Genomic DNA, 53,769 nt, shown 5'->3' on the forward strand with positions numbered 1-53,769 from the left:
GAGCGGGCGGTCTATGCCGTGGGGCAGGCGGTCACCGCGCTGGAGGAGATCCCGCAGGGCCATAAACTGGCGCTGGCCCCCATCGCCGCCGGGGAGGCGGTGATCAAGTACGGTTATCCGATCGGCCGGGCCAAGACCGACATCGCCCCCGGCGCCTGGGTGCATACCCATAACCTGGGCACCGGCCTGAGCCAGGGCGTAACGGCGGCGGCGGAGGTGGACGCCTCTGCGCCGGCGCCGCTGCCGCCCCGCACGTTCCGGGGATACCGCCGCCCCGACGCAAGCGTGGGCGTGCGCAACGAGATCTGGATCGTGCCCACAGTGGGCTGCGTCAACGGCGTGGCCCAGGCGCTGGCCCGGGCGGCGGAGCCCTATGCCCGGGGGCGGGTGGACGGCGTATACGCCTGGCCCCATCCCTACGGCTGTTCCCAGATGGGGGACGACCAGGCGTATACCCGGCGGATCCTCTGCGGCCTGATCCGCCACCCCAACGCGGGGGGCGTGCTGGTGTTGGGGCTGGGGTGTGAAAACAGCGGGATCTCCGTACTCCGGGACCTGCTGGGCGGCTGGGACGCGGAGCGCACGGCGTTTTTGGAATGCCAGGCCGCGCAGGACGAGCAGCGGGAGGGCGAAGCCCTGCTGCGCGCGCTCATCGACCGGGCCGCCGGAGATGCGCGGGAGGAGATCGGAGCCGGCGAGCTGATCGTGGGGTTGAAATGCGGCGGCTCCGACGGGCTGTCCGGCGTCACCGCCAATCCGCTGGTGGGTCGGGTGGCCGACCGCCTGGTGGCCATGGGGGGCACCGCGCTGCTGGCGGAGATCCCGGAGATGTTCGGGGCGGAAGGGGTGCTCTTCCGCCGCTGCGCCGACGAAGCGGCTGCGCGGGCCCTGCCGGAACTGGTGGGGGACTTCAAAGACTATTTCGTCCGTCACGGCCAGGTGGTCTACGAAAATCCCTCGCCCGGCAACAAGGCGGGGGGCATCACCACCCTGGAGGAAAAATCCCTGGGCTGCGTCCAGAAGGGCGGCAGCGCTCCCGTCAGCGATGTGCTGCGCTATGGCGAAACGGTAAAAAAGCGCGGCCTGTGCGTGCTCCAGACTCCGGGCAACGACCTGGTGTCCACGACCGCCCTGGCGGCGGCGGGAGCCCAGCTGATCCTGTTCACCACCGGCCGGGGGACCCCCTTCGGCGCGCCGGTACCCACCCTCAAGATCGCCACCAATACCGCGCTGGCGGGCCATAAGGCAAACTGGATCGACTACAGCGCGGGCGGTCTGGCCCAGGGCGGGGATTGGGAGCAGCATACGCAGGCGCTGCTGCAAACGGTGCTGGACACGGCCTCCGGCGCCCTTACCCGGTCGGAGCGGGCGGGCTACCGGGACCTGGCCATCTGGAAGGACGGCGTGACGCTTTGATCCGTTGCTCCCTGCAAAAGCGGCAGCGTCCGGGGGGCGGACCCAGTTGGGTCCGCCCCCCGGACGCTGCCGCAAAGTGCGATGTCATTTCACGCCGTGCGCGCCGCTGCAAGAAGGGGATCAAACTTGCGCCCGCCTCCGGCAAAGCGCTGTCCGGTCCGCTCAAAACGAGGTGTGCATCATGGTGTTGATGGCCTCCTGATAGGACAGATGGATGTGATCGGAGAGCAGCCGGCAGGACGTTTCCAGGTCCTGCTCCAGGATGGCGTTCAGGATGTCGATATGCTCCCGGTTGCTCACCCGGTACCGGGCAGGCCGCCAAGCGGTGACCCGGATCAGGTTCAGGTAGTCCACAATGCTGCGCATCAGGTTGGTGGCATATTGATTGCGCAGAGTATCCACCAACTCCAGGTGAAAGCGGTTATCCAGCTCGATCAGCGGGGCCGCCGTTTCGGCGGAATTTCCCGCGCTGTCGTCCTCATGCTGGAGCAGCAGGGCACGCATGTCCATGGCCCACTGGGGGTCCACCATGGAGAAGCACTGGCGGAGGATCATAGGCTCCAGCAGGGAGCGGATCTCGAAAATATCATGGATATCCTTGGGCGTGGGGCGGGTGATCTCAATGCCCTTTCTGGGGTGTACGGTGACCAGCTTATCTTGCGCCAGAGCCAAAATGGCCTCCCGCACCGGTGTGCGGCCCAGTTCCAGCAGCTCCTGGAGCTGGGATTCATTGATAAATTGTCCGGGGGTCAGGTCCTTTTGAAGGATCATGGTCTTGATCTGGTCGTACGCGACCTGAGACAGGCGTTCCCGCTTTTGGGAAGGCGCTTTTGCCATAAGGCACCTCCAGCTGTAATATATCAAATGATTGAAAAAAGATAATAAGTAATATATCACGAATAAGAACAGTATACCAGCGCATTCCAGAAATGTCAAGGGCGCGGGCAGGCAAAATGTCAAGGTTTCCTGTACAAAAGCAACAGATGGTTTGCGGAACGGAATATTTTTTTAGCGAAATGGTCGGTTTTCTGCTTGACACCGGGAAAGAACTATGTTATGGTTTGCTACAAGAGATATATCACAAATATATCATTGACGCAGGACGGAACTTTGGACAGAACGGCAAAACCCGTTGAAACGGGACGGAGGATGGAAGCATGAGACCATTCCTGGACGAGGATTTTCTGCTGGATACACAGACAGCCAGAGAGCTTTACCACGGTGTGGCGGAGGGGCTGCCCATTTTGGATTACCACTGCCATGTCAGCCCCCGGGAGATCGCGGAGGACCGCGTCTTTCACAACCTGACGCAGCTGTGGCTGGAAGGGGACCATTACAAGTGGCGGCTGATGCGCGCCAACGGCGTGCCGGAGCGGCTCATCACCGGGGAGGCTCCGGACGAGGAGAAATTTCAGGCCTGGGCCGCCACCCTGGAGCGGGCGGTGGGCAATCCCCTTTATCACTGGAGCCATCTGGAGCTCAAACGCTACTTCGGTTATGAAGGACACCTGACCGGGGCCAACGCCAAGTCGGTTTGGGATCACTGCCAGGCGGTGATCGGAGACGGGCTGCACGTGCGCGGCATCCTGAAGCAGTCCAACGTGACCCTTGTGTGTACCACCGACGATCCGGCGGATACGCTGGAGTGGCACGAGAAGCTTGCCGCGGATCCCTTCCTGGAGACCAAGGTCCTTCCGGCGTTCCGGCCGGACAAGGCGGTGAATTTGGAGCAGGAGGGCTTTCCCGCTTACCTGGAGCGTCTTTCCGCCGCCGCGGGGATGGAGATTCACGATTGGCGGAGCCTCACCGCCGCCCTGGACCGGCGGATGGATTTTTTCACCGACCACGGCTGCGCGGTGGCCGACCACGGCCTGGACAATCTCTGCTTCCGCACTGCCGGGGTACCGGCGCTGGACGCCATCCTGAAGCGGCGTCTGGCCGGAGAGCGGCCGACGGAAACGGAATTGTGGCAGTACAAAACGGCGCTGCTGCTGTTTTTTGGCCGGGGGTATGCCAAACGGAACTGGGCCATGCAGCTGCACTTTGCCGCCCAGCGCAACAACAACGCCCGCATGTTCCGCCGGCTGGGACCGGACACCGGTTACGACAGCATCGGCCCCGCGGTGAACCTGCCCGGTCTGGCCGCCTTCCTGGATGCGCTGGAGGAGAACGGCGAGCTGCCCCGGACCATCCTCTATTCCCTGGACCCCAACGACAATGCGGGCCTTGTGAGTCTGATGGGCTGCTATCAGGGCGAGGGGGTGCGCGGCAAGCTTCAGCACGGCTCGGCTTGGTGGTTCAACGACTGCAGGGACGGCATGGAGGCCCAGATCCGGAACCTGGCCGCCGGCGGCGTGCTGGGCAACTTTATCGGGATGCTCACCGACTCCCGCAGCTTTTTGTCCTATACCAGGCATGAGTACTTCCGCCGCATTCTGTGCGGCGTGCTGGGCCGCTGGGTGGAGGAGGGACAGCTTCCGGACGACCGGCACGCTCTGGAGGGCCTGGTGGCCGACATCTCTTACCGCAACAGCGTTTCCTATTTCGGCTTTGGCCGCTATCACTTACGGGGGGCAGAAACGTTATGAGTATGATCAGCGTCAAAGGACTCCAGAAAAACTTCGGCAAGCATGAGGTCCTCAAGGGCATCGACATCGACATACAGCCCGGCGAGGTGGTGGCCATCGTGGGCCCCTCCGGCTGCGGCAAATCCACCTTCCTGCGCTGCCTCAACCTGTTGGAAAAGCCCTCCGGCGGCCGGATCCTCTACCATGACGTGGATCTGGTCTCCGCCCCGCCCAAGCAGACCAATCAGGTCCTGCTGGGGATGGGCATGGTCTTCCAGCAGTTCAACCTCTTTCCGCACAAGACGGTGCTGGACAACATCATGCTGGCCCCGGTCAAGGTGCAGGGCGTCGGCAAGCAGGAGGCCGAGCAGAAGGCCATGGAACTGCTGAAAACGGTGGGGCTGGAAGACAAGCGGGACGCCTATCCCAACCAGCTCTCCGGAGGCCAGCAGCAGCGTATCGCCATCGCCCGCTCCCTGGCCCTGCAGCCTGAGGTCATGCTCTTCGACGAGCCCACCTCCGCCCTGGACCCCGAGATGGTGGGCGAGGTGCTGGACGTCATGAAAAAGCTGGCCGCCGACGGCATGACCATGCTGGTGGTCACCCACGAGATGGGCTTTGCCCGCGAGGCGGCCGACCGGGTCATCTTCATTGACGGCGGCGTCATCGTAGAGGACAGCGCGCCCGAGGAATTCTTCGCACACCCCAAGAACAAGCGTCTTCAGGATTTCCTGAGCAAGATGCTTTGATCAAACAAAAAACACAGATACTATAACTAGGAGGAACGAACCATGTCTCTCATTCAGGTAGCCCGGTACAGCGACGTCAAGTACGATTTCAAGGACGGCTATGCCTGCGTACCCGTGCTGGAGGGGGCCTTCGACCAGGCCCGCTTCGCCCACTGCGCGCTCCAGAGCGGCCACTCCATTACCCCCGACGTGTACTCCGTCACCGAGCACAACCAGCTCTTCATTTTTACCAAGGGCAAGGGCTATGTGACCACTCCCCGCCAGGCCTGGAACGTGACCGAGCCCGGCGTATTCGTCCCCGAGTTCGACAGCGAGCGCTTCACCATCACCTGCTCCGCCGACAGCAAGCAGCCCCTTGAATTCCTGCACATCGTCACCGAGCTCAACGATTACGACAAGACCTGCCTGGTGGAATCCCGCATGGCGCTGCCCCGGTTGCGCACCATCAGCCAGGGCTGGACCTATGACGAGGACTTCAAGGACAACTCCGTCACCACTTCCATGATGCTGCTGGAGCACCGCAATCTGGGCCGCCTGTCCATGGGCTGCGTCAAGGGCAGCGGCCCCATCGAGATCGGCCAGCACATCCATAACGAACTGGCCCAGTGGTACTTCCCGCTGCCCGGCTCTGAGTTCATCTACACCGCCGGCGGCGAGGAAGTGCACATGACCGGCGGCGACCTGTCCTTTACGCCCACCGGCTTCTGGCACGGCAGCAAGGTGGAGGCCGGCAAGAAGTGCGACTACATCTGGTTCGAGATGTGCATCGACGGCTATCCCGGAGAGATCAAGTAAGACCCGGAACAAAACGCCCGTCCGACTGCGTTGCTACCTTATATAATAATTCACTGTAAAGGGGAATTTACCATGGCTCTGGTCAAGATTTCGAAAGGTGCGGATATCCAGCACAAGTATACCGACGGCGTGTCCCGCGTGAGCGTTCTGGAGGGCGCTTACAAGGACGCTGCCGTAGAGCGGGTCTCCCTCCGGCCCGGCGCGGACTTTACCCCGGAGACCTACACCCGGGAGCAGCACAACCAGGTCTTCCTGGTGACCGCCGGCAAGGGCTACATCGTCACGCCCCGCCGCGTCTTCAACATCACCGAGGTGTGCGTCTTCGTACCCGACTTCGACAAGGAGAGCTTCACCTTCCACTGCGCTGCCGACGCGAAGGAAACGATGGAGATCGTCCACTTCGTCACCGAGCTCAACGATTACGACAAGACCTGCCTGCGCGAGGCCCACATGAGCCTGCCCCGCTTCCGCGGCGTGTCGGAGGCCTGGCATTACAAGGAGAACTTTACCGGGGCCGATATCCAGCAGATGATGCTGCTGGAGCACCGCAACCTGGGCCGCCTGTCCATGGGCGCCAACTTCGGCACCGGCCCCAACTACATCGGCCAGCATATCCATAACGAGCTGGAGCAGTGGTACATCATGCTGCCCGGCGCCAGCTTCACCTACACCGCCGAGAACGAGAAGGTACACGTGCAGGGCGGCGACATCACCTATACCCCCCATGGCTCCCACCATGGCAGCGAGTGCGCCGAGGGCGAGAAGTTCGCCTATGTGTGGTTTGAGCTGTGCGAGAACGGCTATCCCGGCGAGATCAAGTAAGCGATGTACGGCAAGGCGCGGCTTCTGGGCTCCAACGGCCAGTACAGCCGCTATCCTCTGGAGTTTTTCACCGCCGAAATGGGGCGGCTGGGCCTTCACAGACTGGACTTTGTCCCCCAGACGCCCCATTTCTTCTGCGGATACCGGGGTCATGAGGATCCCGCCCGCCTGAAAGCCGCCCTGAAGCGGGCGGGCCTTCAGGCCGCGGTCCTGTCGCCGCCGGCCTACCGCTGCGCCATCACCGCCCCGGAGGGGGAGCAGCGGGAAGCCACGCTGCGTTACTATGAAAGCTGTATCGCCCTGGCCGCCGGGCTTGGGTGCGACCGGCTGGTGCTGGACGCCTCCGGCGCCTGCTGGGACCGGAAGGACGAACTGCTCTGGCGCAGTGCCGCCGATACCCTTTATCACCTCTGCCCCGCGGCGCAGGCGGCGGGGGTGCGCCTGCTGCTGGCCCCCGTCATGGGCGCGGAGACGCCCCTCATCGCCGAGTCGCCCATTCTCAACACCGCGGCGGAGCTGGACGCCATGCTGCATCAGCTCAATCATCCCAGCCTCGGGGTGTGCCTGGACACCAACATTATGAGCGCCTGCGGGGATACGGTCTATGATTGGTTCGGCCGTTTCCGGGACAAGATCGGCCTGGTGCGGCTGTGCGACGGGAACTACCACGGCTGGCGGGCCTGGGGCGAGGGCGTGCTGCCGATGCAGCGGTATCTGCACGCACTGGACGCTATGGGCTATCGGGGCGACATTTCCCTGCGCCTGCCCGGCGAGCGGTATCTCGCCCAGCCGGCCTATCCGGATGAGCGGGCCCTGGCCGCCCTGTGCGGGGAGGTGGGGGCATGAAGGGGATCCAACGCGGCCAGCTGGTCAATATGAACCAGCACTACCGCCGCTTCTCTCTGGACTATTTCCTGGACTGCCAGCAGCGCCTGGGCGTCGGGCAGATCGAGCTCTGGTGCGGCGCGGCCCACTTCTGGCTGGACCACGAGGGCTACGGCGATGTAAACGCCCTGCGTTCCAAGCTGTGGGACCACGATGTCCGGGTCGTGTCCATCACCGCCCCCAGCATGGCCTATCAGTATCAGTATGCGTCCCAGGAGCCGGAGTGCCTGGAGTACTCCTTCCGCTATTTTTCCAACGCCATCCATCTGGCGGCCGAGGTGGGCGCGGACCGGGTCGTGGTCAACTCCGGCTGGGGATACTTCGGCGAGGACGAGCAGACCATGTGGAACCGCTGCCGCGATCATCTGGGCCGCCTGTGCCGGGTGGCCGAGCGGGAAGGCATCCTGCTGGTCATGGAGTCCCTGCGCAGGGATGAGAGCAACCTGGTCTATAATCTGGAGCGGGCAGAGCGGATGTACCGCGAGATCGCTCATCCCAGCCTGAAGATGATGGTGGACAGCATCGCCACCGGCGCGGCGGGGGAGAAGCTGGAGGACTGGTTCCAGGCCTTCGGGAGCGATCTGATCCACATGCATTTTTTGGACGGCGACCCCTGGCTCCACAATGTGTGGGGCGACGGCAACACCGCCCTGGCCCGGCAGATCCAAATCATGAACGACCACGACTTCACCGGGTATCTGGTGCAGGAGGTGGCCGACGAGCACTACTTTACCGATCCCTACGCCGCCGACCGGAGGAATTTTCGGGTCCTGGAGCGGTTTATCGAGGACTGAGAACTTTCGCCGGCCGGTCCCGGACGAAAGCCCGCGGCGCCCTGCGGGCCTGAACTGCGTATTTCTCAGCGCGGCGCGCTGAAAAATAAAAAATTTGAAAAGGAAAAGGTGAAACAGAATGAAAGCGAAGAAAATCCTTACCGGCGTCCTGGCTCTTGCAATGATCGCCTCCCTGTCCGCTTGCGGCGGCGGCGGAAGCGCCGCCACGCCCGCCCCGGAGACGAGCGCCCCCGAGACCACCGCTCCTGAGACGAGCGCCCCCGAGACCACCGCCCCCGAGGGGGACGGCTCCCTTCAGCGGGTGCTGGACGCCGGCAAGCTGGGCATCGGCGCCGAGGGCAACTGGATCCCCTATGTGTACAACGAGGACGGCACCGGCGAGCTCACCGGCTTTGAGGTGGAGGTTGCCAAGCAGATCGCCTCCCGCCTGGGCGTGGAGCCGGACTTCCAGATCTCCGACAGCTGGGATCCCGTGCTGGCGGGCCTGGACGCGGGCCGCTATGACATCGTGATCTGCGGCGTGAACCCCAACCCCGAGCGCCAGGAGAAGTACGCCGTCACCGCTTCCTATGCCGAGAACCCCTACTGCCTGGTGGTCAATGCGGACAACACCGAGATTACCTCCTTCGAGGATCTCTCCGGCAAGCTGTGCATCAACTCCCCCTCTTCCGCCGCAGGCAAGATCGCCCAGAGCTATGGCGCCACGACTGCCGACGGCGACCTGACCGCCGCCATGGAGCAGCTGAATACCGGCCGTGCCGACGGCACCATCAATAACGTGGCCGCTGTGGACGAGTATATGAAGAGCCGTCCCGAGGTCAATGTGAAGATCGCCGCCATCTACGAGCCTGCCGAGGGCGAGGAGTATATGGTCGAGTCCGCCGGTATGCTGCGCAAGGAGGATCAGGAGCTGTGCGACAAGATCTCCGAGATTATCGGCGAGATGATCGACGACGGTACCCTCTATGACCTGACCGTCCAATACTTCGGCGAGACCGTGGCCGACAGCACCAGTCTGTATCAGAAGTAATCCGCATAGTTCCGGGGCGCCGCCGTATGCGGCGGCGCCCTTCTTTTTTACCAAACAAGGAGGCGGGCTGCCATGGAAATTATTCAATTGCTGGTCGATTCCTTCTGGCCCATGTTCAAAGCGGGCCTGTTGATCTCTGTCCCGCTGATGCTGGTCTCGTTTGCACTGGGCCTGGTATTGGCATTCGTCCTGGCGCTGATGCGCATGTCCAAGATCGCACCCTTCAAGGCCATCGCCTGGTTTGTGGTGTGGGTGATCCGCGGCACGCCTCTGCTGGTCCAGATTTTTGTGATCTATTTCGGACTGCCCTCTGTGGGTCTTGTGCTGAAACCGATCCCCTCTGCCATCCTGGCCCTGGTCATCAGCCAGGGCGCCTACAATTCCGAGGTCATCCGCGCCGCTCTGGGCTCCATCCCCAAGGGACAGTTCGAGGCCTGCAAGGCCCTGGGACTGAACAAGCTCCAGACCATGACCCAGATCATTATCCCCCAGGCGGCCCTTGTGGCCGTCCCCGCTCTGGCCAACTCCTTCATCAGTCTGCTGAAGGATACCTCTCTGGTCTCTTCCATCACGGTGGCGGAGATCCTGATGACGGCCAAGAGCATCATCGCCGTCAAGTTCCAGCCCCTGCTGCTCTATTGCGAGGCGGCGTTTGTCTACCTGATCTTCAGCACCGTGCTCACCCAGCTCCAGGGCATGCTGGAGAAAAAGCTGGGCAAGCACCTGGTGGACACCAGGGCTTGACGGGAAAGGCAAAGAGATATGTTACATTTGAATCTTCAGGGACTGCAGGACCGGGAGGGCTGGGAAGCCGCGGGGATCGCCCTGCCCCGGTACGACGCGGCGGCCGTGAAGGCCCGCACCCGCCTGAGACCCGTCTGGGTCCATTTCGGCGCGGGCAACATCTTCCGCGGCTTCCTGGCCGCCCTGCAGCAGACCCTTTTGAACGCCGGGCTCACCGATACCGGCATCCTGGCGGCCGAATCCTTCGACGTTCAGATCATCGACAAGGTGTATGACCCCTACGACGATTTGAGCCTGCTGGTGCGCCTGCGCGCCGACGGCTCCTACGAAAAGGAAGTCGTGGCCAGCGTGGCCCGCGGCCTCAAGGCCGACTGCACGGGGGGAGACTGGGCTGATCTGGTGCAGGTGTTCCAGTCGCCCGGTCTCCAGCTGGCCAGCTTCACCATCACCGAGAAGGGCTATGCCCTGACCGACCTGTCCGGCAAGGCCCTGCCCGTGGCGGAGCACGATTTTGCCGCCGGGCCGGACGCGCCCCGGCACACCATGTCCATCGCCGCGGCGCTGCTGTACCGCCGCTTCCAGGCGGGCGGGCATCCCATCGCCATGGTGAGCATGGACAACTGTTCCCAAAACGGGAAAAAGCTGCGGGAAGGGGTATTTGCCGCAGCACAGGCCTGGAAGAAGGCCGGTTTCGTCTCGGACGCTTTCCTGGAATGGCTTTCCGACGAAACGAACGTCACCTTCCCCTGGTCCATGATCGACAAGATCACGCCCCACCCCTCCGAGACGGTCCGAGCGGCGCTGGAGGAACTGGGAGTGGAGGGGATGAACATCTTCCAGACCAATACCGGGACCCGGATCGCCCCCTTCGTCAACGCGGAGGTCACCGAGTATCTGGTGCTGGAGGACGCCTTCCCCAACGGCCGCCCGCCCCTGGAAAAAGCGGGGGTGTATTTTGCCGACCGCGCCACCGTCGAGAAGGCGGAGAAAATGAAGGTGGGCACCTGCCTCAATCCCCTGCACACCGCGCTGGCGGTATACGGCTGCCTGCTGGGCTATTCCTCCATTGCCGCCGAGATGGCGGACCCGGACCTGAAGGCGCTGGTAGAGCACATCGCCGCCGAGGGCCTGAAGGTGGTGGAAGACCCCGGCATCCTCAGCCCTCGGAAGTTCATCGACGAGGTGCTGAACGAGCGCTTCCCCAATCCGGCCATTCCCGACACGCCCCAGCGCATCGCCGCGGATACCTCTCAGAAGCTGCCCGTCCGCTACGGCGGCACCCTGCAGCGCTATGCCCGCCGGCCTGACCTGGACGTGTCCTCCCTGGTGTACGCTCCCCTGGTCTTTGCCGGCTGGTGCCGGTATCTGCTGGGTGTGGACGACCAGGGCGGGGAGATGCCTGTGAGCCCCGACCCCATGGCGCCCCAGCTCCAGGCCCTGCTGGCCGGGATCGAAGCGGGCCGGCCGGAGACCTGCTCGGACCAGCTGCGCCCCATCCTGTCCAACGCCGCCATCTTCGGCGTGGACCTGTACCAGGCGGGATTGGGGGAAAAGACCGAAGCCGCGTTCCGGGCCATGCTGGCGGGCCCCGGCGCGGTCCGCGCCACCCTGCGCCGGTATTTGAGTGAGAGAGCATGAGGAGCGATCATCCATGAAGATGACATTTCGCTGGTACGGGAGCCAGATGGATCCCATACCGCTGCGTTATATCAAGCAGATTCCCAATATGAGCGGCGTGGTCAGTTCCCTGATGGACCTGCCTGCCGGGGCCCTTTGGCCCACCGAGCGCATCCAGGCTCTGAAACAGGAGGTCCAGGACGCCGGGCTGGAGCTGGAGGTGATCGAGAGCGTCAACGTCCACGAGGACATCAAGCTGGGCCTGCCCGGCCGGGACGCGTACATCGACCGTTACCGCACGACCATTGAGCGCCTGGGTCAGGCGGGCGTGAAGGTCATCTGCTACAATTTTATGCCGGTCTTCGACTGGACCCGCAGCGACCTGTTCAAGCCCCGCGCCGACGGCGCCACCGTCCTGGCCTACGATCAGGCGGTGATCGACAAGATCACCGATCCCCAGGCCTTTGCCGATCAGATCCAGCAGGGGGCCGGCGCGTTTGAGATGGCCGGGTGGGAGCCGGAACGCATGGCGGAGATCAAGAGCCTCTTCGCCCAGTATCAAAGCGTCTCCCATGAGGATCTGTTCCGCAACTTGAAGTACTTCCTGGAGGCCATTATTCCCGTGTGTGAGCAGTACGACGTCAAAATGGCCATCCACCCGGACGATCCCCCCTGGGATATCTTCGGCCTGCCCCGCATCTGTACCGGCTGGGACAATGTGGAGCGCATCCTCTCCCTGGTGGACAGCCCCTACAACGGCCTGACCCTGTGCTCCGGCTCCATGGGCTCCAATCCCTGCAACGACATCCCCGCCATGGTACGGGAATTCGGCGGGCGCGGGCGCGTCCACTTTGCCCACGTGCGCAACATCAAGTTTACCGGCCCCGGCCAGTTTGAGGAGGCGGCCCACTTCTCCGCCGACGGCAGCCTGGATCTGTACGAGATCATGAGGGCCTATTCCGACATCGGCTTCGAAGGCTATATCCGCCCCGACCACGGCCGCATGATCTGGGACGAAAAGGGCCGGGCCGGCTACGGCCTGTACGACCGGGCCCTGGGCGTGGCCTACCTGAACGGCTTGTGGGAGGCCATCCAAAAGGACCGGAGATAAACAGAAAGCACACCGCATTCGTGCGCGTCCCGGCATGCCGGACGGTTACGGCGCCGGATGCGGTGCTTTCCATGCATCCGTAAACTTGCAGAAAAGAAGGTTAAGCATATGAATCCCATTCTGGAACAGATCTCCAACATCGGCATTGTGCCCGTGATCGCCATCGACGACGCGAAGAAGGCGGTGTCGCTGGCGAGGGCGCTGGTGGCGGGCGGCCTGCCGGTGGCGGAAGTGACCTTCCGCACCGCCGCGGCCGAGGAGGCCATGCGCTCCATCACGCGGGAGGTCCCCGAGATGCTGGTGGGCGCGGGCACCGTGCTGACCCGCGAGCAGGTGGACCGGGCCCTGGACGCGGGGGCGAAATTCATCGTCAGCCCCGGTTTTAATCCGGACACCGTAAGGTATGTCCTTTCCAAGGGGGCCCTGATGGTCCCCGGCACCGCCACACCCGGCGAGATGGAGCAGGCCATGAGCCTGGGCCTGGACGTGGTAAAGTTCTTTCCCGCCGAACAGAACGGCGGCGTGGCCAAGCTCAAGGCGATCGCCGGGCCGTATAAGACCCTTAAGTGGATGCCCACCGGCGGGGTCAATGCAAAGAACCTGATGGACTACCTCTCCTTCGACCAGATCGTGGCCTGCGGGGGCACCTGGATGGTGAAGAAGGACCTGATCGCGGCCGAAAACTGGGACGAAATCACCCGAATGACGCGGGAGGCGGTACGCACCATGCTGGGCTTCTCCCTGCACCATGTGGGCGTCAACTGCGGCAGCGAGGAGGAGGCGGACCGGCTGGCCCGGACGCTGTGCGCCTTTTTCGGCTTTACGTATCAGATGGGCAACTCCTCCGTACAGGCCCTGCCTGCGGTGGAGTGCACCAAGACTCCCGGCCCCGGCGCCCACGGTCATATCGCCATCGGCACCAACAGCGTGGACCGGGCGGTCTATCACCTGGGCCTTCAGGGCATCCGGTGCCGGGAGGAGACCCGCAAGACCGACGCCAGGGGCAAGACGAAGGCCATCTATGTGGACGGCGCGTTCGGCGGGTTTGCCATTCATCTGGTGCAGGCGTAAAGCGGGCAGAGAGACTGTTTTGATCGTTTGATAATAAGGAGGTCCCTTGCTATGAAGAAACGCGTCATTACCTTCGGTGAGATTATGCTGCGGCTGGCGCCCAACGGGTACTACCGCTTTTTCCAGGACGATCAGCTCCAGGCCACCTTCGGCGGCGGGGAGGCCAACGTGGCCGTGTCCCTGGCCAACTACGGCATGGACGCCGCCTTTGTCACCAAGCTGCCCGCCCACGCCATCGGGCAGGGGGCGGTGAACGCCCTGCGTGGCCTGGGGGTGGACACCTCCCAAATCGTCCGGGGCGGCGCGCGCGTGGGCATCTACTTCCTGGAGAAGGGGGCTTCCCAGCGGGGCAGCGTGTGCATCTACGACCGGGCCCATTCCGCCATTCAGGAGGCGCAGCCCTCCGATTTTGACTGGGACGCCATTTTTGACGGGGCGGACTGGTTCCATTTTACCGGAATTACGCCCGCCCTGGGCCCCAATCTGGTGGAGATCTGCAAGCAGGCCTGCATCGCGGCCAAACAGCGCGGCGTAACCATCTCCTGCGACCTGAACTACCGCGGCAAGCTGTGGACCCGGGAACAGGCCCGCGCGGCCATGACCGGGCTGTGCCAATACGTGGATGTATGCATCTCCAACGAGGAGGATGCGAAGGACGTCTTCGGCATCGAGGCGGAGAACACCGACGTCACCGGCGGAAAGCTCAATAAAGAGGACTACCGGAGCGTCGCCAAGCAGCTGGCGGATCAGTTCGGCTTTGCGAAGGTGGCCATCACCCTGCGCACTTCCATCTCCGCCAGCGACAACGACTGGGCCGGAATGCTGTACGACGGGGAGCGGTACTGTTTCTCCAAGGAGTACCACCTGCACATCGTGGACCGGGTGGGCGGCGGCGACAGCTTCGGCGGCGGGTTGATCTACGCCCTGCTCAGCGGGAAGGACACCCAGGCGGCCATCGAGTTCGCGGTGGCGGCTTCGGCCCTGAAGCACTCCGTCGAGGGGGACTTCAACCGGGTCACCCTGGCCGAGGTGGAGAAGCTGGCCGGCGGCGACGGCTCCGGCCGGGTGCAGCGCTGACCGATCCAAAAACGGGGCGGAGCGATCATCCCCGGTCAAGCGATCAGACAGCGGCGGGCGCAAACGCGCCCGCCGCTGTTTTATAGGTTGCATTTTCGGTCGGAAGCCGCTATAATTTATTGTAGTTATGGAAACCAATGCAAATGATGGAGGTACCCGTTATGAAAGGAAAGCGATGGATCGCACTTGCAATGGCGCTCGTGATGACGCTCTCCCTGCTGACCGTATCCGCCGGAGCGGTCAGCTTTACCGACATGGTGGGCCACTGGGCCAAGGAAGACGTGGAGGCCCTGGCTACCGCTGGTGTCGTGAACGGTACCAGCGCCACCACGTTCTCGCCGGACCGGAAGATGACCGCCTGTGAGGCGCTGCTCTTCTGCTCCCGGACCACCGGTGTGTCCAAGAGCGACAAGGCCAGGATCTATGCCGCCTGGGCGGCGCGCCTGAAGAAGCTGCTGCCGCAGGATATGCTCTCCTGGGCGGCGGAAGAGATGGCGGTGTGCCTGGAGACCGGCATCCTCTCGGAGAGCGAGCTGGCCGCCCTGACCAGCACCGGAAACATCTCCCGGGCGATCACCCGGGAGAATCTGGCCATGTACCTGGTGCGGGCCATGCAGCTGGCCCCGCTGGCCCAGAGCCTGACCAGCTATTCCATGAGTTTTGCCGACACCGCCTCCATTTCCGCTGCCCTGAAGCCCTATGTTTACCTGCTCAATATGTATGGCATCGTCCGGGGCGACCAGGCCAACCGGTTCCTGCCCAACGGCGATCTGACCCGGGCCGAGATGGCTACCATGCTCCGCCGGGCCATTGACTTTATGGAGGAGCGGGGCATCTATGCCGAGCTGCCCGCCTATACCAGCTATGACTGGATGGGCGGCACCATTACCGCCGTTACCACCGGCAGCAGCGGCGTGGTCCTGCTGACGCTGAGCAACGAACTCTCCGGCGCCCGCACCATCTCCCTGCCCGCCGGCGTGGAGATCTATGAGAACAATATGCTCACCACCTCCTCCGCACTGAAGGTCGGGCAGTATGTGCGCGTCAACCTGTCCGCCAGCGGAACGCCGGAGTCCGTGCGGGTGGGCGGCGCCCTGACGGTCTACACCGGCGCCGTCACCAGCCTGAACGCGGACGAGGTCACCATCAGCGTCAGCGGCGCCCCCCGGGCGATGACCATCGACCGCTTCACTGAAGTCCAGGCGGGCAAGAGCGTGGGCGGAGCGGAGGTCATCGACCTGGACGGCGGGTATACCGAGGCCGTCTGCTCTGTGGACAGCCAGGGCCGCCTGGTCCAGCTCCGGCTCTCCGGCGGTACCACCCCGGCGGAAGGCCTGATCGCCAGTGTGGAGGCCAATGTAGGCGGCGGCCAGCTGCTGCGGGTGACCGGTTTCAACGGCGTGACCACCCAGTACACGCTGCCGGCCGACGCCGCCGTCACCATCAACGGGACGGTGGGCGCCATGAGCGGCCGGTATGTGGACAGCTATGTCAGCATGCAGGTGTCCAACGAGACGGAATACGAGCTGGTATCCGTTGCGGTGGATACCGTCACCAAGTACATCCAGGGCTCTCTGCGCACCTACAGCGTGGGTACCCGGTATGACACCGTTACGGTCACGGATCTGGAGACCGGCAAGTCCACCACGTATGATATGGCCGCCAGCGCTGTGGTGCGCTATGAGGGCAAAACGGCCGCGCTTTCCGGGCTGAGCCGCAACCTCTTTGTCACCGCCTGCATCAGCGGCGACGGGATCACCCTGCTGGATGCCTACCCCGCCTCCACGGAGACGGAGGGTACCATCCGATCCATCTCCTTCGGCACGCCCACCGTGCTCACCGTGGAGACCGACGCCGGGGCCCAGGTGTCCTTTGATCTGGATTTGACCGCTCTGCCGGAGATCTACCGGGATGATAAGGTCAGCTCCATCGACAAGATCAAGGTGGGAGATGATATCACCGTCACCGTGCGTTATAACCAGGTGGAGACCCTGGACTGCTATTCTCAGAGCGCCAACGTCTCCGGCACGATCACCCGCATCACCATGGAGAGCAGCGGCGTGACCATGGATTTGAAGCTGAAGGACGGCGCCAGCGTTTCCTACACCGTGGCCGACGGGGTGAGCGTCACGCAGGACGATACGGCCATCTCCCTTTACGCCCTCAAGCCGGATTATGAGGTCTCCCTGGTGGTCAGCGGCGATACGGTGCTCTCCATCCGGGTGGACAAGGGCAGCAGCACCAGCAGCATGCTCTCCGGTACCGTTCTGGTCCCCAGCGTCAAGGAAGAATCCCTGATGATCCAGCAGGCCGACGGAACCCCCATTACGGTCGACGTGTCCCGCGCCAGTTTTCTCACCGCCAACGGCGCGGCCACCTATCTGGAGGCGCTGACGGTGAATGACGAAGTGCAGATCTACGGCAGCTACAGCGGCGCCAACTTTGTGGCCACTCTGGTCATCGTACTCTGAGCCGCCGCTGCCGAACAAACCGGCGCGCCCGTTAAGCGGGAGCTTATCAAACAGCTTTGGCGGCAGGAACATTCCTGCCGCCATTTTTTGCGCAGCACACCGCAAAGCGGTATAAAAGTGCGCATTTGCGCGGCGTCTTTGGCTTCGAGTTGCCTTAGGGCATCACCGCACAATTCCCCACGCACATTTTGGCGGCCGATTTGCCCCACAAATGCGTTGCAAAACCTTGCAATACACAAAGTATTCCTGCGGTTTTGCGCCTTTTTGCGGCACAAATTTTTGCGCCAATCCGCACGCGTTGAATGATGCGGTAATGCCTTAGTTAAAAAGAGATAGATCAGGCTCTGCGGAAGGCAAACATTATGTATGGCCATTCTCCCTATTTTGTGCAAGGATTGAGAGGACAACAGGTAAGAGATGCTTTATTATGACATACAGATACGGAGGTGCCGCAATGGATTGGGTTGAAGGACTAAATCAAAGTGTCAGGTATATTGAGGAGCATTTGACAGATGAGATTGACTCTGAACAACTTGGACGGATAGCCTGCTGCTCAACATATCACTATCAGAGGATGTTTACTTATATGGCGGGCATTTCTCTGGCAGAGTATATCCGAAGAAGAAAAATGTCATTGGCAGCAGTTGAGCTGCAAGACGGCAAGAAGAGGATTATTGATGTTGCCGCCAAATATGGCTATAGTTCTCCGACGGCATTTAACAGAGCGTTTCAGTCCTTTCACGGAATTGCGCCGTCCTCGCTCAAAAATACCGACGCATTGGTAAAGTCCTTCTCTCCCATTGCATTTTACATTACAGTGAAGGGAGCAACAGAGATGAATTATCGAATTGAAACCAAGGGTGCTTTTCGCATCATCGGTGTATCCGCGCCGCTTGATCGGGAAATGGAAAAGAACTTTATGGTCGTACCGAAGCTGTGGCAGGATGCCGCCGCAGATGGAACGATACAAAAGCTGGCAGGTAGGATGGACGCGCCACCCATTGGACTTTTGGGAGTCAGCGCCTGCAATGATGAAGAGCAGTGGAAATATTTTATTGCTGTTTCAAGCACAAAGGAAAATGGGGAATTTGAGGAGTATATCATACCCGCATCCACATGGGCCATCTTCTCCGCAACAGGTGATAACCAGTCTGTTCAAGAGTTGGAACGACGCATTATTACAGAGTGGCTTCCGGGTTCCGGATATGAATATGCCGATGCTCCGGATATAGAGGTTTATCTGAATCCGGATCCTCAAAACGCACAGTACGAGGTATGGATCCCAGTGGTAAGGAAAGCAGAATAAACAGGTAGATCAACCGGAGAAACGCATCCTGCCGCTTCGATAGACCGGCAGAATGCGTTTCTTCCTGTTTTATGGGCCCCCCGTTGGGAGCGCCATAAGCTGTTCCGGGGGCATGCCCAACAGCAGCAGGGTTCCGGCTGTGGCCAGGAAGGGCAGAGGGGAGGCTTCCGGCGGGAAGGGGAGCACCATCTCCTGCTGCTCCACCACCGTTCCCTGCAGCGTCACCAGCTCCCGCTGCAGTGCCAGGCAGATCCGATCCCCTTCCAAACTGGAAAAGGTCAGGGTGTCCCGAGGGGAGGTGCCGTAGCTGACCGCCTGGCCGGTGCGCAATGCGCGGGCCAGCGGGCCTGCACCACCAGGCAGCAGCACCGTCCGGCAGTCCACGGCGCCCGCGCCCGCCCAGCCCAGCGCGCCGGGGGAGACCACCAGCAGATCCAGCACGCCTTCCGCCAGCTCCGCCGGATGACGGCCGCTCCGCAGCCGGGCCGCCGATGGCGGGAGGCGCCGGGCCACCGCATCCAGAATCCCTTCGTCCCGCTCCCAAATTCCCACTTCGATCACATCGCACACCACCTTTATAGACGAGAGTGTATGGAAAATCTGGAATTTTATACAGCGGGGACGCCCGGCGCTGGAACGTGCTTGACTTTTGCAGCAGGAATGCATAAAATAATACGAACCAAACTAACTGCAAAGGATTGAGATAGATATGGCACAGGACAAGAAGCAGGTGGAGCAGATCACCGATATGGAGGTGGATTTTGCCCAGTGGTATACCGATGTGTGCCGAAAGGCCGACCTGATCGACTATACCAGCGTAAAGGGCATGTTTATCCTCCGCCCCTACGGCTACGCCATCTGGGAGAATATCCAGGCGGAAATGGACCGGCGCTTTAAGGAGACCGGGCACGTAAACGTGTCCATGCCCCTGCTCATCCCCGAATCCCTGCTCCAGAAGGAGAAGGACCACGTGGAAGGCTTTGCCCCCGAGTGTGCCTGGGTGACCCACGGCGGGAGTGAGAAGCTGGACGAGCGCCTGTGCGTGCGCCCCACGTCTGAGACGCTGTTTTGCGAACACTGGAGCCATATCGTCCACTCCTGGCGGGACCTGCCGCTGCTGTATAACCAGTGGTGCTCCGTGCTGCGCTGGGAGAAGACCACCCGCCCCTTCCTGCGCCACCGGGAATTCCTGTGGCAGGAGGGCCACACCCTCCACGCCACCGCCGAGGAGGCCATCGCCGAGACCGAGCAGATGCACCGCATCTACGCCGACATCTGCGAGAACGTGCTGGCCATGCCGGTGGTCATGGGCATGAAGACCGACAAGGAGAAGTTCGCCGGGGCGGAGCGCACGTACACCATCGAGTGCATGATGCACGACAAGAAGGCCCTGCAGAACGGCACCAGCCACTACTTCGGAAACGGCTTCCCCACCGCCTTCGACATCACCTTCACCGACAAGGAAAACAAGCAGTGCCATCCCTATGAGACTTCCTGGGGCTTCACCACCCGCACCATCGGCGGCGTCATCATGACCCACGGCGACAACCGGGGCCTGGTGCTGCCCCCCCGGGTAGCCCCCATTCAGGTGGTCGTCATCCCCGTGGCCCAGCATAAGCAGGGCGTACTGGAGGCCAACCGGGCCGTTATGGACCGGCTGAAGTCCGCCGGTTTCCGGGTGAAGCTGGACGACTCCGACCAGTCTGCGGGCTGGAAATTTGCCGAGTATGAGATGAAGGGCGTGCCCCTGCGCCTGGAGCTGGGGCCCAAGGACATGGAGAAAAACCAGTGCGTCCTGGTGCGCCGGGACAGCGGCGAGAAGAGCTTTGTCTCCCTGGACAACATCGAGCAGACCGTGGCGCAGATGCTGGACGCCATTCACGACGGCCTGTACGCCAAGGCCAAGAAGAACCTGGAGGACAACACCTACGCCTGTGCCACGCTGGAGGAGGTCAAGGAGAAGATGGCCGCCCAGGGCGGCTTCGCCAAGACCATGTGGTGCGGCGACGAGGCCTGCGAGGTGCGGATGAAGGAGGAGGCCGGAGTGTCCTCCCGCTGTATCCCCTTTGAGCAGGAGCATCTGGGCGATACCTGCGCCATCTGCGGGAAACCGGCCAAGCATATGGTCTACTGGGGCGTGGCCTACTAAGCGGGCGCTGGATCCGAGCGGTCCGGCCCGCGGGGAAACGATAAAAGCACGGCATATGCGCGCTTTTGCGCGCATATGCCGTGCTTTTTTGACCCGGGCGAGGAGATCGGTGCCCCGGCCCTTACTGCAGATAGAGCGCCTGGAGCTGGGCGAGCTGAGCTTCGGTGAGGGCCATGCCGTCCTCGGCCGTGAGGAAGGCGTGCATGGAGCCGTACTTGGAGTCGATGGCGTCCAGCATGGCGGCCATGGCGTCATAATTTACGCCGGTCAGGTTCTTGACGCCCGCCACGGTGGCCGCGTCGGCGCCCTTGGCCTGGGCGGCCTGAGCCATGTAGGCGATCTTTTGGGCGTTGAAGTCGTTGGTAAGCATGAAGTCCTGGAGCACCGTTTCACGATCCACGCCCAGGGCGGAGAGCAGCAGCACCGCTGCGGTGCCCGCGCGGTCCTTGCCCCCGGTGCAGTGCCAGAGGAGCGCCTCTCCCTCCTTCTGGCCCAGCAGCTTCTGGAAAAAGGCGCGGTATCCGGCCAGACCGTTTTCGCTTTCCAGGAAGGAGAGGTACATATCGTTCCCGAATTGACCGCTCTGGACGATCGCGATGATGGCCTGGACCGGGTCGGAACCATAAATGCCGGTGACGGCGGAAGTGGCGGAAGAATCGTCGCCGAGAATATTGATCTGCGTGTTGACGACGCCGTCCAGCACCGGGTCTGGGCCCTCGCGGATCTCGGCGGTGGTACGCAGATCAACGATCTGTGTCAGGTTCAGGCCGGCCAGAAGGGCGAGATCCGCCTCGGTAGCGCCGGAGAGTTTGCCGGTGCGCAGCAGCACGTTGTCTTTTACCACCCGGCCGTCCCGGGTGACATAGCCGCCCAGCTGACGGGCGTTTTCCACGCCGGAGAGGCCCAGCGTGTGGGCGTGCTGCGCGGTGGCGGCGTAGCGCTGCGCCATGGCCTGGGCCTCGGCGGCGGTCAGGGTGCCCTGGGGGTCCAGCAGGCCGTTTTCCAGGGGGAGGATGGTTTTGGCCACGGCCCATTGCACATCCTCCTCCGCCCAGGCGGAGACCGTTCCGGCGTCGGAACAGCCGCTCAGGTCGGCCGCGGCGATGATGCCGTCCCCGTTGTGGACGGCCAGATGGTTCAGCATGACGGCGGCCTGTTCCCGGGTGACCGGCGTCTGGGGCAGGAACAGGCCCTTGTCGTTGCCTGCGGCGATGCCCGACTGGGCGCACCAGAGGATCGCGGTGTAGTTGGCGTCACCGGGGGCCACGTCGGAAAAGAACTCGCCCGCGGGTGCGGACGGGCGGCCCGCTTCCTCCCAGAGGACCCGGGCAAAGGCGCTGCGGGACAGAGCGGGGTCGCCGCCGGCGGCGGCCAGGGCCCCGCCGGGGACCAGCAGAGCGGCGCTCAGCCCTATGGCCAGAACGCGCTTGGGGATCTGTTTCATGGTAATGCTCCTCCTCGTTCATTCGGATAAAAAGAGAATAGCCCGCCCGCCGCCTGCGCCGCCACCAGAGGGGGGTAAAGAGTGCGTAAAAGGGAGGTAAAGCGAAAAATTCTCCTTGCATTTTGTGTGGGAGAGGCGTATAATGCCACTAACTCAAATTTGTGAGGTCTCATATATGAAGCGCTGCGCCCTCACAACTGCATCCTTCTGCTTCTTCTTTGGCTGGGCTCGATTTACGGGCGCCGGCTTTTTTGGCATGGGGGAAAAGAGAAGGATGGAATGAATGGGTGGGCCAAGGCGGGCCCATAGGATCTCCGTATTTTTTGGGGGAGCTCATTGATTTCATCAATGGGCTCCTTTTTATTTTGGAAAGGATGTTGCAGTATGGTAGTCGTTATGAAGCCGGGCACCCAGCAGCGGGATATCGAGGCGCTGGTGGCCAAATTCAAGGAGATGGACCTGGACGTCGGGGTCACCAATGGCGTGGGCTGTACGATTCTGGGCCTGGTAGGGGATACCACTGCGGTGGATATGGACAAGATCTCCATCAACCCCCATGTGGAGCGGGTCATGCGGGTGCAGGAGCCCTACAAGAAGGCCAACCGCAAGTTCCACCCGGAGGATACGGTGGTCGCCGTAGGCAAGGCCAAGATCGGCGGCGGCAGCTTCTCGGTCGTCGCCGGGCCCTGCTCGGTGGAGAGCCAGGCGCAGATCATCGCGGTGGCCGAAGATGTGAAACGCTCCGGCGCGGCGCTGCTGCGGGGCGGGGCGTTCAAGCCGCGCACCTCGCCCTATTCCTTCCAGGGCATGGGACTGGAGGGGCTGGAGCTTCTGCTGGAGGCCAAGGCGGCCACCGGCCTGCCCATCGTCACCGAGATCATGTCTCCACGCTATGTGGAGGTGTTCGAGGAAAAGGTGGATCTGGTGCAGATCGGTGCCCGGAACATGCAGAACTTCGACCTGCTCAAAGAGGTGGGCAAGATGTCCAAGCCCGTCCTGCTCAAGCGGGGCCTGTCCAGCAGCTACGAGGAGTGGATCATGTCCGCCGAATACATCATGGCGGGCGGCAACGAGAACGTCATCCTCTGTGAGCGGGGCATCCGCACCTTCGAGACCTATACCCGCAACACCCTGGACGTATCCGCCATCCCCGCCATCAAGAAAATGAGCCACCTGCCCGTTATCGTAGACCCCTCTCACTCCGCGGGCATGTACTGGATGGTGGAGCCGCTGGCCATGGCAGCCATCGCCGCCGGGGCGGACGGCCTGATCATCGAGGTCCATAACGATCCCCCCCACGCCAAATGCGACGGCCAGCAGTCCCTCACGCCGGAAAACTTCGGCCGGCTCATGGGTAAAGTGGGCGCGATGGTTGACCTGATGGGGAAGACTTTGGTAAAATAAACTGATTGATCGCCGCTGCTGCGGAAAAGGAAGTGTTCCCAATGAAAACGCTGCGTGTGGACCTGGATGCCCGCGCCTATGAGATCCGTATCGCCCCCGGGCTCCTGGATGCCGCCGGAGAGCACCTCCGGGGGGCCTGCCCCCAGGCCGCCCGTCTCTTTGTGGTCACCGACTCCACCGTAGGCCCCCTGTACCGGGGGCGGGTGGAAAAAAGCCTGACGTCCGCCGGGTTTCGGACGGCCTTTCATACCGTCGCCGCCGGGGAGAGCTCCAAATGTGCGTCCCGGCTGTCTGAGCTGTGGGAGAGCATGATGGACTTCGGACTTACCCGCACGGACGCGGTGGTCGCCCTGGGCGGCGGCGTGGTGGGGGATCTGGCGGGCTTTGCCGCCGCCACCATCCTGCGGGGGGTGGACTTTGTCCAGATCCCCACCACCCTGCTCGCTCAGGTGGATTCCTCCGTGGGGGGGAAGGTGGCCGTGGACCTGGCGCACGGCAAGAACCTGGCGGGCGCGTTCTGGCAGCCGCGGCTGGTGCTGATGGACCCCCAGACGCTGGGCACCCTGGACGAGAGGACCTTTGCCGACGGTATGGCGGAGGTCGTCAAGTACGGGTGCATTTTTGACGCGGACTTTTACTCCTTCCTGGAACAGCGGCCTTCCAGGGGGCAGGTCATGGGGGATATTGAATCCGTATTGCATACCTGCTGCGATTTAAAACGAAAAGTAGTGATTGAAGACGAGCGGGATACCGGGAAGCGGATGCTCCTGAACTTCGGCCATACCCTGGGTCACGCCTATGAGCTGGCGGGAGGGTACGAGACCTGGACCCACGGTCAGGCGGTGGCGGCGGGCATGGTGAAGGCGGCGGAGCTGGGGGAGCGGCTGGGGGTCACGCCCGCCGGAACCGGGGCGCGCATTGCCGCGCTGCTGGGCTGCTTTGCTCTGCCGGTGGACATCCCCTGCACGGCGGCGGACTATGCCGCCGCCGTGGGGCTGGATAAAAAGGGAGCTGGAGACGACATCTCGGTGATCCTGCTGGAAGCCGTCGGGCGGGCCGTGCCCCGCCGGATGCCCAAGGCGGAATTGACCGCCCTTTTGGAGGAGACGCTATGAACGTGACCATCACCCCCCGGCGTCTGGCGGGGAGCATTACCCCGCCCCCGTCCAAATCCCAGGCCCACCGGCTGATCATCGCCGCCGCCCTGGGGGAGGGGGAGAGCCTTCTGCACAACGTGGCCTGCTCCCAGGACATTGCGGCAACCATCCGTTGTATGGCGGAGCTGGGGGCGGGCTTGGAACGGCAGGGGGATACGCTGCGCATTACCGGGATGCGGGCCGGGCCCAGGTCGCCCCTGCGGCGGCTGGCCGCGCCGCGCCTGGACTGCGGAGAGAGCGGCTCCACCCTGCGCTTTCTCATGCCCGTGGCTCTGGCGGTACGGGGCGGCGGACGCTTCACCGGCCGGGGACGGCTGATGGAGCGGCCCCAGGAGCCCTATTTCGAGCTGTTCCGGGAGAAAGGGATCTCCTGTGAATATCAGGACGGCGCGCTGGTCCTCTCCGGACGGCTGGCCCCGGGCGTCTGCCGTCTGCGGGGGGACGTATCCTCCCAGTTTATCACCGGGCTGCTCTATGCCCTGCCCCTGCTGGACGGGGATTCGGAGATCGTCATTACGACCGCGCTGGAGAGCCGGGACTATGTCGCTCTGACGGTGGACGTGCTCAAGCGCTTTGGCATCGAAGCAACGCCCTCGGCCCGGGGCTGGCGCGTCCCGGGCGGGCAGGCCTACCGGGCCTGCGAGAGGACGGTGGAGGCCGACTGGTCCCAGGCCGCCTTCTGGTATGCCGCCTCGGGCATCGGCAGCGATGTGGAAGTAACCGGCATGGATCTGGACTCCGCCCAGGGGGACAAGATGGTTCTGGACTGGGGGCGGATGCTCCGCGGCGAGCCGCTGAACGGCGGTGAGTGTGTGCCGATCCTGGGGCGGACGGCCCCGGAAACGCCTGTCCGGACGGAACAGGCGGGGGGACGGAGCCGGGTGGAGATCGACGTATCCTGCGCGCCTGATCTGGTTCCGCCGATGGCGGCCTGGGGAGCGCTGGCGGGGAATACCGACCTGTGCCTGAAAAACGCCGCCCGTCTGCGCATGAAGGAGAGCGACCGGCTCTCCGCCGTGACGGAGGTGCTCACCGCCCTGGGCGCCCGGGTGACGGAGACGGCGGACAGCCTGACCATCTTCGGCCGGGAGGAACTGAGCGGCGGCGTGACGGTGGACAGCCACAACGACCACCGCATCGCCATGATGGCGGCCATCGCCGCCACCCGCTGCCGGCGGAGCGTGACCATTGCCGGGGCGGAGTGTGTGGCCAAGTCCTACCCCGACTTCTGGAAGGACTACAAAAGCCTGGGAGGAGACATCACATGAAGCACACCATCTTCGGGGAATCCCACGGCGAGGCCATCGGCGTGGTGCTGGAGGGCGTGCCCGCCGGGCTGGCGCTGGACCTGGAGGCGGTGCAGCGGGAGCTGGACCGGCGCAGGCCGGGCCGGAGCGCCCTGTCCACCGCCCGGAAGGAGGCCGACCAGGTCCGGGTGCTCTCCGGCATGTTCGAGGGCAAGACCACCGGCGCGCCGCTGGCGATGGTCATCGGGAATGCCGACCAGCACTCGTCGGATTACGACTCCATCCGCTACACCCCCCGGCCCGGCCATGGGGATTACGCCGGCTTTTTGAAAAGCCGCGGCTGCCAGGATTACCGGGGCGGCGGCCACTTTTCCGGGCGCCTGACCGCGCCGCTGGTGGCGGCGGGGGCGGTGGCCAAGCAGCTTCTGGCCCGGCAGGGCGTATGGGTGGGCGCCCATATCAGCTCCATTTACGGAATCTGCGACGCGGCGCTGGAGGAAGCCGGCCAGCTGCGGGGCGTGGCGGAAAAAGACTTCCCCGTGCTGGACGACGCAGCGGGGAGGCAGATGCAGCAGGCCATTCTGGAGGCAAAGCAGGCGCAGGACTCCGTGGGCGGAGCCGTCGAGTGCGCCGTGACCGGCCTGAGCGCGGGGCTGGGGGGACCGGACTTCGGCTGCAACGTGGAGGGGATCTTTTCGCAATACCTCTTTGCCGTTCCCGCGGTGAAGAGCGTGGCCTTTGGCGCCGGGGTGGCCTTTTCCCTGATGCGGGGCAGCCAGGCCAACGACCCCTTTGCCGTGGAGGACGGGAAGGTGATCACCAAAACCAACCACGCCGGGGGGATCAACGGCGGCATCACAAACGGCATGCCGGTGGTCTTTGAAGCCACCCTGCGGCCTACGCCGTCCATCGCCCTGCCCCAGGAGAGCGTGGACCTGCGCACCGGCGAGGAAGTGGAACTCAAGATCAAAGGCCGTCACGACCCCTGTATCGTGCCGCGGGCGGTGCCGGTGATCGAGGCGGCGGCGGCCCTGGCGGCCTGTGCGGTGCTGGGGATCGGGTCGTGACGGCCTGCATGCGCAAGCGAGCCGCCGCGTAAGCGGCGTACAAGCGTTTTGGCAGGGCCAAAACCTTGCCGCAGGCGGGATTCACTCCCGCCGAGGATGCAAAAGGATCGGGGACCCGCGAAACGCCTGCGTTTCGTGGGCGCGTCACGACCCCTGTATCGTGCCGCGGGCGGTGCCGGTGATCGAGGCGGCGGCGGCCCTGGCGGCCTGTGCGGTGCTGGGGCTATAAGGGCGTTTTTGAAACGGGAACGAGGAGAGAGGCACATGACCGAATTGGAAGGATACCGCAGGCAGATCGACGCGATCGACGCCCAGCTGGTAGAGCTGTTCCTGCGCCGGATGGAGGTGACCGGCGCGGTGGGACGGTATAAGCAGGAGCGGGGCCTGCCGGTACTGGACGCGGAGCGGGAGAGGCGGGTGATCGCAGGCAAGACGGAGCAGATCGGCGACACGGCCCGCCGGGCGGATGTGGCGGCCCTGTACGAGACCATCATGGGCCGTTCCCGCCGCCAGCAGCGCCAGCTGGTGCGGGAGGCTGCGGCGCCGGGCGTGACGGCCTGCGCCGCAGCCATGGCCTGTGCCCGGCAGCCGGTGGAGCACCCGCGGGTAGCCTATCAGGGAGAGCCGGGCTGCTACAGCGAGGAGGCCGCCGCAGGCCTGTTCGGGCCGGAGGTGGACAGCATGGGTCTGCCCTGGTTTGAAGAGGTGTTCCTCGCCCTGCGGGACGGCAGGGCGGATTATGCGGTGCTGCCCATCGAAAACAGCTCCACCGGCTCCATCCGGCAGGTGTACGACCTGCTTGCCCAATATGAGTACTACATTGTGGGGGAGTGGCAGGTAAAGGTGGAGCACTGCCTGACGGCCCTGCCCGGCGTGAAGCTGGAGGAGCTTTGCACGGTCTATTCCCACGAGCAGGGGCTGATGCAGTGCGAGGCGTTTTTGGACACCCACCGGGACTGGAAGCGAGTGCCCGCCCTGGACACCGCCGGTTCCGCCAAACAGGTGGCCGAGACCGGAGACCGCACCGCCGCCGCCATTTGCTCCCGCCGGGCCGCGCGGCGCTACGGGCTGGAGATCCTGGCCGAGGGGATCAACTACAACCGCGAGAACTATACCCGCTTTGTGCTGGTCTCCCCGGTGATGGAGCTGCGGGCGGGGCGGGATACGATCAGCGCCCTGTTCCGCCTGCCCCACCAAAGCGGCTCCCTCCATGAAATCCTGACGGTCTTCTCCGTTCAGGGGCTCAATCTGGAGAAGCTGGAATCCCGGCCCATCCCAGGCCGCGGCTGGGAGTACCTGTTCTTTCTGGAATTCTCCGGCGACCTGGCCGCCCCCGGCATGGACGGGGTGCTCCAGGAGCTGGGACAGCTGTCCTCCCAGTTCCGGGTGCTGGGCAACTTCAGGGGGTACCGGCCATGAAAAACGTGGTTTTGATCGGTATGATGGGCTGCGGAAAATCCTCCGTGGGCCGCGTGCTGGCCCAGCGGCTGGGTATGGGCTTTGCGGACACCGACCAGTGCATTGAGGCGGCCCTGGGCCGGTCCATCCCAGAGATCTTCGCCACGGAAGGGGAGGCCTTTTTCCGGGATTGGGAGCTGGGGGTGGCCGAGGAGCTGGCCCGGAAGGAAAATCTGGTGATCGCCTGCGGCGGCGGGCTGCCGACCCGGCCGGACGCCATCGCATCCCTCAAATACAGCGGTACCGTGATCTTCCTGGACCGGGACGGGGAAGACATCTACGACCATGTGAGCATGGACCACCGCCCCCTGGGACAGGCGGGGCGGGAAGCCTTTTTGGAGCGCTGCCGCCAGCGGGAGCCGGTCTACCGGCAGTGGGCGGAGCATATCATACCAAGCCGCGCCACCGCCCAGGAGACGGCGCAGGCGGTACTGGAGGCGTTGCAGTTATGAAATTCCTCATCCTCAACGGACCCAACCTGAACCTGCTGGGCAGGCGGGAGCCGGGGATCTACGGCCAGAACAGCTATGAGGCCCTGTGCGCGCGGCTGCGGGACTTTGCCGCCGCCCACGCGTCCACGGCCGACTGCGTCCAGTCCAACCATGAAGGGGTGCTGATCGACGCCATCCATGCCGCCGACGGGGTCTACGACGCCATCGTCATGAACCCGGGGGCCTATACCCATTACAGCTATGCCATTCTGGACGCCCTCAAGGCGGTAAACGTGCCCTGTATGGAGGTGCATATCTCCAACGTCCACCAGCGGGAGGCGTTCCGGCATACCTCAGTCACGGCCCCGGCCTGTGTGGGACAGATCTGCGGTCTGGGGCTTTTCGGTTACGAGTGCGCCATGTCCTACTTCCTTTCCAGGGAAACGCCGGACAGCGGACCTGCCTTGTAAGACGTCTGGAACGGGAGGAAGCCATGAAAAAAGCAGCGCTGCCCCGGATCGGCATGCGTATGATCAAGACCGCCGTGGCCGTCATGCTGTCCTACGGGGTATTCGCCCTGTTTGGACTGGAATACCGGGAGGAATTGGGCGGAATGCTGGGGCACATGGGGCCCCTGTATGCCTGTATCGCCTGCATCGTCTGCACCCAGAGCAGCTTGGGGCAGACCTTCCGGCAGGGGGTCTCCCGCTTTATCGGCGTGGCGGTGGGCGGCGTGCTGGGCGCGGCCACGCTGCTGCTGGGCGGCGCGCTGGAGTCGCCCTGGGTCCTGGCGCCGGTGCTGGCGGTGATCTGCCTGGCGGGACTGTGGTTCTGCCTGCTGATCAAACGGCCCGCCGCCTGCCCGATGGCCTGTATCGTGCCCTGTGTCATCCTCTTGACCGGGGTCACCGGCGCCGATCGCTACTATTATGCCGCCGCCCGTATCCTTGAGACCGTGGCGGGAGTGGGCGTGGCCTTCCTGGTCAACGCCGCGCTGCCCGACCACAGGCGGGAAAGCGCTGAGGAGGGACCGGAAGCAATGGAAGTGAAGCTGGAAAACACCACAAAAAAACTGTGCGTCATCGGCGATCCGGTGGAACACTCCAAGTCGCCCCGGATCCAGAACGCCATGCTTGCCGCGCTGGGACTGGATTACGTGTACCTGTGCCAGCCGGTACCGCGGGGGACGTGCGGGCGGTGGCTGGAGTGCGCCAAGTTTGCCGGATATGCCGGCTTCAATGCCACCATGCCGCACAAGGAGGAGCTTCTGCCGCTGATGGACGAGCTGGATGAAGACGCCCGCCTCATCGGGGCGGTCAACACAGTCTGCCTGCGGGATGGAAAGGCGTATGGCTACAACACGGACGGCGCGGGCTTTCTGCGGGCGCTGGCGGACGAGAACATCACCGTGGAGGGACGGCGGGTGCTGGTGCTGGGGGCCGGCGGCGCCGCCAGGGCGGTGTGCCTCAAGCTGGCCCAGGCGGGGGCGGACGTGACGGTCTGCAACCGGACGGTGGACAAGGCGGCCGCCCTCTGCGCCCGGATGCCGGAGCGGCTGCACCCGGCGGGCTTTGACCGGGATACCCTGCATCGGGCGGCGGCGGGGTGCGCTCTGCTGGTCAACTGCACCAGCCTGGGCATGGCGGGAGCCGGAGGAAGGTTTGAGGATCTCTCCTTCCTGGACGCTCTGGCCCCGGAGACGCCCGTGTGCGACCTGATCTACGCTCCGGCGGAGACCGAACTGCTCCGCCAGGCCCGGGAGCGGGGCCACCGGACCATGAACGGCATGGGCCTGCTGGTGCATCAGGCGGTGCTCGCACTGGAGCGCTTCACCGGCATCCCGATCGACGCGGCGGCCATGAAGGCACGCCTGATTCCTGTTTTGTCCGAAAAAACATGAATAAATAGCAAAAAGCCCTTGACACCAAGGGCTTTTTGCTATATCATAATCAAGCGCCTGTTTGGGCGCAGTCTGCGATGATGCGGGAGATTGCTCAGAAATGAGGTAACTTCCGCGGAGTATGTCCGAGCTAGAATCGGGCGGCTGAGAGTCTGTGCACGGCGTATATCGCCGCGCGTGGATAAAACCGGCCTGCTTGCGCCGGTTTTCTTCATGTCGCGGAGTGATACGCACGGAAACGTGTACAGAAGTTCTCACCGTACGAAGCGAGGAAAGACACCCCGCGCCGCGCCGCGTGGACCCGGCAAAGCGCACACCACTTCGTATGTTTTAAGGAGGAACAAACCATGGCAGCTCAAAAAGAAATGATCCGCATCCGCCTGAAGGCCTATGATCATCAGCTGATCGACCAGTCCGCCGAGAAGATCGTGGAGACCGCCAAGCGCACCGGCGCATCCGTGTCCGGCCCCATCCCCCTGCCCACCAAGAAAGAGGTCGTGACCATCCTGCGCGCCGTCCATAAGTATAAGGACTCCCGCGAGCAGTTCGAGCGCCGCACCCACAAGCGCCTGATCGACATTCTCAAGCCCTCCCCCAAGACCGTGGAGGCTCTGATGAGCCTGGACCTTCCCGCCGGCGTGGAGATCGAGATCAAACTCTGATTTCCTGACGGATCTTCTCAACCAAAATCAAAGCCCGGCGAAGCGGGTTTGATTTGGACACGGGAAGCAAGGCAGCGCAGTGAAGGTTTCCCCGCGCCTGGGGAAAACGGAACGAAGCGGGCTTTGTGACGAAGTGAGTACCGCAGTCCGCCGCGTTTTGAGGCGGACGGGTCAAGTTGAAAAACCAATGGGAGCCAATGCCTACGTTTTTCAACCAATAACCTTTACTATAAGGAGGAAAACACATGGAAAAGGCCATTATCGGCAAGAAGGTCGGCATGACGCAGATCTTCGACGACGCCGGCAAGGTCATCCCGGTCACCGTCATCGAGGCGGGCCCCTGCACCGTGGTGCAGAAGAAGACCGCGGAAAAGGACGGCTACAACGCCGTGCAGCTGGGCTACGAGGACGTGGCCGAGAAGAAGCTCACCAAGCCTGAGCTGGGCCATTTGAAAAAGGCGGGCGGGGCGCGCAAGAAGACGCTGAAAGAGTTCAAGCTGAACAACTGCGACGCGCTCAACGTGGGCGACGAGGTCAAGGCCGACGTATTCGCCGAGGGCGACCGCGTGGACGTGACCGGCATCAGCAAGGGTAAGGGCTACCAGGGCGTCATCAAGCGCTGGGGCGCTCACCGCCTGAAGGAGAGCCACGGTACCGGCCCCGTGCACCGTCACGCCGGTTCCATGGGCTCCAGCACCGACCCCTCCCGCATCTTCAAGGGCAAGATCGGCGCCGGTCAGATGGGCAACGAACAGGTCACCGTTCTGAACCTGGACGTGGTCAAGGTCGACCCCGAGCTGGGCGTCATCGCGGTGCGGGGCGCCATTCCCGGCCCCAAGGGCGGCCTGGTGTACCTGCGCAACAGCGTGATCAACGTGAAGGAGAAGGGCGCCGCGGCCGCTGCCAGCGTCAACCCGCAGAAGGCTTCCGCCCGCGTCAATCCCCAGAAGGCTTCGGCCCGTAACAAGTAAGAGAGGAGAGAAACCAAATGCCTAAAGCAACTGTCGTTGATATGACCGGCAAGAAGGTCGGCGAGGTGGAGCTCTCCGAGGCCGTCTTCGGGATCGAGCCCAACCAGACCGTCGTTCATGACGTGGTCAAGAACCACCTGGCAAACTGCCGTCAGGGCACTCAGTCCGCCCTGACCCGCGCCGAGGTGTCCGGCGGCGGCCGCAAGCCCTGGCGCCAGAAGGGTACCGGCCACGCCCGCCAGGGCAGCACCCGCGCGCCCCAGTGGACCCACGGCGGTATCGTCTTCGCCCCCAAGCCCCGGGATTACAGCTATACCCTGAACAAAAAGGTCAAGCGCCTGGCGCTTAAGTCCGCCCTGTCCGCCAAGGCCCAGGAGGGCAACGTGATCGTGGTGGACGGCCTGGGTATGGACGAGATCAAGACCAAGACCTTCCAGGGCTTCCTGAACGCGGTGCAGTCCAAGAAGGCCGTCGTGGTCACCGAGTGCCCCAAGGTCGTCAAGTCCGCCCGGAACATCCCCGGCGTGGTGACCACCAGCGCCAAGATCCTGAGCGTTTACGACATCGTCAACGCCAACCAGTTCATCGTTGACAAGGCGGCTCTGGCCGTCATCGAGGAGGTGTTTGCGTAATGGCTACCACCGCTTATGATATCATTAAGCGCCCCATCATCACCGAACAGTCCATGGCCGAGACCGAGGGCAAGAAGTACACCTTCGAGGTGGCCAAGTCCGCGAACAAGATCGAGATCGCCAAGGCCGTCGAGGAGATCTTCGGCGTTAAGGTCGCCAAGGTCAACACCCTGAACATGCAGGGCAAGGAGAAACGCACCGGCCGTTACCCCGCCGGCCGCCGGCCCTCCTGGAAGAAGGCCATGGTCACCCTCACCGAGGATTCCAAGACCATCGAGTTCTTCGAAGGCATGGTGTAAGGAGGATAACGAACAATGGCTATTAAAACTTATAAGCCCACGACGCCCTCCCGCCGCCACATGACGGTGAGCGCCTTCGAGGGCATCGACAAGAAGGCCAAGCCCGAGCGCAGCCTGACTGAGAATCTGAAGAAGAACGCCGGGCGCAACAGCTACGGCCGCATTACCGTGCGTCACCGCGGCGGCGGCAATAAGAAGAAATACCGCATTATCGACTTCAAGCGCGATAAAGAGGGCAAGGCCACGGTCATCAACCTCCAGTACGACCCCAACCGCTCCGCCAACATCGCCCTGATCGAGTATGAGGACGGCGAGCGCCGCTATATCCTGGCGCCCGTTGGCCTGAAGGCCGGCCACATCATCATGACCGGCCCCGACGCCGACATCCTGCCCGGCAACTGTCTGCCCATCAGCAAGATCCCTGTGGGCGAGCTGCTGCACTGCATCGAGCTCTACCCCGGCAAGGGGGCCCAGCTGGTCCGCGCCGCCGGTGTGGCCGCGCAGCTGATGGCCAAGGAGAACGGCATGGCCCAGGTCCGCCTTCCCTCCGGCGAGGTGCGCTACGTCCGCGAGGAGTGCAAGGCCACCATCGGCCAGGTGGGCAACACCGACCACGGCAACATCCAGATCGGCAAGGCCGGCCGCAAGCGCCACATGGGCTGGCGGCCCACCGTCCGCGGCTCCGTCATGAACCCCTGCGACCACCCACACGGCGGCGGCGAGGGCAAGAGCCCTGTGGGCCGTCCCGGCCCGGTCACCCCCTGGGGCAAGCCGGCCATGGGTTACAAGACCCGTAAGAAGAAGAGCCAGACGGAGCAGTTCATCGTCAAGCACCGCAACAGCAAGTAAGGGAGGTAGTAAAACATGTCCAGAAGCATCAAGAAAGGCCCGTTTTGCGCCCCCGAGCTGCTCAAGCGGGTCGATGAAATGAACCAGACCGGCGAGAAGAAGGTCCTGAAGACCTGGAGCCGTGCCTCCACCATCTTCCCCTCCTTCGTCGGACACACCTTTGCCGTGCACGACGGGCGCAAGCACGTGCCCGTGTACGTGACCGAGGACATGGTGGGCCACAAGCTGGGCGAATTCGCCCCCACCCGCACCTTCCGCGGCCACGCCGGCAGCAAGACTGGTAAGTAAGGAGGAGGAGAGAACATGGAAGCCAAAGCACATCTGAGATATGCCCGTATCTCTCCCCGTAAGGTCCAGATCGTCTGCGACCTGATCCGCGGCAAGAGCGTCGCCCAGGCCAACGCCATCCTGATGGGCACCCCCAAGGCGGCCTCCGAGCTGCTGCTCAAGCTCCTCAAGAGCGCCGCCGCCAACGCGGAGAACAACCACCAGATGGATCCCGAGAAGCTGTACGTCTCCCAGGTGTTCGCCTGCCCCGGCCCCATCATCAAGCGGATGATGCCCCGGGCCCAGGGCCGTGCCTACCGGATCAACAAGCGCACTTCTCACATCACCATCGCCGTGGCTGAGCGCTAAGGGAGGAGGAAGAATATGGGACAGAAAGTCAATCCCCACGGCCTGCGCGTGGGTGTCATTAAGGATTGGGACTCCCGCTGGTACGCCCGCAACGAGAAGGTGGGCGACCTGCTGGTGGAGGACAAGAAGATCCGGGATTACCTGAAGAAGACCCTGTATTCCGCCGGGATCCCCAAGATCGAGATCGAGCGCGACAACGCCAAGGTGCGCATCTACCTGCACTGCGCCCGTCCCGGCGTGGTCATCGGCAAGGGCGGCGAGGCCATCGAGGCCCTGCGTCTGAAGCTGGAGAAGATGCTGGGCAAGAGCGTCGCCCTCAACATTGTTGAGGTCAAGAGCCCCGACATGAACGCCCAGCTGGTGGCCGAGAACATCGCCCAGCAGCTGGAGAAGCGCATCGGGTTCCGCCGTGCCATGAAGAACGCCATGGGCCGGGCCATGCGCATGGGCGCGCTGGGCATCAAGACCCAGGTCTCCGGCCGCCTCGGCGGCGCTGAGATCGCCCGCACCGAGCATTATCACGACGGCACGATTCCCCTGCAGACCCTGCGTGCCGACATCGACTACGGCTTCGCGGAGGCCGCTACCACCTACGGCCGTATCGGCGTGAAGGTGTGGATCTACAAGGGCGAGATCCTGTCTCAGGCCCTGCGCACCACCCCCCGTACCCTGGACACCAAGAACTTCAAGGAGCGCTCCGACCGGCCCCGCCGCCGCGACGACCGCCGTCCGGGCGGCGACCGCAACCGTCAGGGTGGCTTCAACAACCGTCAGGGCGGCTTCGGCGGCCGTCCCGCCGGCCAGGGCGGTTTCAATAACAACCGTCAGGGCGGCTTCAATAACAACCGTCCCCAGGGCGGCTTCAATCGTCCCCAGGGCGGCGCACGTCCCGCCGCGCCTGCCGCTCCCAAGGAAGGAGGCTCCAACTAATGCTGCTGCCGAAGAGAGTGAAATACCGCCGCGTCCACCGCGGCCGCCTGAAGGGCAAGGCCCTGAAGGGCAACACCGTCACCTATGGTGAGTGGGGCCTGCAGGCCACCGAGCCCGCCTGGATCACCAGCAATCAGATCGAGGCCGCCCGTATCGCCATGACCCGCTACACCAAGCGCGGCGGTAAGGTCTGGATCAAGATCTTCCCCGACAAGCCCATCACCGAGAAGCCTGCCGAGACCCGCATGGGCTCCGGTAAGGGCTCCCCCGAGTACTGGGTGGCCGTGGTCAAGCCCGGCCGCGTGATGTTCGAGATTGCGGGCGTCTCCGAAGAGGTCGCCCGTGAGGCCCTGCGTCTGGCCTCTCACAAGCTGCCCATCAAGAGCAAGATCGTGAAGAAGGAAGACGCCGCTGAGACCGAGAATGGTGGTGAATGAAGATGAAGGCTACTGAAATCCGTAAGATGAGCGCCGCGGAGCTTGAGAGCAAGCTGGGCGATTTGAAGAAGGATCTCTTCCAGCTCCGTCTTCAGCACGCCACCAATCAGCTGGACAATCCCATCAAGATCGCCGAGGTCAAGCGGGACATCGCCCGCGTGAAGACCATCATCCGTGAGCAGCAGCTCGCAGGCCGATAAGGAGGGAACGAACAATGGAAAACAGAACCTCTTCCCGGAAAACCAGAGTCGGCCTGGTGGTCTCCGACAAGATGGATAAGACCGTGGTGGTTGCCATTGCCGACCGTGTGGCCCACCCCCTGTACAAGAAGATCGTCAAGAGCACCTATAAGCTCAAAGCGCATGACGAGAACAACGAGTGTGGTGTCGGCGACCGCGTGCGGGTCATGGAGACCCGGCCCCTGTCCAAGGACAAGCGGTGGCGCGTCGTCGAGATCATCGAGAAGGCGAAGTAAGGAGGTGCGGTCATGATTCAGCAGGAAACTTATTTGAAGGTGGCCGACAACACCGGCGCCAAAGAGATCAAGACCATCCGCGTGCTGGGCGGCTCCAGCCGCAAGTTCGGCAACATCGGCGATGTGGTCGTCGCCTCCGTGCGCAAGGCGCAGCCCGGCGGCACCGTAAAGAAGGGCGAGGTGGTCAAGGCCGTCATCGTCCGGTCCGCCAAGGGCATCCGCCGTGCCGACGGCAGCTACGTCCGCTTTGACGACAACGCCGCCGTCCTCATCAAGGACGACAAGAATCCCCGCGGCACCCGTATCTTTGGGCCAGTGGCCCGCGAGCTGCGCGACAAGGATTACATGAAGATCCTGTCCTTGGCTCCCGAAGTGCTGTAAGGGGGTAGGAGAAGACATGAAGAAGATGAGCATTCGTAAGGACGACACCGTCATCGTCCTGTCCGGCAAGGACAAGGGCAAGCAGGGCAAGGTTCTGGAAGTGATGCCCAAGGACGGCAAGGTCGTCGTTGAGAAGATCAATGTGGTCTCCCGCCACACCAAGCCCCGCAAGCAGGGCGAGCAGGGCGGCATCATCAAGAAGGAAGCCCCCATCTACACCTGCAAGGTGCAGCGCGTCTGCCCCAAGTGCAGCAAGCCCACCCGTCCCGCCCACAAGGTGCTGGCCGACGGCAAGAAGGTCCGCATCTGCAAAAAGTGCGGCGCTGAAATCTGATAGAGAGGAGGAACGATAACAATGGCTGATAAGAAAATGCCCAACCTGAAGGCGAAGTACCAGGCCGAGGTCGCTCCTGCTCTGATGCAGAAGTTCGGCTACAAAAGTTCCATGGAGATCCCCCGCATCGAAAAGATCGTGGTCAACTGCGGCTGCGGCGAAGCCCGGGACAACGCCAAGGTCCTGGAGGCCGTCGTGGGCGACCTGACCAAGATCACCGGCCAGAAGGCCATCATCACCAAGGCCAAGAAGTCCGTGGCCAACTTCAAGCTGCGCGAGGGCATGCCCATCGGCGCGAAGGTCACGCTGCGCGCTGACCGCATGTGGGAGTTTTTGGACCGGCTGTTCAACGTGGCCCTGCCCCGTGTGCGCGATTTCCGCGGCATCAACCCCAATGCCTTTGACGGCCGCGGCAACTACGCCCTGGGCATCAGGGAGCAGCTGATCTTCCCGGAGATCGAGTACGACAAGATCGACAAGATCCGCGGGCTGGACGTGGTCATCTGCACCACCGCTAAGACCGACGAAGAGGCCAAGGAGCTGCTGAATTTGATCGGCGCTCCCTTCGCCCGCTAAAGGAGGAGAACAAAATGGCGAAAAAATCTATGATCCTCAAGCAGCAGGCGGAGCCCAAGTTCTCCACCCGCCGCTACAATCGCTGCAAGATCTGCGGCCGTCCCCACGCCTATCTGCGGGATTACGGCATCTGCCGTATCTGCTTCCGCGAGCTGGCGTATAAAGGGCAGATCCCTGGGGTGAAAAAGGCGAGCTGGTAAGCACCAGCCCGCCTCCCCGAGGTTTTGAAAGAGTCTCCATTCCCCTTGGCGAAGCCGCCGGCCGCTGCGCAGCGGGTTCGGCAAGGAGAGAAGGAGCAGGGATGCAACGGATGTCCGGCTCTTACCGGGCGGAAGGAAGCGGACCTTGCTCCGACGATGCCGGCGGACAACAGGTCGGAGTTACCTAGCTCCGATACCTTGCCGCTGATACGGGCATAAGCCCGTAACTCTAATAAGGAGGGAAACATCATGCATATCACCGATCCCATTGCGGATATGCTCACCCGCATCCGCAACGCGAACAACGCCAAGCATGACACCGTGGACGTCCCCGCGTCCAACATGAAGAAGTCCATCGCGCAGATCCTGCTGGATGAAGGCTATATCAAGAACTTCCAGCTGATCGACGACGGCACTCAGGGCGTGATCCGCATCACCCTGAAGTACAACCCCGGCAAGGAAAAGGTCATCACCGGCCTGCGCCGCGTGTCCAAGCCCGGCCTGCGCGTCTATGCGGGCGCCGATGAGCTGCCCCGCGTCCTGCGCGGCCTGGGTATCGCTATCGTGTCCACGTCCAAGGGCGTCATGACCGACAAGGCCGCTCGCGCCAACCACGTCGGCGGCGAGGTCCTTGCGTTTGTCTGGTAAGGAGGGAGAGTAGAATATGTCTCGTATCGGAAGAATGCCGATCTCCATCCCCGCCGGTGTGGACGTGAAGATCGAAGAGGGCAACCTGGTCACCGTGAAGGGGCCAAAGGGTACCCTGACCCAGCAGCTCTGCCCGGCCATGACCATCAAGCAGGAGGGCGCGGAGCTCCATGTCACCCGTCCCAACGACGCGAAGGAGAACCGCAGCCTGCACGGCCTGACCCGCAGCCTGCTGCACAACATGGTGGTGGGCGTCACCGAGGGCTTCAAGAAGGAGCTGGACGTGAACGGCGTCGGCTATCGTGTGGCCAAGGAGGGCAGCAAGCTGGTCATGAACCTGGGCTTCTCCCATCAGGTGTTCATGGAGGAGGCCGACGGCATCACCATCGAAGTGCCCAGCGCCAACAAGATCGTCATCAGCGGCCTCGACAAGCAGAAGGTCGGCCAGTTCGCCGCTGAAGTGAGAGAGAAACGTCCGCCCGAGCCTTACAAGGGCAAGGGGATCAAATACACTGACGAGGTCATCCGCCGCAAGGAAGGCAAGACCGGCGTCAAGAAGAAGTAAGGAGGTGTGCCACTATGATTAAGAGACCCGATACCAACGCACAGCGTCTGCACCGTCACAAGAGAGTCCGCGGGAAGATCTCCGGCACGCCCGAGAGACCCCGTCTGAACGTGTTCCGCAGCAACACCAACATCTATGCCCAGATCATCGACGATGTGACCGGCAAGACGCTGGCGTCTGCTTCCTCCCTGGAGAAGGGCTTCGAGGGCAAGGGCTCCGACTGCGAGGCCGCCAAGAAGGTGGGCCAGGCGGTCGCCGAGCGCGCTAAGGCCGCCGGCATCGAGACCGTCGTGTTCGACCGCGGCGGCTACGTGTACCACGGCCGCGTACAGGCCCTGGCCGAGGGCGCCCGTGAGGGCGGCCTGCAGTTCTAAGGGAGGAGGAAAAGAGAAATGGCTCGATTTGAAAGAGAACCCAGCGAGTTCACCGAGAAGCTCGTCTCTCTGAACCGCGTTTCCAAGACCGTCAAGGGCGGCCGCGTGATGAAGTTCGCCGCTCTGATGGTGGTGGGCGACGAGAAGGGCCGCGTGGGCTTCGGCACCGGCAAGGCCGCCGAGGTGCCCGAGGCCATCCGCAAGGGCATCGAGGACGCCAAGAAGAACATGTGCACCATTACCCGTTCCGGCACCACCATCCCCCACGAGGTCATCGGTGAGTTCGGCGCCGGCCGCGTGCTGCTCAAGCCCGCCGCCCCCGGTACCGGCATCATCGCCGGCGGCCCGGTGCGCGCCGTCATGGAGGCCGCCGGCATCCGTGATATCCGCGCCAAGTGCCTGCGCTCCAACAATCCGCAGAACGTGGTCTCCGCCACCTTCGAGGGACTCAAGTCCCTGCGTGGCCCCGAGGAGATCGCCCGTACCCGCGGCAAGAGCGTGGAAGAGATCACAGGTTAAGGAGGGCCGTCAAAATGGCTAATTTGAACATCAAGCTGGTCAAGAGCCTGAACGGCCGCATCGCCAAGCATAAGGCGACCGCCGAGGCCCTGGGGCTGCGCAAGATCGGCGACACCACCGTCCAGCCCGACAACGAGGCGACCCGCGGCAAGATCAGCCACATCGGCTATCTGCTCCAGGTCACCGAGGAAAAGTGAGGAGGTGCGCGAAATGAATCTGCATGAACTTTCCCCCGCGCCCGGTTCCAACCCCAAGGCCTACCGCAAGGGCCGGGGCCACGGTTCCGGAAACGGCAAAACGGCCGGCCGCGGACACAAGGGCCAGTGGGCCCGTTCCGGCGGCGGCGTCCGCACCGGGTTTGAGGGCGGCCAGATGCCTCTGGTCCGCCGCATCCCGAAGCGCGGCTTCAACAATATCTTTGCAAAGCCTCTGGAGGCAATCAACGTCTCCGCCCTCGAGAAGTTCGAGGACGGCGCTACGGTCAACGTCTGCGACCTGCTGGAAAAGGGAATCCTCTCCAAGTGCGAGTACGGCTACAAGGTGCTGGGCAACGGCAACCTGACCAAGAAGCTGACGGTCCGTGCCTCCGCGTTCTCCGCCTCCGCCAAGGAGAAGATTGTTGCGGCAGGTGGAAAGTACGAGGTGGTCTAAGTGATCGAGACCATCCGCAACGCATGGAAGATCCCTGAGTTGCGCAAGAAGATCCTGTTCACCGTCTTCGCGCTGCTCATCTTCCGGCTGGGCTCCGTGGTGCCCGTGCCGTTTATCAACAGCGACCTGCTGGGCTCCACCCTGAATAGTATGGGCGGTATCTTCGCGCTGCTGGGCGCCATGAACGGCACCGCTTTCTCCATGGCGGCCGTCTTCGCCCTGGGCGTGCAGCCCTATATCAACAGCTCCATCATCATCCAGCTGCTCACCGTCGCCATCCCTGCTCTGGAGCGTCTCCAGAAGGACGGCGGCGAGGAGGGCCGGAAGAAGATCGCGGCCATCACCCGCTATACCACCGTGGCCATCGCGCTGATCCAGGGCTTCGGCTACTACACCCTCATCCGCACCACCAACTCCGGTGCTCTGCTGGATACCGGGTCCATCCCCGGCGTTTGGGCCGCCATCGTCATCGTGCTCTGCTTCACCGCAGGTTCCGCCTTTGTCATGTGGCTGGGCGAGCAGATCACCGAGTTCGGCATCGGCAACGGCATCTCCATCATCCTGTTCGCCGGTATCCTCTCCCGGGTGCCCAGCATGATCCTCACCCTGTACACCGGAATCAGCAACAATATCAATGGTGTCACTGGGGATAACGTGTTCAACCTGCCCTGGTGGGGCGCCATCCTGATCGTCATCGGCATGCTGGCCATTGTGGTGCTCATCGTGTTCATCACCAACGCCGAGCGCCGCATCCCCGTCCAGTACGCCAAGCGTGTGGTGGGCCGGAAGATGTACGGCGGTCAGTCCAGCCACATCCCCATGAAGGTGAACATGTCCGGCGTCATGCCCATCATCTTTGCCCAGGCCATCGCCTCCCTGCCGGCCACCATCGGCGCGTTCGTGCCGTCGGCCCAGGTGGAGGGCTCCGGCTGGAACACCTTCCTGAAGATCTTTGATACCGGCAGCATCTTCTATATCGTGGTGTACTTCCTGCTGATTCTGGGCTTCAGCTACTTCTACGCGACCATGCAGTTCAATCCCGTGGAGGTGGCCAATAATCTGAAGAAGAACGGCGGCTTCATCCCCGGCTTCCGTCCCGGCAAGCCTACCGCCGACTTCATCCACAAGGTGCTCAATAAGATCACCCTGTTCGGCGCCATCTATCTGGCCATCATCGCCATCGCGCCCATCATCACCGGCAATATCATCGGCGTCAGCAGCCTGGCCATCGGCGGCACCTCCATCATCATCGTGGTGGGCGTCGCGCTGGAGACCACCAAGGCCATGGAGGCCCAGATGCTCATGCGGCACTACAAGGGTTTCCTGGAGTAATGGAAGAAGGGGAAGGGTATGAAGATCATCCTGTTGGGCGCCCCTGGCGCCGGCAAGGGTACCCAGGCTGAGATCATCAGCCGGAAATTGGGCATCCCCACCATCTCGACCGGTAACATCCTGCGTGCCGCCGTGAAGAACGGCACCCCCGTGGGCAGGAAGGCCAAGGCCTTCATGGATGCGGGCAAGCTGGTTCCTGACGACGTGATCCTGGGCATTGTGGAAGAGCGCCTGGCCCAGAGCGACTGCCAGAACGGCTATATCCTGGATGGAGTGCCCCGCACGATCGCTCAGGCCGAATTCCTGGAGAAGGACGGAGTCAAGTTCGACGTCGTGCTCTCCATTGAGATCTCCGACGGGGAGATCGTCAAGCGTATGGGCGGCCGCCGGGCCTGCCACGACTGCGGCGCCACGTACCACGTGGTCTCCGCGCCGCCCAAGGCGCAGGGCAAGTGCGACAAATGCGGCGGCGAGCTGCTGCTGCGCGACGACGACAAGCCCGAGACCGTCCAGCACCGCCTGGAGGTCTACCATGCGGAGACCGAACCCCTCAAGGACTTCTATGCCCAGCGGGGCATCCTCAAGCCGGTGGAGAACCAGCCCACCATTGAGGAGACCAACGTGCTGGTCATGAAGGCGTTGGAAGCGTGAGGATGGAAATGATCTCCCTGAAATCCCCGCGCGAGATCGAGCGGATGCGCCGGGCCGGGCGGCTGACCGCCCAGGCCCGGGCCCTGGCCGGCTCCATGGTGCGCCCCGGCGTATCCACCCTGGAGATCGACGCCGCCGTGCGAAAGTTCATCGAGGGACACGGCGCCAGGCCGTCTTTCCTCAATTACAACGGGTTTCCCGGCTCTGCCTGCATTTCCGTCAACGACGTGGTCATCCACGGCATCCCGGACCACCGGAAGCTGGAGGAGGGCGACATCGTCAGTGTGGACGTAGGCGCCTGCCTGGACGGTTTCCATGGCGACTGCGCGGCCACCTTCCCCTGCGGGCAGGTCAGCGATGAGGCCCTGCGTCTCATCCAGGTCACCGAGCAGAGCTTTTGGGAGGGCGTCCGGCTGGCCCGCTCCGGAAACCGGGTGTTCGACATCTCGCATGCTGTGCAGCAGTATGTAGAGCAAAACGGCTGCTCGGTGGTGCGGGACTTTGTGGGTCACGGCGTAGGTGCCAAGCTCCATGAACCCCCCGAGGTCCCCAATTTTGGCCCCGCAGGCCACGGCCCCCGGCTCCAGCCGGGGATGACCCTGGCGGTGGAGCCCATGGTGTGTGCCGGGGACTGGCGGGTCAAGGTGCTCAAGGACGGCTGGACCACGGTCACAGCGGACGGGAGCCTGGCCGCCCACTATGAGAACACCATTCTCATCACCGACGGGGAGCCGGAAGTGCTTACCGTCACAGGAGCGTGAGCATGGCGTACGAAAAGGCCCAGATCGTCCGTTCCCTGGCCGGGCACGACAAGGGGGATGTGTTCTGTATCTTGGATACAGAGGGCCCCTATCTGCTCCTGGCCGACGGGAAACGGCGGAAAACAGCCGCTCCCAAGCGCAAAAAGGCCGTCCATGTGGCTTGCGCGGGAGAATTTCACCACCCGGCCCTGGAGCGTATCCGGGCAGGAGAGGAAGCAGTTGACAGCGAGATCCGGAGGGCGCTGGCCGCTTTCCGAGCCGAGTCTAGGAGGGTATGACGCTTTGGCAAAAGACGACATGATCGAAGTGGAGGGCGTCGTGACCGAGTCCCTTCCCAACACCACGTTCCATGTGGACATCGGAAACGGCCATATCATTCTGGCGCACATCTCCGGCAAGCTGCGGATGAACTTTATCCGCATCCTGCCCGGTGACAAGGTGACGGTCCAGATGTCCCCCTACGATGTCACAAGAGGCCGGATCACCTGGAGAAGCAAGTGACCGGTCAACGGATCCAAAAGACCATCAACGACCGTCGCGGGATCGCGGGGCCTTGCCTCCGCCGCGGCGGGGCCATCAGGCTTACAGGAGGTTTGTAACATGAAAGTGAGACCGTCCGTGAAGCCCATGTGCGAGAAGTGCAAGATCATCAAGCGCAAGGGCAAGGTCATGGTAATTTGCGAAAACCCCAAGCATAAACAAAGACAAGGTTAACAGGAGGTGCTTGAAAGAGTATGGCACGTATTGCAGGCATTGACCTGCCGAAGGATAAGCGGGTCGAAATCGGCCTGACCTATATCTACGGCATTGGGCGCACCAGCGCCAATAAGATCCTGGCTGAGGCCGGCATCAACCCCGACACCCGCGTGAAGGACCTGACCGAGGCCGACGAGGCCAAGCTGCGTGAGATCATCGGCCACAGCTATACTGTGGAGGGCGACCTCCGCCGCGACGTGGCGATGGACATCAAGCGCCTGACCGAGATCGGCTGCTACCGTGGTATGCGCCACCGCAGGGGTCTGCCGGTGCGCGGACAGCGCAGCAAGACCAACGCGCGCACCCGTAAGGGGCCCAAGCGCACCGTCGCCAATAAGAAGAAGTAAGGGAGGGAGAAACACATGGCTACCGCTGCTACCAAGGGTAAGAAGGTTATCCGCAAGCGCCGTGAGCGCAAGAACGTTGAAAAGGGCCAGGTGCATATCCGCTCCTCCTTCAACAACACCATGGTCACTGTGACCGATATGGGCGGCAACGCCCTGTCCTGGGCCTCCTCCGGCGGCCTGGGCTTCCGCGGCTCCCGCAAGTCCACCCCCTTCGCCGCGCAGACCGCCGCCGAGACCGCCGCCAAGGCGGCCATGGAGCACGGCCTGAAGACCGTTGAGGTCTACGTGAAGGGGCCCGGCGCCGGCCGCGAGGCCGCCATCCGCGCGCTGCAGGCCGTGGGCCTGGAGGTCACCCTCATCAAGGACGTGACCCCCATCCCCCACAACGGCTGCCGTCCGCCCAAGCGCCGCCGCGTGTAATCTGAGAAGGAGGAAGAGCAAACTATGGCTAAGAATATGCAGCCCATTGTGAAGCGCTGCCGCGCTCTGGGCATTTCTCCCGCCGTCCTGGGTTACACCGAAAACAGCAAGCGGGAATCCATCCGCAACCCCGGCGCCCAGCGCCGCGGCAAGAAGAGCGAGTATGCCATGCAGCTGGCCGAGAAGCAGAAGGTCAAGTTCGTCTATGGCATGCTGGAGAAACAGTTCCACGCGTATTACCTGAAGGCCGCCCGTTCCAGCGGCAACACCGGTGAGGAGCTGCTGTCCATGCTGGAGCGCCGCCTGGATAACGTGGTGTTCCGTCTGGGCTTTGCCAACACCCGCCGTGAGGCCCGCCAGCTGGTCAACCACGGTCACTTTACCATCAACGGCAAGCGTGTGGATATTCCCTCCTACCTGGTCAAGCCCGGTGAGGTCATCGCTGTCTGCGAGAAGAGCCGGTCCACCAACCGCTTTAAGATGCTCAACGAGGGCAGCGCCGTGCACTCCACGCCCAAGTGGATCGAGAAGGCCGGCACCTTCGAGGGTAAGATCATTGCCAAGCCGGTGCGCGACGACATTGACTTCGACGTGGCCGAGCACCTGATCGTCGAGCTGTACTCCAAATAAATAAGAGCGTACCCTCGATTATTGGTGAGCTGTATAGGACGGCGGGCGCCTTGGCCCGCCGCCGCGAAAAGGAGGGTAACACATGGTAGAAATCGAGAAGCCCCGCATCGAATGTGTGGAGAACCCCGGCGATGGCTCCTACGGCAAGTACGTGGTCGAGCCTCTGGAGCGTGGCTACGGCACCACCCTGGGCAACTCCCTGCGCCGCATCCTGCTCTCGTCCCTGCCCGGCACGGCGGTTACGTCCATCAAGATCGCCGGCGTGCAGCATGAGTTTTCCACCATCCCCGGTGTGAAGGAGGACGTGACGGAGATCGTGCTCAACGTGAAGAGCATCATCGCCAAGCTTTACTCCGAGGGCGTGAAGACGGTCTATATCGAGGCCAGCGGGGAAGGCGAGGTCACTGCGGGCGACATCAAGGCCGACGGCGAAGTGGAGATCCTGAATCCGGAGCTGCACATCGCCACCCTGGGCCCTGACGCCAGCCTGAATATGGAACTGACCCTGTCCCACGGCCGCGGCTATGTGCCCGCCGACCGGAACAAGCCCGCCCAGACCATCATCGGGGTCATCCCGGTAGACTCGATCTACACGCCGGTGCGGAAGGTCAATTACACGGTGGAGAACACGCGTGTCAAGGACCTGACGGACTTCGACAAGCTGACCCTGGAGGTATGGACCAACGGTACCATCACCGCCCGGGACGCGGTGAGCCTCGGTGCCCGCATCCTCTGCGACCACTTTGTCCTCTTCACCGATCTCTCCGAGACCATGGGCAATAAGTCCACGGTGGTGGAGAAGGCGGAGGCTCAGCGGGATAAGGTGCTGGAGCTGACCATCGAGGAGCTGGACCTGTCGGTCCGTTCCTTCAACTGCCTCAAGCGTGCCAACATCAACACGGTGGAGGATCTGATCTCCAAGACCGAGGACGAGATGATGAAGGTGCGCAACCTGGGCCGCAAGAGCCTGGAAGAGGTCATCAACAAGCTGGCCATGATGGGCCTGCACCTGGCGGACGACGAGAACAACTAAAGAAGAGGCGGGCGGTCCGGGGGCATGTAACGTCCCCTCCCGGATCCACTGTACTCCCGCTTCGGGGGGAGACCCCTCAGGACGAATTTAAACTGGAGTCCGCCGGGGAGGCGAGGCTCCGATAGGAGTGGAATCACATGTCCGGATATCGGAAGCTGGGCAAGACCAGCGATCAGCGCCGCGCCATGCTGCGCGCCATGACCACCTACCTGCTGGAGAACGGTCAGATCAAGACCACCGTCTCCCGTGCCAAGGAAGTTGCCCCTATGGCGGAGAAGATGATTACCCTGGCCAAGAAGGCCAACCTGGCCAATTACCGCCAGGCCCTGTCCTACCTGACCAAGGAGGACGTGGCCAAGAAGCTGTTCGACGAGATCGGCCCCAAGTATGCCGACCGTAACGGCGGCTATACCCGTGTGGTCCGCATTGGGCCCCGCCGGGGCGACGCGGCCGAGATGGCCATCGTTCAGCTGGTGTAAGGAGCGTTCCAAGGGCGCTTGCCCTTTGGATGGAACAAGCGGGGTCCGGCGCTGCCGGGCCCCGCTTGTTTACGCCTTGGGACGCAGGAGAGACGTCGGGCCGGAGAACGCACCGGGAATGGCTTGCATTTACAGGCGGGGTGTGGTATACTGCTACACAATCCATCATAAGGAGACGGTGAGCCCGCGTGGACGAACCTCCGCCGTGTCAGAACTACATAGCGTCCAATTGCATGGACAGCCATATCCATAAAAAGGGATAGGGCTGTCTTTTCCTGCGCAAAATTTGAAATAGAAATCGGAGTTGATGAGTTCCTCTATGGACAGTGCCAGTATCACTATGATTGCCGCTCTTGTATTTTTGGTGGTGATGTCAGCCTATTTCTCCGCCACAGAGACCGCCTTTTCCTCGCTCAACCGCGTCCGCATGAAAAGCAAGGCGGACGGAGGAAACCAGCGGGCCGCCCTGGCGCTCGAGCTGGAGGAGGATTATGACCGGCTGCTCTCCACCATCCTGATCGGCAACAACATCGTAAACATCACTGCTACCACGGTTTCCACGGTGCTCTTTACCAAGCTGCTGCCGGTATACGGCCCCACGGTGTCCACCGTGGTGCTGACCGTGATCATCCTGATCTTCGGCGAAATTTCTCCGAAGAGCCTGGCCAAGGAGAATGCGGAGGACTTCGCCATGTTCTCCGCCCCCATTCTCCGGGTGTTTATCGCCCTGCTGCGGCCGGTGAATTTCCTCTTCACCCAGTGGAAGCGTCTGCTGACGAAGCTGCTGCGCAAAAAGGCGGAAGACGGCATCACGGAGGAAGAGCTCATCACCATGGTGGATCAGGCCGAGGACGAGGGCGGGCTGGACCAGCATGAGAGCCAGCTCATCCGCGCTGCCATTGAGTTCAACGACCTGGAGGTGGAGGAGATCCTGACCCCCCGGGTGGACGTGGTGGCCGTGGAGGATACCGATTCCATGGATGAGATCGCCAGGACGTTCGCGGAGAATGGGTATTCCCGTCTGCCGGTGTATCACGAGGATATCGACGACATCGTGGGCGTCATCCATGAAAAAGACTTCCATGCCGCGCGCTACCATGGCCGGGAGGACGTGCAGGGAATCATCAGCCCGGTGCTCTATACCACGGGGAACACCAAGATCTCACATCTGCTGCGTATCCTCCAGCGGGAAAAGGCCCATATGGTCATCGTGGTGGACGAATACGGCGGGACCGAGGGCCTGGTGACCCTGGAGGACATCGTGGAGGAACTGGTGGGAGAGATCTGGGATGAACACGACGAGGTGATCGAGGAATTCAAAAAGCAGGCGGACGGCAGCTACCTCATCTCCTGCAGCGCGGATCTGACCGACCTGTTCGACCTCTTTTCCATCTCGGACGAGTGCGACGCCAACACCGTCTCCGGCTGGGTCATGGAGCAGGTAGGCCGGGTGCCCGAGGCGGGCGACCATTTCGTGGCCGACGGTCTGGACGTGACCGTCACCAAAGTGGATCACCGGCGGGTGCTGGAAATCAAGGTTGTGGTGCTTCCCGGGGAAGGCGCCTTTGAGCAGGAGAAAAAGCGTGACTGATCAGGCGCTCCGCCAGGCGGAGGGGGCGCTGTTCCTGCTGGGGGGAGGGACGGACCACCCGCCCCGCCACAGCGGGGAGCTCGATTTCCCGGATGCCCTTCTGGAGAAGGCCTGCGCCCTCTTCCAGACGCTGACTTGAAACAAAGCGCCCTCCGGCTCAATTGAACCGAACCAGTAAAAACGGACAATAGACAAAACGCCCCCTAATGTAGGAAAATGAAAGTACTACTGAACCACCCCAGATTGTGCTGTCCGCACAATCTGGGGCGGTTCATATGCCGCAGGGCGCTTTGTTATAGCAGGGAGGAACGGGTGCGCTCCCAATAGGCTGCCATGCTCTGCCCGGGCTGCCCAGTGACCTCATCGGCGAGGTAGGCGCGCAGCGGCTCCGGCGGCATCCAGGCCCGGGCGGCCTGCACATCGGAAAACTCCACTTCCGCATAAAAGAAACCGCTTTCGCGATCCCGGTCGACCTGATTGACCTCCAGGGTCAGGCCGCCGGGGAGGGGGTAGCGCCGCTGCTCCTTGCAGATCATAGGGTGCTCCAGCATGCCCTGAAGGCGGCGGTAACGCTCTGCATCCAGCTCCAGCTCGATCTCCTCCCGGCACAGGCCGCCCCTGCCCTTGAAGCAGAGCACATAACGCGTACTGCCCCCTGAGAAGGCCTCCGCGCGGATCCGGATCGCGGGGCGGGTGGAAAAATAGCCCTGCTCCATCGTCAGAACAGCGGCGGGCGTCCCGGAGGGCCAGCTCCGCACCCGCCAGCGGCGTTCGATCTCCATGGCGCTGCCCCCTTAAAAGGGCAGCGCCACGATGGCGGGCACCAGCAGGGGTACCGCCAGGGAGAGCACAACGCCGGAGGTAAAGGAGTAAATGGCGATGCGCTCATGGGTGGCGCCCACGACCACGGGCAGCACCGTGTCCATGGCCGCCGCGCCGGGGAGGGCGGCGCACTCCACATAGCCTAAGTACTTGGCCACAAAGGGGATAGCAATGATGGAGAAAATCTCGCGCATGACGTTGGACAGGAAGGCCACGGCGGAGACCGACAGGGAATAGGGAGCCAGCAGGGTGGGCGCCAGGGAATACCACCCGAACCCGGCGGAGGCCGCCATGGCGTCCTTTATCCCAAGGGGAAGGAAGAGCCCGGCCAGGGCGGCGCAGCCCAGCGTGCCCGCCGCCACAGCCACCGGAACCAGCAGCACCTTGAGACCGGCGGCTTTGATATCGGCCAGCATGGTGCCCTGCCGGCCCATATCCATGCCGACCAGAAAGAGCAGCAGGTACAGGCCGAAGTCGATGACCCTGCCGCAGTAGGCCACCATACGGTCCGGGATCACGAAGTAACCCGCCAGCATGCCCAAGGCCACGGCCAGGACGATCCATTTGGTCAGGGAGTTGTCCGCTTTTCCGCCGGAGCCTTCGGTTTCTTCCGTCTCCTGCGCACTGCCCTGGGGCAGGCCGTAACGGTCCAGATGGAACACAAAGCGCCGCAGCAGGTACAGGCACAGAAGGGAGCCTGCCATCGCCAGCACGGTGATGAGCAGGGCGGCCAGACCGATCTGTCCCAGGGAGGAGATGACCTCGTCGTTGGCGCCCAGCTTCACGCCCAGAGAGACGATCAGGATCATCAGCGCCAGGAATTGCAGCTTGCCCAGCCAGGGCATGGGACGGCTGCGGACGGCCCTGCGGGAGCCGATGACCGCGCCGACCGCCACCAGACCGATATAGATCGCCAGATTCAGAAGGGTGCCAAGCGTGGTGCCCATGTCATTCATCCTTTTTCCATTGAAATTGAAGAGCCGGGCGGTGGGGTCCACCGCCCGGCTCTTGTATTTTAGCAGGTTCCACGGAGAAAGTCCACCCCGGCGAAGCGGTTGTGCATCAGATCCTGCAGACGCAGCGCATGAGCCGAGCGGGAGGACATCACTTGATGCACTTGCGCTCCACTTCGTCCTGGAGCAGGGCGAGAAAGTCGGATTGGCTCATGGCGCCCAGATCCTCACCGGAGCGGTGCCGGACCGAGACGGTCTGATGCTCCATGTCCCGGTCGCCCACCACCAGCATATAGGGGACCTTCTCCAGGGTGGCCTCGCGGATCTTTTTGCCGATCTTCTCGTTGCGGTAGTCCGCCGTTGCGCGGAGACCCTCGCCCTCCAAGCGGCGGGCTACCTCGGCGGCGTAATCGCAGGCGCGGTCGGTGACCGGCAGGACACGGACCTGCTCGGGGGCCATCCAGGCGGGCAGAGCGCCGGCGTACTCCTCGATCAGATAGGCCAGGGTGCGTTCGTAGCAGCCCAGGCTGGTGCGGTGAATGATATAAGGGGTCTTCTTTTGGCCGTCGGCGTCGGTGTACTCCATGCCGAACTGCTTGGCCAGAAGCATGTCGATCTGGATGGTGACCAGGGTGTCCTCCTTACCGTAGACATTCCGGTACTGGATGTCCAGCTTGGGACCGTAGAAGGCGGCCTCGTCGATACCGATGGTGTACGTCACGTCCAGATCGTCCAGGATTTTCGCCATGGTGGCCTGGGCCAGCTCCCACTGCTCGGCGGTGCCCTCGTACTTGTTGTTGGGGTTAGCAGGGTCCCACTGGGAGAAGCGGAAGGTACACTTGTCCAGCAGGCCCACGGTGCCCAGGCAGTACTTGGCCAGGTCCAGACAGCCCTTGAACTCCTCTTCCAGCTGCTCAGGGCGGAGGACCAGATGGCCCTCGGAAATGGTGAACTGACGCACACGGATCAGGCCGTGCATCTCGCCCGAGTCCTCGTTACGGAAAAGGGTAGAGGTCTCCCCCAGGCGCATGGGAAGGTCGCGGTAGGAGCGGGCGCGGTTCAGGTAGACCTGGTACTGGAAGGGACAGGTCATGGGGCGCAGGGCAAAGCACTCGCGGGTCTCGTCATGGGGGTCGCCCAGGACGAACATGCCGTCCAGATAGTGATCCCAGTGACCGGAGATCTTATAGAGATCGCTCTTGGCCATCAAAGGGGTCTTGGTCAGCAGGTAGCCCCGCTTCTGCTCCTCGTCCTCCACCCAGCGCTGCAGGACCTGGATGACCCGGGCACCCTTCGGCAGCATGACGGGCAGACCCTGGCCGATCACGTCCACAGTGGTGAAGTACTCCAACTCACGGCCCAGCTTGTTGTGGTCCCGTTTCAAAGCCTCTTCCCGCTTGGCCACCCAGGCGTCCAGCTCGTCCTTCTTGGGGAAGGCGATGCCGTAGATGCGCTGAAGTTGTTTGCGGCTGGAGTCGCCCCGCCAGTAGGCGGCGTTGCAGGCGGTGAGCTTGATGCCGTTGCCCTTTACGCGGCCGGTGGAGTCCAGGTGGGGCCCGGCGCACAGGTCGGTGAAATCGCCCTGCCTGTAGAAGGAGATGACCGCGTCCTCAGGCAGGTCGCGGATCAGCTCCACCTTGTAGGGCTCGTCCTTCTCCTCCATAAAGGCCAGCGCGTCCGCCCGGGGCAGCTCGAAGCGCTCCAGCTTCAGTTTTTCCTTGCAGATCTTGCGCATTTCAGCCTCCAGCTCCTCCAGCTGGGACTCGGAAAAGGGTTCGGGGGTATCAAAATCGTAGTAGAAACCATTGTCGATGGCCGGGCCGATGGCCAGCTTCACATCAGGGTGCAGGCGCTTCATGGCCTGGGCCAGAATGTGAGAGCAGGTGTGCCAGTAGGTCTTGCGGTAGGTTTCATGTTCAAAAGTATACTGGTTGTTTTCTTCTGCCATAATAATTCCTCCTCGTATTGGGGCACAGGCAAATAAAAATGCTTCACCCCTGACCTCAGGGGTGAAGCATTCCAATACTCCACGGTTCCACCCTGCTTGCGGCTGAAGACAGCCGCCGCTTCGTTGCCGCTGTAACGGGCGCACCCGGCCCATTTACTTGGCGCAGAGCCTGCGTTCGGGCAGGCGCCGGGCCGTTCATGGGCGGCTCAGGGGTGGTTAAACGCTGTCCGTGCCCCGGAAACGCTTTCAGCCTTGGCGCTTCCTCTCTGGCGGGCGGAACAGGGTCTTGTCCCCATCACAGCCTTGCTTGCGCAGTTACTATATCACCCGCCGGGCCGGTTGTCAAGAGGGGGAGGGCGCGGCGGCGGCAATCGCGTCCAGCAAGGAGCGGCGGCAGGCGGAGGCGTCCGCCCCCGGCGCACGCAGGCCGGACAGATAGGTCAGCGCTTCCTGCCACATGGCCGCGGAGAAGTCGCCGGCCGGAGTCCGCACAAGCGCGTCTTGGAGCGCCGGAGCCAGCAACGGGTCGCGCAGATCGGACAGGCAGGCGACGCCCGTCAGCACGGCCAGATGATCCAACAGATCGCAGGATGGGGCGTGCATAGTAAAACTCCTCGAATTTAGAGATATAAGTGTATAATCGTATTATAAAGCGCATAAAATACCATGTCAAGTGTAAAAAACACTCTTGGATTATTCTTTGAACCGTAAGAGACTACTAAAATAAGAAAAAAGAGGTGATAAGGATGGGCTTGGATTATCAGCAGATCGGACAGCGGATCGCGGTCCGGCGCAGGGCGCTGGGGCTGCGGCAGACACAGGTATGCGAGCGGTGCGATATCAACAGCAATTACCTTTCCAATATCGAGCGGGCCAGGTCCATCCCCAGCCTGGAGGTCTTCATGCGCATCTGCGCGGCGCTGGATGCCACGCCGGACGAATTTTTAGTGGGGACCGCCCGCAGCGAGGAGAACGAAACCTGGAGAGATGTATCCGAACTGCTGCGGGGACTGGACGGAAAGCGGCTGGAACTGGCGAAAAACTTTCTCTGCTGGCTGCGGGAGCAGGAGCTGTAGGGGAGAGGCCGGCAAGCCCCGCCGCAGGCCCGATATTTACAGTTTATTCACAAAGAAGACACGAATTGGCCTTATTTACAAGGTATGATACAGACAGATTCAGAAATGAATCACAAAGA

Annotated in this window: 66 protein-coding genes (1 of these 66 cut by a window edge); 59 read left to right on the forward strand and 7 right to left on the reverse strand. The window is 62.8% G+C overall.

Annotated elements, in window-relative coordinates:
* On the forward strand, positions 1-1,416 hold the 3' portion of the coding sequence (locus tag H8S57_RS07680; RefSeq protein WP_186907502.1) for a UxaA family hydrolase. It extends 66 nt beyond the left edge of the window; the window shows 1,416 of its 1,482 coding nt (coding positions 67-1,482); the start codon falls outside the window, past its left edge; its stop codon occupies positions 1,414-1,416.
* 162 nt (positions 1,417-1,578) lie between these two features.
* Here the strand turns inward: H8S57_RS07680 and H8S57_RS07685 are convergent, their stop codons facing one another.
* Positions 1,579-2,253: a GntR family transcriptional regulator gene (locus tag H8S57_RS07685; protein ID WP_186907503.1), complete on the reverse strand. Its 675-nt coding sequence runs from the start codon at positions 2,251-2,253 to the stop codon at positions 1,579-1,581.
* A 320-nt stretch (positions 2,254-2,573) separates the two neighbouring features.
* On the opposite strand from H8S57_RS07685, the gene uxaC reads away from it, so the two are divergent.
* The 14 genes from uxaC (at position 2,574) to H8S57_RS07755 (ending at position 18,455) form a co-directional block, all read left to right on the forward strand.
* Positions 2,574-4,004, forward strand: a complete 1,431-nt coding sequence (gene uxaC / locus H8S57_RS07690) for a glucuronate isomerase (protein ID WP_186907504.1) — start codon at positions 2,574-2,576, stop codon at positions 4,002-4,004.
* Positions 4,005-4,006: 2 nt separating this feature from the next.
* The gene (locus tag H8S57_RS07695) at positions 4,007-4,732 is read left to right on the forward strand and encodes an amino acid ABC transporter ATP-binding protein (RefSeq protein ID WP_186907575.1); all 726 of its coding nucleotides are present in this window, start codon (positions 4,007-4,009) and stop codon (positions 4,730-4,732) included.
* A gap of 42 nt (positions 4,733-4,774) precedes the next feature.
* The gene (locus H8S57_RS07700; RefSeq protein ID WP_186907505.1) at positions 4,775-5,527 is read left to right on the forward strand and encodes a cupin domain-containing protein; all 753 of its coding nucleotides are present in this window, start codon (positions 4,775-4,777) and stop codon (positions 5,525-5,527) included.
* A gap of 72 nt (positions 5,528-5,599) precedes the next feature.
* Positions 5,600-6,349: a cupin domain-containing protein gene (locus H8S57_RS07705; RefSeq protein ID WP_186907506.1), complete on the forward strand. Its 750-nt coding sequence runs from the start codon at positions 5,600-5,602 to the stop codon at positions 6,347-6,349.
* Positions 6,350-6,352: 3 nt separating this feature from the next.
* Positions 6,353-7,195: a sugar phosphate isomerase/epimerase family protein gene (locus tag H8S57_RS07710; protein WP_186907507.1), complete on the forward strand. Its 843-nt coding sequence runs from the start codon at positions 6,353-6,355 to the stop codon at positions 7,193-7,195.
* A complete protein-coding gene (locus H8S57_RS07715) occupies positions 7,192-8,028 on the forward strand; it encodes a sugar phosphate isomerase/epimerase family protein (RefSeq protein ID WP_186907508.1) in 837 nt (278 codons plus the stop codon). Before H8S57_RS07710 ends, H8S57_RS07715 begins: the two co-directional genes overlap by 4 nt.
* A 118-nt stretch (positions 8,029-8,146) precedes the next feature.
* Complete coding sequence (locus H8S57_RS07720) at positions 8,147-9,058, forward strand: transporter substrate-binding domain-containing protein (protein ID WP_186907509.1); 912 nt, start codon at positions 8,147-8,149, stop codon at positions 9,056-9,058.
* A gap of 72 nt (positions 9,059-9,130) precedes the next feature.
* Entirely contained in the window at positions 9,131-9,802 is a 672-nt protein-coding gene (locus tag H8S57_RS07725) for an amino acid ABC transporter permease (protein ID WP_186907510.1), read from the forward strand.
* A gap of 18 nt (positions 9,803-9,820) precedes the next feature.
* Positions 9,821-11,440, forward strand: coding sequence for a mannitol dehydrogenase family protein (locus tag H8S57_RS07730; protein WP_186907511.1), 1,620 nt, complete (start codon positions 9,821-9,823; stop codon positions 11,438-11,440).
* 13 nt (positions 11,441-11,453) lie between these two features.
* Entirely contained in the window at positions 11,454-12,530 is a 1,077-nt protein-coding gene (gene uxuA, locus H8S57_RS07735; protein ID WP_186907512.1) for a mannonate dehydratase, read from the forward strand.
* A gap of 108 nt (positions 12,531-12,638) precedes the next feature.
* Entirely contained in the window at positions 12,639-13,601 is a 963-nt protein-coding gene (gene eda / locus H8S57_RS07740) for a bifunctional 4-hydroxy-2-oxoglutarate aldolase/2-dehydro-3-deoxy-phosphogluconate aldolase (protein ID WP_186907513.1), read from the forward strand.
* A gap of 51 nt (positions 13,602-13,652) precedes the next feature.
* Positions 13,653-14,678: a sugar kinase gene (locus tag H8S57_RS07745; RefSeq protein WP_186907514.1), complete on the forward strand. Its 1,026-nt coding sequence runs from the start codon at positions 13,653-13,655 to the stop codon at positions 14,676-14,678.
* 161 nt (positions 14,679-14,839) lie between these two features.
* The gene (locus H8S57_RS07750; RefSeq protein ID WP_186907515.1) at positions 14,840-17,149 is read left to right on the forward strand and encodes an S-layer homology domain-containing protein; all 2,310 of its coding nucleotides are present in this window, start codon (positions 14,840-14,842) and stop codon (positions 17,147-17,149) included.
* A gap of 454 nt (positions 17,150-17,603) precedes the next feature.
* A complete protein-coding gene (locus H8S57_RS07755; RefSeq protein ID WP_186907516.1) occupies positions 17,604-18,455 on the forward strand; it encodes an AraC family transcriptional regulator in 852 nt (283 codons plus the stop codon).
* 69 nt (positions 18,456-18,524) lie between these two features.
* On the opposite strand, the gene H8S57_RS07760 is transcribed toward H8S57_RS07755, so the two are convergent.
* The gene (locus tag H8S57_RS07760) at positions 18,525-19,016 is read right to left on the reverse strand and encodes a hypothetical protein (RefSeq protein ID WP_287881135.1); all 492 of its coding nucleotides are present in this window, start codon (positions 19,014-19,016) and stop codon (positions 18,525-18,527) included.
* Between the two features lie 148 nt (positions 19,017-19,164).
* Between H8S57_RS07760 and proS the strand changes: the two genes are divergently transcribed.
* The gene (gene proS, locus H8S57_RS07765) at positions 19,165-20,604 is read left to right on the forward strand and encodes a proline--tRNA ligase (protein WP_186907517.1); all 1,440 of its coding nucleotides are present in this window, start codon (positions 19,165-19,167) and stop codon (positions 20,602-20,604) included.
* Between the two features lie 121 nt (positions 20,605-20,725).
* Here proS and H8S57_RS07770 read toward each other — a convergent pair whose 3' ends face one another.
* Entirely contained in the window at positions 20,726-22,048 is a 1,323-nt protein-coding gene (locus H8S57_RS07770; RefSeq protein WP_186907518.1) for a tyrosine-protein phosphatase, read from the reverse strand.
* A 384-nt stretch (positions 22,049-22,432) separates the two neighbouring features.
* Here H8S57_RS07770 and aroF point away from each other — a divergent pair, with 384 nt between their 5' ends.
* The 42 genes from aroF to H8S57_RS07985 all read left to right on the forward strand — a co-directional run bounded on the left by aroF (position 22,433) and on the right by H8S57_RS07985 (position 48,990).
* Positions 22,433-23,452, forward strand: a complete 1,020-nt coding sequence (gene aroF, locus H8S57_RS07775) for a 3-deoxy-7-phosphoheptulonate synthase (protein ID WP_186907519.1) — start codon at positions 22,433-22,435, stop codon at positions 23,450-23,452.
* Positions 23,453-23,493: 41 nt separating this feature from the next.
* A complete protein-coding gene (gene aroB / locus H8S57_RS07780; RefSeq protein WP_186907520.1) occupies positions 23,494-24,567 on the forward strand; it encodes a 3-dehydroquinate synthase in 1,074 nt (357 codons plus the stop codon).
* A complete protein-coding gene (aroA, locus tag H8S57_RS07785) occupies positions 24,564-25,877 on the forward strand; it encodes a 3-phosphoshikimate 1-carboxyvinyltransferase (protein ID WP_186907521.1) in 1,314 nt (437 codons plus the stop codon). Before aroB ends, aroA begins: the two co-directional genes overlap by 4 nt.
* Positions 25,874-26,923: a chorismate synthase gene (aroC, locus tag H8S57_RS07790; RefSeq protein WP_186907522.1), complete on the forward strand. Its 1,050-nt coding sequence runs from the start codon at positions 25,874-25,876 to the stop codon at positions 26,921-26,923. Before aroA ends, aroC begins: the two co-directional genes overlap by 4 nt.
* A gap of 264 nt (positions 26,924-27,187) precedes the next feature.
* Complete coding sequence (locus H8S57_RS07800) at positions 27,188-28,342, forward strand: bifunctional chorismate mutase/prephenate dehydratase (RefSeq protein ID WP_186907524.1); 1,155 nt, start codon at positions 27,188-27,190, stop codon at positions 28,340-28,342.
* Entirely contained in the window at positions 28,339-28,833 is a 495-nt protein-coding gene (locus H8S57_RS07805; protein WP_186907525.1) for a shikimate kinase, read from the forward strand. Before H8S57_RS07800 ends, H8S57_RS07805 begins: the two co-directional genes overlap by 4 nt.
* Positions 28,830-29,282 (forward strand): type II 3-dehydroquinate dehydratase, encoded by a 453-nt coding sequence (gene aroQ, locus H8S57_RS07810; RefSeq protein ID WP_186907526.1) that lies wholly within the window; start codon positions 28,830-28,832, stop codon positions 29,280-29,282. The genes H8S57_RS07805 and aroQ overlap by 4 nt, the downstream gene beginning before the upstream one ends.
* 23 nt (positions 29,283-29,305) lie before the next feature.
* Positions 29,306-30,712 carry a shikimate dehydrogenase gene (gene aroE / locus H8S57_RS07815; protein WP_186907527.1) on the forward strand — a complete coding sequence of 469 codons (1,407 nt, stop codon included), beginning with the start codon at positions 29,306-29,308 and terminating at the stop codon, positions 30,710-30,712.
* A gap of 347 nt (positions 30,713-31,059) precedes the next feature.
* On the forward strand, positions 31,060-31,374 hold the full coding sequence (rpsJ, locus tag H8S57_RS07820; protein WP_186907528.1) for a 30S ribosomal protein S10: 315 nt from the start codon (positions 31,060-31,062) through the stop codon (positions 31,372-31,374).
* 245 nt (positions 31,375-31,619) lie between these two features.
* The gene (rplC, locus tag H8S57_RS07825; RefSeq protein WP_186907529.1) at positions 31,620-32,345 is read left to right on the forward strand and encodes a 50S ribosomal protein L3; all 726 of its coding nucleotides are present in this window, start codon (positions 31,620-31,622) and stop codon (positions 32,343-32,345) included.
* Between the two features lie 17 nt (positions 32,346-32,362).
* Complete coding sequence (gene rplD / locus H8S57_RS07830) at positions 32,363-32,977, forward strand: 50S ribosomal protein L4 (RefSeq protein ID WP_186907530.1); 615 nt, start codon at positions 32,363-32,365, stop codon at positions 32,975-32,977.
* Positions 32,977-33,276, forward strand: a complete 300-nt coding sequence (rplW, locus tag H8S57_RS07835) for a 50S ribosomal protein L23 (RefSeq protein WP_186907531.1) — start codon at positions 32,977-32,979, stop codon at positions 33,274-33,276. Before rplD ends, rplW begins: the two co-directional genes overlap by 1 nt.
* Before the next feature lie 15 nt (positions 33,277-33,291).
* Positions 33,292-34,125: a 50S ribosomal protein L2 gene (gene rplB / locus H8S57_RS07840; RefSeq protein WP_186907532.1), complete on the forward strand. Its 834-nt coding sequence runs from the start codon at positions 33,292-33,294 to the stop codon at positions 34,123-34,125.
* Positions 34,126-34,140: 15 nt separating this feature from the next.
* Entirely contained in the window at positions 34,141-34,413 is a 273-nt protein-coding gene (rpsS, locus tag H8S57_RS07845) for a 30S ribosomal protein S19 (RefSeq protein ID WP_007494656.1), read from the forward strand.
* Between the two features lie 15 nt (positions 34,414-34,428).
* Positions 34,429-34,761 (forward strand): 50S ribosomal protein L22, encoded by a 333-nt coding sequence (rplV, locus tag H8S57_RS07850; protein ID WP_186907533.1) that lies wholly within the window; start codon positions 34,429-34,431, stop codon positions 34,759-34,761.
* 15 nt (positions 34,762-34,776) lie between these two features.
* Positions 34,777-35,691 carry a 30S ribosomal protein S3 gene (gene rpsC / locus H8S57_RS07855; RefSeq protein ID WP_186907534.1) on the forward strand — a complete coding sequence of 305 codons (915 nt, stop codon included), beginning with the start codon at positions 34,777-34,779 and terminating at the stop codon, positions 35,689-35,691.
* Positions 35,691-36,128 carry a 50S ribosomal protein L16 gene (rplP, locus tag H8S57_RS07860; RefSeq protein ID WP_186907535.1) on the forward strand — a complete coding sequence of 146 codons (438 nt, stop codon included), beginning with the start codon at positions 35,691-35,693 and terminating at the stop codon, positions 36,126-36,128. The genes rpsC and rplP overlap by 1 nt, the downstream gene beginning before the upstream one ends.
* Positions 36,125-36,328, forward strand: coding sequence for a 50S ribosomal protein L29 (gene rpmC, locus H8S57_RS07865; protein WP_305148525.1), 204 nt, complete (start codon positions 36,125-36,127; stop codon positions 36,326-36,328). Before rplP ends, rpmC begins: the two co-directional genes overlap by 4 nt.
* Positions 36,329-36,342: 14 nt before the next feature.
* Positions 36,343-36,603, forward strand: a complete 261-nt coding sequence (rpsQ, locus tag H8S57_RS07870) for a 30S ribosomal protein S17 (RefSeq protein ID WP_186907537.1) — start codon at positions 36,343-36,345, stop codon at positions 36,601-36,603.
* A 12-nt stretch (positions 36,604-36,615) separates the two neighbouring features.
* The gene (rplN, locus tag H8S57_RS07875) at positions 36,616-36,984 is read left to right on the forward strand and encodes a 50S ribosomal protein L14 (RefSeq protein ID WP_186907538.1); all 369 of its coding nucleotides are present in this window, start codon (positions 36,616-36,618) and stop codon (positions 36,982-36,984) included.
* A gap of 16 nt (positions 36,985-37,000) precedes the next feature.
* Positions 37,001-37,318, forward strand: a complete 318-nt coding sequence (gene rplX / locus H8S57_RS07880) for a 50S ribosomal protein L24 (RefSeq protein WP_243204742.1) — start codon at positions 37,001-37,003, stop codon at positions 37,316-37,318.
* A gap of 21 nt (positions 37,319-37,339) precedes the next feature.
* Entirely contained in the window at positions 37,340-37,894 is a 555-nt protein-coding gene (gene rplE, locus H8S57_RS07885; RefSeq protein WP_305148526.1) for a 50S ribosomal protein L5, read from the forward strand.
* A gap of 14 nt (positions 37,895-37,908) precedes the next feature.
* Positions 37,909-38,094: a type Z 30S ribosomal protein S14 gene (locus H8S57_RS07890; protein WP_006573415.1), complete on the forward strand. Its 186-nt coding sequence runs from the start codon at positions 37,909-37,911 to the stop codon at positions 38,092-38,094.
* Between the two features lie 249 nt (positions 38,095-38,343).
* Positions 38,344-38,742, forward strand: coding sequence for a 30S ribosomal protein S8 (gene rpsH, locus H8S57_RS07895; protein WP_186907539.1), 399 nt, complete (start codon positions 38,344-38,346; stop codon positions 38,740-38,742).
* A gap of 16 nt (positions 38,743-38,758) precedes the next feature.
* Complete coding sequence (gene rplF / locus H8S57_RS07900; protein ID WP_186907540.1) at positions 38,759-39,307, forward strand: 50S ribosomal protein L6; 549 nt, start codon at positions 38,759-38,761, stop codon at positions 39,305-39,307.
* A 14-nt stretch (positions 39,308-39,321) separates the two neighbouring features.
* A complete protein-coding gene (rplR, locus tag H8S57_RS07905) occupies positions 39,322-39,681 on the forward strand; it encodes a 50S ribosomal protein L18 (protein WP_186907541.1) in 360 nt (119 codons plus the stop codon).
* An 18-nt stretch (positions 39,682-39,699) separates the two neighbouring features.
* The gene (rpsE, locus tag H8S57_RS07910) at positions 39,700-40,200 is read left to right on the forward strand and encodes a 30S ribosomal protein S5 (protein WP_186907542.1); all 501 of its coding nucleotides are present in this window, start codon (positions 39,700-39,702) and stop codon (positions 40,198-40,200) included.
* A 14-nt stretch (positions 40,201-40,214) separates the two neighbouring features.
* The gene (rpmD, locus tag H8S57_RS07915) at positions 40,215-40,397 is read left to right on the forward strand and encodes a 50S ribosomal protein L30 (RefSeq protein WP_186907543.1); all 183 of its coding nucleotides are present in this window, start codon (positions 40,215-40,217) and stop codon (positions 40,395-40,397) included.
* A 13-nt stretch (positions 40,398-40,410) separates the two neighbouring features.
* Entirely contained in the window at positions 40,411-40,851 is a 441-nt protein-coding gene (gene rplO, locus H8S57_RS07920; protein ID WP_186907544.1) for a 50S ribosomal protein L15, read from the forward strand.
* Positions 40,852-42,183 (forward strand): preprotein translocase subunit SecY, encoded by a 1,332-nt coding sequence (secY, locus tag H8S57_RS07925; protein ID WP_186907545.1) that lies wholly within the window; start codon positions 40,852-40,854, stop codon positions 42,181-42,183.
* Positions 42,184-42,201: 18 nt separating this feature from the next.
* Entirely contained in the window at positions 42,202-42,834 is a 633-nt protein-coding gene (locus tag H8S57_RS07930) for an adenylate kinase (protein ID WP_186907546.1), read from the forward strand.
* Positions 42,835-42,842: 8 nt separating this feature from the next.
* Positions 42,843-43,595, forward strand: coding sequence for a type I methionyl aminopeptidase (gene map, locus H8S57_RS07935; RefSeq protein WP_186907579.1), 753 nt, complete (start codon positions 42,843-42,845; stop codon positions 43,593-43,595).
* A gap of 2 nt (positions 43,596-43,597) precedes the next feature.
* Positions 43,598-43,873, forward strand: coding sequence for a KOW domain-containing RNA-binding protein (locus H8S57_RS07940; protein WP_186907547.1), 276 nt, complete (start codon positions 43,598-43,600; stop codon positions 43,871-43,873).
* A gap of 4 nt (positions 43,874-43,877) precedes the next feature.
* Positions 43,878-44,096 carry a translation initiation factor IF-1 gene (infA, locus tag H8S57_RS07945; protein WP_009258089.1) on the forward strand — a complete coding sequence of 73 codons (219 nt, stop codon included), beginning with the start codon at positions 43,878-43,880 and terminating at the stop codon, positions 44,094-44,096.
* Positions 44,097-44,195: 99 nt separating this feature from the next.
* Positions 44,196-44,309 carry a 50S ribosomal protein L36 gene (gene rpmJ / locus H8S57_RS07950; RefSeq protein WP_006573428.1) on the forward strand — a complete coding sequence of 38 codons (114 nt, stop codon included), beginning with the start codon at positions 44,196-44,198 and terminating at the stop codon, positions 44,307-44,309.
* A gap of 20 nt (positions 44,310-44,329) precedes the next feature.
* The gene (gene rpsM / locus H8S57_RS07955) at positions 44,330-44,698 is read left to right on the forward strand and encodes a 30S ribosomal protein S13 (protein ID WP_186907548.1); all 369 of its coding nucleotides are present in this window, start codon (positions 44,330-44,332) and stop codon (positions 44,696-44,698) included.
* A gap of 15 nt (positions 44,699-44,713) precedes the next feature.
* Positions 44,714-45,118 (forward strand): 30S ribosomal protein S11, encoded by a 405-nt coding sequence (gene rpsK, locus H8S57_RS07960; protein WP_130869677.1) that lies wholly within the window; start codon positions 44,714-44,716, stop codon positions 45,116-45,118.
* Between the two features lie 24 nt (positions 45,119-45,142).
* Positions 45,143-45,748 (forward strand): 30S ribosomal protein S4, encoded by a 606-nt coding sequence (gene rpsD / locus H8S57_RS07965; protein ID WP_186907549.1) that lies wholly within the window; start codon positions 45,143-45,145, stop codon positions 45,746-45,748.
* An 82-nt stretch (positions 45,749-45,830) separates the two neighbouring features.
* Positions 45,831-46,781 carry a DNA-directed RNA polymerase subunit alpha gene (locus H8S57_RS07970; protein WP_186907550.1) on the forward strand — a complete coding sequence of 317 codons (951 nt, stop codon included), beginning with the start codon at positions 45,831-45,833 and terminating at the stop codon, positions 46,779-46,781.
* Positions 46,782-46,918: 137 nt separating this feature from the next.
* On the forward strand, positions 46,919-47,260 hold the full coding sequence (gene rplQ / locus H8S57_RS07975) for a 50S ribosomal protein L17 (RefSeq protein ID WP_186907551.1): 342 nt from the start codon (positions 46,919-46,921) through the stop codon (positions 47,258-47,260).
* 319 nt (positions 47,261-47,579) lie between these two features.
* Positions 47,580-48,851, forward strand: a complete 1,272-nt coding sequence (locus tag H8S57_RS07980) for an HlyC/CorC family transporter (RefSeq protein WP_186907552.1) — start codon at positions 47,580-47,582, stop codon at positions 48,849-48,851.
* Complete coding sequence (locus H8S57_RS07985; protein ID WP_186907553.1) at positions 48,844-48,990, forward strand: hypothetical protein; 147 nt, start codon at positions 48,844-48,846, stop codon at positions 48,988-48,990. Before H8S57_RS07980 ends, H8S57_RS07985 begins: the two co-directional genes overlap by 8 nt.
* 154 nt (positions 48,991-49,144) lie before the next feature.
* Here H8S57_RS07985 and H8S57_RS07990 read toward each other — a convergent pair whose 3' ends face one another.
* The 4 genes from H8S57_RS07990 to H8S57_RS08005 form a co-directional block, all read right to left on the reverse strand.
* Positions 49,145-49,633: a CYTH domain-containing protein gene (locus tag H8S57_RS07990; RefSeq protein ID WP_186907554.1), complete on the reverse strand. Its 489-nt coding sequence runs from the start codon at positions 49,631-49,633 to the stop codon at positions 49,145-49,147.
* 12 nt (positions 49,634-49,645) lie between these two features.
* Positions 49,646-50,620: a LysO family transporter gene (locus tag H8S57_RS07995; RefSeq protein WP_186907555.1), complete on the reverse strand. Its 975-nt coding sequence runs from the start codon at positions 50,618-50,620 to the stop codon at positions 49,646-49,648.
* Positions 50,621-50,777: 157 nt separating this feature from the next.
* The gene (thrS, locus tag H8S57_RS08000; RefSeq protein WP_186907556.1) at positions 50,778-52,574 is read right to left on the reverse strand and encodes a threonine--tRNA ligase; all 1,797 of its coding nucleotides are present in this window, start codon (positions 52,572-52,574) and stop codon (positions 50,778-50,780) included.
* A gap of 342 nt (positions 52,575-52,916) precedes the next feature.
* The gene (locus tag H8S57_RS08005) at positions 52,917-53,177 is read right to left on the reverse strand and encodes a hypothetical protein (protein WP_186907557.1); all 261 of its coding nucleotides are present in this window, start codon (positions 53,175-53,177) and stop codon (positions 52,917-52,919) included.
* Between the two features lie 143 nt (positions 53,178-53,320).
* Between H8S57_RS08005 and H8S57_RS08010 the strand changes: the two genes are divergently transcribed.
* The gene (locus H8S57_RS08010; protein WP_186907558.1) at positions 53,321-53,650 is read left to right on the forward strand and encodes a helix-turn-helix domain-containing protein; all 330 of its coding nucleotides are present in this window, start codon (positions 53,321-53,323) and stop codon (positions 53,648-53,650) included.
* Positions 53,651-53,769: the final 119 nt, after the last annotated feature.

The sequence above is a fragment of the Lawsonibacter hominis genome (genome assembly GCF_014287895.1).
In the GTDB taxonomy this organism is placed as follows: Bacteria; Bacillota; Clostridia; order Oscillospirales; family Oscillospiraceae; genus Lawsonibacter_A; species Lawsonibacter_A hominis.

Excerpts from the sequence above, each read along its gene's own strand:
- H8S57_RS07685 (WP_186907503.1), bottom strand. The coding sequence starts at position 2,253 with ATGGCAAAAGCGCCTTCCCAAAAGCGGGAACGCCTGTCTCAGGTCGCG.
- rplN (WP_186907538.1), top strand. The coding sequence starts at position 36,616 with ATGATTCAGCAGGAAACTTATTTGAAGGTGGCCGACAACACCGGCGCC.
- H8S57_RS07710 (WP_186907507.1), top strand. The coding sequence starts at position 6,353 with ATGTACGGCAAGGCGCGGCTTCTGGGCTCCAACGGCCAGTACAGCCGC.
- proS (WP_186907517.1), top strand. The coding sequence starts at position 19,165 with ATGGCACAGGACAAGAAGCAGGTGGAGCAGATCACCGATATGGAGGTG.
- thrS (WP_186907556.1), bottom strand. The coding sequence starts at position 52,574 with ATGGCAGAAGAAAACAACCAGTATACTTTTGAACATGAAACCTACCGC.
- rpsM (WP_186907548.1), top strand. The coding sequence starts at position 44,330 with ATGGCACGTATTGCAGGCATTGACCTGCCGAAGGATAAGCGGGTCGAA.
- aroF (WP_186907519.1), top strand. The coding sequence starts at position 22,433 with ATGGTAGTCGTTATGAAGCCGGGCACCCAGCAGCGGGATATCGAGGCG.
- H8S57_RS07770 (WP_186907518.1), bottom strand. The coding sequence starts at position 22,048 with ATGAAACAGATCCCCAAGCGCGTTCTGGCCATAGGGCTGAGCGCCGCT.
- H8S57_RS07725 (WP_186907510.1), top strand. The coding sequence starts at position 9,131 with ATGGAAATTATTCAATTGCTGGTCGATTCCTTCTGGCCCATGTTCAAA.
- aroC (WP_186907522.1), top strand. The coding sequence starts at position 25,874 with ATGAAGCACACCATCTTCGGGGAATCCCACGGCGAGGCCATCGGCGTG.
- uxaC (WP_186907504.1), top strand. The coding sequence starts at position 2,574 with ATGAGACCATTCCTGGACGAGGATTTTCTGCTGGATACACAGACAGCC.
- rpsD (WP_186907549.1), top strand. The coding sequence starts at position 45,143 with ATGGCTAAGAATATGCAGCCCATTGTGAAGCGCTGCCGCGCTCTGGGC.
- H8S57_RS08010 (WP_186907558.1), top strand. The coding sequence starts at position 53,321 with ATGGGCTTGGATTATCAGCAGATCGGACAGCGGATCGCGGTCCGGCGC.
- rpsQ (WP_186907537.1), top strand. The coding sequence starts at position 36,343 with ATGGAAAACAGAACCTCTTCCCGGAAAACCAGAGTCGGCCTGGTGGTC.
- eda (WP_186907513.1), top strand. The coding sequence starts at position 12,639 with ATGAATCCCATTCTGGAACAGATCTCCAACATCGGCATTGTGCCCGTG.
- rplE (WP_305148526.1), top strand. The coding sequence starts at position 37,340 with ATGGCTGATAAGAAAATGCCCAACCTGAAGGCGAAGTACCAGGCCGAG.
- H8S57_RS07695 (WP_186907575.1), top strand. The coding sequence starts at position 4,007 with ATGATCAGCGTCAAAGGACTCCAGAAAAACTTCGGCAAGCATGAGGTC.
- rplV (WP_186907533.1), top strand. The coding sequence starts at position 34,429 with ATGGAAGCCAAAGCACATCTGAGATATGCCCGTATCTCTCCCCGTAAG.
- rplO (WP_186907544.1), top strand. The coding sequence starts at position 40,411 with ATGAATCTGCATGAACTTTCCCCCGCGCCCGGTTCCAACCCCAAGGCC.
- uxuA (WP_186907512.1), top strand. The coding sequence starts at position 11,454 with ATGAAGATGACATTTCGCTGGTACGGGAGCCAGATGGATCCCATACCG.
- rplQ (WP_186907551.1), top strand. The coding sequence starts at position 46,919 with ATGTCCGGATATCGGAAGCTGGGCAAGACCAGCGATCAGCGCCGCGCC.
- H8S57_RS07980 (WP_186907552.1), top strand. The coding sequence starts at position 47,580 with ATGGACAGTGCCAGTATCACTATGATTGCCGCTCTTGTATTTTTGGTG.
- rpsJ (WP_186907528.1), top strand. The coding sequence starts at position 31,060 with ATGGCAGCTCAAAAAGAAATGATCCGCATCCGCCTGAAGGCCTATGAT.
- aroA (WP_186907521.1), top strand. The coding sequence starts at position 24,564 with ATGAACGTGACCATCACCCCCCGGCGTCTGGCGGGGAGCATTACCCCG.
- H8S57_RS07970 (WP_186907550.1), top strand. The coding sequence starts at position 45,831 with ATGGTAGAAATCGAGAAGCCCCGCATCGAATGTGTGGAGAACCCCGGC.
- rplP (WP_186907535.1), top strand. The coding sequence starts at position 35,691 with ATGCTGCTGCCGAAGAGAGTGAAATACCGCCGCGTCCACCGCGGCCGC.
- aroB (WP_186907520.1), top strand. The coding sequence starts at position 23,494 with ATGAAAACGCTGCGTGTGGACCTGGATGCCCGCGCCTATGAGATCCGT.
- rplB (WP_186907532.1), top strand. The coding sequence starts at position 33,292 with ATGGCTATTAAAACTTATAAGCCCACGACGCCCTCCCGCCGCCACATG.
- H8S57_RS07745 (WP_186907514.1), top strand. The coding sequence starts at position 13,653 with ATGAAGAAACGCGTCATTACCTTCGGTGAGATTATGCTGCGGCTGGCG.
- rplW (WP_186907531.1), top strand. The coding sequence starts at position 32,977 with ATGGCTACCACCGCTTATGATATCATTAAGCGCCCCATCATCACCGAA.
- rplF (WP_186907540.1), top strand. The coding sequence starts at position 38,759 with ATGTCTCGTATCGGAAGAATGCCGATCTCCATCCCCGCCGGTGTGGAC.
- H8S57_RS07750 (WP_186907515.1), top strand. The coding sequence starts at position 14,840 with ATGAAAGGAAAGCGATGGATCGCACTTGCAATGGCGCTCGTGATGACG.
- H8S57_RS07700 (WP_186907505.1), top strand. The coding sequence starts at position 4,775 with ATGTCTCTCATTCAGGTAGCCCGGTACAGCGACGTCAAGTACGATTTC.
- H8S57_RS07720 (WP_186907509.1), top strand. The coding sequence starts at position 8,147 with ATGAAAGCGAAGAAAATCCTTACCGGCGTCCTGGCTCTTGCAATGATC.
- rplX (WP_243204742.1), top strand. The coding sequence starts at position 37,001 with ATGAAGAAGATGAGCATTCGTAAGGACGACACCGTCATCGTCCTGTCC.
- rpmD (WP_186907543.1), top strand. The coding sequence starts at position 40,215 with ATGGCTAATTTGAACATCAAGCTGGTCAAGAGCCTGAACGGCCGCATC.
- H8S57_RS07755 (WP_186907516.1), top strand. The coding sequence starts at position 17,604 with ATGGATTGGGTTGAAGGACTAAATCAAAGTGTCAGGTATATTGAGGAG.
- rpsK (WP_130869677.1), top strand. The coding sequence starts at position 44,714 with ATGGCTACCGCTGCTACCAAGGGTAAGAAGGTTATCCGCAAGCGCCGT.
- rpsS (WP_007494656.1), top strand. The coding sequence starts at position 34,141 with ATGTCCAGAAGCATCAAGAAAGGCCCGTTTTGCGCCCCCGAGCTGCTC.
- aroE (WP_186907527.1), top strand. The coding sequence starts at position 29,306 with ATGAAAAAAGCAGCGCTGCCCCGGATCGGCATGCGTATGATCAAGACC.
- rpsC (WP_186907534.1), top strand. The coding sequence starts at position 34,777 with ATGGGACAGAAAGTCAATCCCCACGGCCTGCGCGTGGGTGTCATTAAG.
- H8S57_RS07705 (WP_186907506.1), top strand. The coding sequence starts at position 5,600 with ATGGCTCTGGTCAAGATTTCGAAAGGTGCGGATATCCAGCACAAGTAT.
- rplC (WP_186907529.1), top strand. The coding sequence starts at position 31,620 with ATGGAAAAGGCCATTATCGGCAAGAAGGTCGGCATGACGCAGATCTTC.
- H8S57_RS08005 (WP_186907557.1), bottom strand. The coding sequence starts at position 53,177 with ATGCACGCCCCATCCTGCGATCTGTTGGATCATCTGGCCGTGCTGACG.
- rpmJ (WP_006573428.1), top strand. The coding sequence starts at position 44,196 with ATGAAAGTGAGACCGTCCGTGAAGCCCATGTGCGAGAAGTGCAAGATC.
- H8S57_RS07800 (WP_186907524.1), top strand. The coding sequence starts at position 27,188 with ATGACCGAATTGGAAGGATACCGCAGGCAGATCGACGCGATCGACGCC.
- rplR (WP_186907541.1), top strand. The coding sequence starts at position 39,322 with ATGATTAAGAGACCCGATACCAACGCACAGCGTCTGCACCGTCACAAG.
- rpmC (WP_305148525.1), top strand. The coding sequence starts at position 36,125 with ATGAAGATGAAGGCTACTGAAATCCGTAAGATGAGCGCCGCGGAGCTT.
- H8S57_RS07715 (WP_186907508.1), top strand. The coding sequence starts at position 7,192 with ATGAAGGGGATCCAACGCGGCCAGCTGGTCAATATGAACCAGCACTAC.
- H8S57_RS07890 (WP_006573415.1), top strand. The coding sequence starts at position 37,909 with ATGGCGAAAAAATCTATGATCCTCAAGCAGCAGGCGGAGCCCAAGTTC.
- H8S57_RS07930 (WP_186907546.1), top strand. The coding sequence starts at position 42,202 with ATGAAGATCATCCTGTTGGGCGCCCCTGGCGCCGGCAAGGGTACCCAG.
- aroQ (WP_186907526.1), top strand. The coding sequence starts at position 28,830 with ATGAAATTCCTCATCCTCAACGGACCCAACCTGAACCTGCTGGGCAGG.
- H8S57_RS07995 (WP_186907555.1), bottom strand. The coding sequence starts at position 50,620 with ATGGGCACCACGCTTGGCACCCTTCTGAATCTGGCGATCTATATCGGT.
- H8S57_RS07805 (WP_186907525.1), top strand. The coding sequence starts at position 28,339 with ATGAAAAACGTGGTTTTGATCGGTATGATGGGCTGCGGAAAATCCTCC.
- H8S57_RS07730 (WP_186907511.1), top strand. The coding sequence starts at position 9,821 with ATGTTACATTTGAATCTTCAGGGACTGCAGGACCGGGAGGGCTGGGAA.
- map (WP_186907579.1), top strand. The coding sequence starts at position 42,843 with ATGATCTCCCTGAAATCCCCGCGCGAGATCGAGCGGATGCGCCGGGCC.
- rpsE (WP_186907542.1), top strand. The coding sequence starts at position 39,700 with ATGGCTCGATTTGAAAGAGAACCCAGCGAGTTCACCGAGAAGCTCGTC.
- H8S57_RS07990 (WP_186907554.1), bottom strand. The coding sequence starts at position 49,633 with ATGGAGATCGAACGCCGCTGGCGGGTGCGGAGCTGGCCCTCCGGGACG.
- rpsH (WP_186907539.1), top strand. The coding sequence starts at position 38,344 with ATGCATATCACCGATCCCATTGCGGATATGCTCACCCGCATCCGCAAC.
- H8S57_RS07940 (WP_186907547.1), top strand. The coding sequence starts at position 43,598 with ATGGCGTACGAAAAGGCCCAGATCGTCCGTTCCCTGGCCGGGCACGAC.
- rplD (WP_186907530.1), top strand. The coding sequence starts at position 32,363 with ATGCCTAAAGCAACTGTCGTTGATATGACCGGCAAGAAGGTCGGCGAG.